This is a genomic window from Psychrobacter sp. Pi2-51 (assembly GCF_904846665.1).
Lineage (GTDB): Bacteria > Pseudomonadota > Gammaproteobacteria > Pseudomonadales > Moraxellaceae > Psychrobacter > Psychrobacter glaciei.
On the sequence record NZ_CAJHBP010000005.1, the window covers coordinates 115,343 to 173,013 of the forward strand.

The window sequence follows — 57,671 nt, forward strand, 5'->3', positions numbered from 1 at the left end:
TGAACATCAGCGAAACTAAAGTCAGTACCAATACCAATACCACAAACACCGCAGGCTGGCGCCACTTTGGCATCAGCTTTGTCCATTCATGCGCCGCGATAATCACGCCAATGGCCAATAATGGGGCAAACAAGATAGGGGTTTGGCTCGCAAACATTGCAATACCAACGATAATAACGAGAACAATTGCCGTTTTAATTCGTTGCCACATACTTGTCGAACCTTATAATAATGAAAAATGTCTGGTCAAAAAGTGCTTTATATAGTAGCTAATCTACAATAGCCTACTAATGGTGATTGAGACCAATTAAAGCGGTTTGTGACTGCACAAGCAAGTAATATTAATGGCTTGATAGATTTTTCGAACACGTACGTTTTAAAACAGTGACTGTGTTTCGTCAATAAATGCCAGCGAATATGCTACAAATTTAATAATGAATCACGTCATCATGAACCACTCAATCCTGACTAAATCAGTGGCTTTAGCGCTGCTGCTCTTTCACTATCTGCTCGCTGGTTTTGCCAAAACGGCGTTGACGCTGTGCGAACTCTGTGACCATCGTTGCCAACTCATCGGCAGTAAAGTTCGGCCATAATGTCTGGGTAAAGAACAGCTCAGCATAAGCTGATTGCCACAATAAAAAGTTAGAAATTCGGTACTCACCGCCCGTCCGCACCAACATATCAACTGCAGGCGCATCGGCTAATTGCACATAGTTACCAAGCATTTCTTTATCAATTTCTGCAGCGCGCAACTCACCGGCTTCTACCTGCTGTGCCAGCTGTTTTGCGGCGTTGGCGATGTCCCACTGCCCCCCATAACTAATGGCAATAACCAATGTCATGGCTTCAAAATGAGCCGTTTCTGCTTCTGCATCTGCCATCAATGTCTGTAAATCATGACTAAGCTGGCTACGATCACCGATGAAACGCAAGCGAATACAGTACTCATTCATACGCGGCATCTGCTCATGAATGGTCGATGTTAGCAGCTGCATCAATAGCGCCACCTCGCTAGGGGGACGTTGCCAGTTTTCACTGGAAAAAGCAAATACTGTTAATACTTCGATACCCGCGTCGACACAATACTCCACGATAGGATCTAGCGCATCTTTGCCCGCCACATGGCCTTGGCCTTTGCCGAGCGCATTGGCTGTACCATAGCGATTATTACCATCCATGATAATGGCGATATGACGAGGAATGAGTACAGGAGCCAAAACGGTGGGAGTAGACATGGGCGATACGACTTATTGTTGAGGTAAAATAATGTATTGAGGTAAAACAATCATAACGCGCTCTATCGCATTAAAAAAGCGTCATGCTTCAGATTCATAAACTTATCATAAACCAGTCTAGAGCTAATGAGGATTGGAAAACCATTTTTGTAAACTGTTAAGGCCTATTTGCGAGCTATTAAAGAAACGTTATAAAACTCTGTGCTTATGTCATCACAATCCATATAGCAATAGACAGCCAATAGTGATTGACCATTAGCTGTCTATTATTATGATATTGTCTGCATTAAAAAACTTAATTTTTAAGCGCTTGATTTATTTTTTATTGATAAAAAACAAATCAAAGACAGTGCTTAAACGTCCATCAAATCGCTTTCTTTTTTGGTCAGACTTTTATCGATAGTTTCGATATATTTGTCAGTGATTTTTTGAATATCATCACTGGCGCGGCGCTCGTCATCTTCTGAGATTTCTTTTTCTTTGGCCAGCTCTTTGATGTCATTCATCATATCGCGGCGGATATTACGGATAGAGACTCGGCTGTTCTCTGCTTCTCCACGCGCAAGCTTTTGCATGTCACGGCGCGTTTCTTCGGTCAATGCTGGCATCGGCACACGAATCACATCAGCGGTCATTGGGTTCAGACCCAGATCTGCTTCACGAATGGCCTTATCAATCGCTTGTACCATGGTACGGTCAAACGGTTGAACAAGTAACGTACGTGAGTCTTCAACATTCACACTGGCTACCTGATTAAGTGCTGTATCAGAACCGTAGTAGCTGACCATCACACCTGACAACATACCTGGATGCGCACGACCCGTACGAACTTTACTAAAAGTGCTCTCAAGCGCTTCCAATGTCTTTTGCATGCGTGCTTCGCCGTCTTGCTTAATCTCTTTGATCATCATGTATCCTTATTTATCGCTATCGACAAATCATTCATTGTTGTTAATTATTAAGGTATTAACTGTTAAACCAGTGAGCTACTTATTGCCATGGCTATGATAGTGCTAATGACCGCTGTATCATTATGAATTAATGAAAAACTCGTGTGCCTTCATTTTCGCCCATGATGACATTCAATAAAGCATTAGGTTTGGTCATATCGAACACTTGTAGCGGCACGTTGTGCTCGCGGCATAAAGCAATCGCGGTTAAATCCATAACGCCAAGCTTTTGTTCTAATACTTCATCAAAAGTCAAACCGTCATATTTCACTGCGTCGTCATGTAAGCTTGGGTCTTTGTCATAAACCCCGTCTACTTTGGTGGCTTTTAGAATCAAGCCCGCTTCGATTTCAATACCACGTAGACAAGCAGCCGTATCAGTAGTAAAGAAAGGATTGCCCGTACCTGCGACAAAGATACATACTTCGCCATTTTTTAGGTAGCGAATGGCGTTGCGACTGCTATAGCTTTCGGTCACTTCGCCAATAGGTAAAGCTGACATCAAACGCGTTTTGATATTGCGACGCTCAAGGGCATCACGCATCGCCAGACCGTTCATGACCGTTGCTAGCATACCCATCTGATCACCGGTGACGCGACCAACCAAACCTTCTTTTTGTAACTGAGCACCGCGATATAAGTTACCACCGCCGACCACGATACCAACTTGTACCCCAAGCCCTCGCAAATGCGCGATAGACAAGCTCATCTTATCAAGCACTTCGGTATCAATACCCATGTCTTTGCTACCGGCTAAGGCTTCACCAGAGAGTTTCAGCAAGATACGAGAGTAACGCGGGTTTTTGTCAGACATGAGGTCACCTTATTTCGTTAAATTATAATTAAAATTATCGGTAAAACACAAATACAGTTAACCTTTAAACTCGCTTATACCGCCATACTTGATGGTAGGCGTGTAAAAAGGCTAAATTGCGCTAATTGTAGCAAAAACTGCCTATCATTGGGCAATTTTTGCTCACATATTATCGTAGTCATTTAACCTTTGTAGCGGTCATTTAAATAGCAGTCATCTAACCTTGGTAACTGGCAAACAAATCGTATTCGCTAGCATCATCAATCGTGACCGTGAGGAATTGCCCGACTTTGACTTGCGCATTGATATCATCAACATAGACATGACCGTCAATCTCAGGGGCGTCAGCATAGCTGCGGCAAATCGCAATGCCCTCGATACTATCAATCTCATCGACCAATACCGTCAAGGTTTTGCCGATTTTTTCTTGCAGCTTCTGTGCTGAGATGTCTTGCTGTAGCGCCATGAAACGCTCATATCGCTCTTGCTTCACCTCTTCAGGAACGTGATCTGGCAAATCATTAGCCACTGCGCCTTCGACTTCTGAATAGGTAAAGGCGCCGACGCGATCAAGGCGAGCTTCGACCAACCAATCAAGCAAGCATTGGAAATCTTCTTCCGTCTCACCAGGGAAACCAACGACAAACGTTGAACGAATAACGATGTCTGGACAAATCTCGCGCCACGCTTTGATACGCGCCAAGGTGTTTTCGCTGTGCGCTGGACGCTTCATTGCCTTTAGGATGCGACGGCTGGCATGCTGAAATGGAATATCAAGATAAGGCAATAATTTCTTCTCGCCCATCAACTCAACGACTTTGTCTACATGCGGATATGGGTAGACATAATGCAGACGCACCCAAATACCTAAATCGTTCAATGCTTGGCATAAGTCATAAAACTTCGACTTGAGCGGCATGCCATTCCAAAAACTGGTTCTATACTTCAAGTCCAGCCCATAAGCAGAGGTATCTTGCGAAATAATTAGCAACTCTTTCACGCCAGCGTTTTTTAGCGCCATGGCTTCATTCATGACATTATCAATCGGGCGCGAGACCAAATCTCCGCGCAAGCTTGGAATAATGCAGAAAGTACAACGATGGTTACAGCCTTCCGATATTTTTAGATAAGCATAATGGCTTGGGGTTAATTTAATCCCCGCTTCATTGATTAAATTTATCTTTGGGTCATAGTTTGCGTCCAAACTGCGGTTCGGCTTGGGTACATGCTGCGCCACTGCCGTAATCACCTCGTCATACGCATGCGCACCGGTCACGGCTAGCACGGCTGGGTGCATGGCACGGATTTTGTCCGCTTCTTTACCCAAGCAACCAGTGACGATCACTTTACCGTTTTTGCTAATGGCTTCACCGATGGCGTCCAATGATTCTTGCACTGCAGATTCAATAAAGCCGCAGGTATTGACCACGACGAGATCGGCACCTTCGTAATCACTGGCAACTTGATACCCATCACGGCTCAATTCTGTAATAATACGCTCACTATCCACTAGTGCCTTTGGGCAACCTAGTGATACAAAACCAATCTTTGGCGCGGCACTAACAGGCATCGTGGCAGTCGCATTGGCTGTCGTAACATTACTGCTTTGCTCAATGCTACGGTTTTGATTGTGATTGGCTTTATGATGATAAGGTTCACTACTATCCGTCGAGCTTTGCGCAGGCGTTGCTGTCGGCTTGGCAGGATTAAAGAGGGTGGCAGTGTCTTTTGGGGCAATAGACGCTGACGAGGATGTTACGATTGTCGTATTAATAGACTCGATAGAAGTTTTGGGCATGGCTGACCTTGCTAGAGATAAATTGGCTGAGCGCATTGTACGTTTTTTTTATGATAATCACCAGTTTTGCCGCGCTAGTGTATTGATTTATGGTTAAATATTACGTTCAGTATTATTCTTTATTAGGCACTGACAATGACAGCTGATTTTACAACCGCCAAACCGACTCCTGACTTAGCCTTTATATCACAGCATTTATTCACCGCTATCTTGTGGGTCAATGACGAGCTAGTCATTACGTGGCTAAATGCCCAAGCTGAACAATTACTAGCCATCAGCAGTGAACGCTTGCTCAATCAGTCAATATTGACCCTTCTCGCAACCGATGAATTAAAGCTCGATGAGCGCGCTGCTCAGACTCTGGATAACGACAACAATAACAACGAACATAACAAGCTAGATAATCACTGCGCCTTGACCGAGCGATTTCATCAAGCAAAGCAATATCAACAACCCTTTATCGATCATGATCACATCATCAAAACCCCACTCAATGGCAACTTACCGCTCTCAGTCGACTATAGCGTGACGCCTGTCATCTATGAGCAGCAACCTTACTTTATCATTGAGATGTGGGGTAAAGACCGTCAAAGCCGTATCTCAGAAGAGCAACGTCAACAGCAGCAATATAATGTTGCCCGTCATATGCTACGTTCGGTTGCCCATGAAATCAAAAACCCATTGGCTGGTATTCGCGGCGCGGCACAATTATTACAGCGACAATTTATCAAATTCAGCGAGGCGACTGCTTTACATAACCCTCCATCTTCTGCTATTAGCGATATAAATTCTGGCGCAAGTTCAGCTCCGAATAGCGATAAACAGTTGCAAAAAACAGCGCAGAAGCTTCGCAGCTATACTGATATCATCATCTCAGAGACCGATCGCTTAACCCATCTTATCGGACAGTTTCTTGGCTCCAATCAGCTACCAAACTGGCAAATGCTTAACATTCATGAGCCACTTGAGCATGTTTTAACCTTAGTGCTCAATCAGTACCCCCAAGTTACACTGCAACGTGATTATGATTTGTCGTTACCCGAGTTATGCGCTGATAAAGATCAATTGATTCAAGTGTTTTTAAACCTAATTAACAATGCCTGTGAATCAATGACTGAGTTTGAGCAGACACTTCAACAAAACGCGCCAGCCAAAGCTGATCAATTACCTTCAGATATTTTGCATAGTAATCTTGAGGTTGAGAAAACCTATCAACCAAAACTGCATATTCAAACGCGCGTTGCCTTCCAACATACGATTGGCAGCCAACAGCACAAACAAGCTTTGCAAGTTAGCATTACGGATAACGGCTCAGGGATAGATGCAGCGCTGATTGGGCAGATATTTTTCCCGATGGTGACCAGTCGTGCCGCTGGTACTGGTCTTGGCTTATCGATTGTGCAAGATATTATCAGCTGCCATCATGGTATGATTGACGTCAGCTCAAATAAAGCACAAAGCGCTAACCCAAATTCTAATCCCAGTTATAATTACAATAACAGTCAGACTCGTTTTACGCTGTACTTACCCTTTAAACAGCCCGCAACCGATGCGTAAAAATCATGGCTGAACCTATCAAACAACAACCCTGAATCACTTGCTCATTAGGCCTGATACATGACTGCATATAACGACAACCTTAAATCTAACAGCGACAATCAAGGCTCGAATGATAAAACGTCTGGTAATCAAATATCTGACAGCCAAACGCTTAATAACCAAGCACTTAACAATCAAACACTTAATAACCAAACTATGAAAGTAACGGTCAATAATGCGCCTGCTGACAACCCTGCGACCTTATGGCTCATCGATGACGATGCAGCGCTGCGCTTGGTGTTGGCGGATACTTTTGAAGATGCTGGGTTGACGGTCATCAGCTTTACCCAAGCACAAGCAGCATGGACACGCCTCAATGATATCTTGCAGCAGCGCGAGTCAGCCACGCAGCTACCGGATGTGATATTGACCGATATTCGGATGCCTATGATGGACGGCTTGTCTTTTAGCGACTGGGTGCATAAGCACTTCCCTGCGTTGCCGATTGTCATCATGACAGCGCATTCAGACTTGACCTCTGCCATCAATAGTTATCAGACAGGAGCATTTGAATATCTGCCGAAACCGTTTGACTTAGATGATGCAGTCGCTACGATTTATAAAGCGATTAATTTTCAACCAGACATGGCGAAAGCAGATCAACCAAATGAGTCGGATGTCAAAACAACTGCAAATAAATCGCCTGAGACAGATACAAAGTCCACTAGTAAAAATAAAGCCACTCATAACAATAAGACAGCCACCAAAGCCCATAAGACGACTAAAAATAAAGCTGAGATCAAAACTGATACACAATCCAATGACAACCCCAGCGGTATCATTGGTCAGTCACAAGCGATGCAAACAGTGTTTCGTGCGATTGGGCGATTGGCGCACTCACCCATTACCGTTTTGATTACCGGTGAATCAGGTACAGGGAAAGAGCTGGTCGCGAGTGCCCTGCATCAGCATTCACCGCGTCATCAGCAATCATTCATTGCCCTCAATATGGCCGCGATTCCGCATGATTTGATTGAATCGGAGTTATTCGGTCACGAAAAAGGTGCGTTCACTGGCGCAACGACGACACGGCAAGGTCGTTTTGAGCAAGCTGATGGCGGTACGTTATTTTTGGATGAAATCGGTGACATGCCGTTCAGCACCCAAACGCGGCTGCTACGGGTACTGGCAAACGGTGAATTTTTCCGTGTGGGCGGACAGCAACCGGTCAAAGTGGACGTGCGCATCATTGCTGCCACCCATCAAAACTTGGAAGAACTGGTCAAACTAGGTCGGTTCCGTGAGGATTTATTTTATCGTCTCAATGTCATTCGCCTACCGCTGCCACCACTACGGACGCGCCGCGAAGATATTCCTGCTTTAACCAGTTATTTTATGCAACGAGCTGCTAAGCAAATGAACACCGCCTTAAAACAGCTACAGCCTGCGGCGCTACAGATTATGCAAGCCTTTGACTGGCGCGGTAATGTGCGGCAACTTGAGAACGTCTGCCTATGGCTAACGGTCATGGCAACCGGAGATACAGTCATGGTTGATGACTTGCCGCCAGAGCTGCTTGAAGCGATGCCAGCAAACACAGAGTTGCAGCCACAACAAACGTCGTCCTCGTCTGAATTTGATCAGTACAACCAGCAGCACAACGGTGATAGCTCACATAACCCCAATATAGATAGCAATAATTTAAACATCCAAACTCAAAACATCGCTAAAAATCCAAGTTGGCAGCAGGCATTGGCAGAGTGGGCCAAGCAAGCGTTACAAACAGGTGAAACTGACATTTTGCAAACGGCAACGCCTGAGTTCGAACGAGTGTTACTTACAGCGGCACTCAATCATAGCGGTGGCAAAAAGATAGCGGCTGCCAACTTACTCGGCTGGGGACGTAATACGCTCACCCGTAAATTACAGCAGTTAGATATGTCAGCAGCAGAAACGCAGACCAAAGAGTAATAAAAGCGCAAAATTATTGAATTAATAATTCCAGTAAAATCAATTATTTATCATAGAAATCAGAAATAATCGTTAAATAATTCAAAATAATTGCAAAAAGGGCTTGTCAAACCATTCAAACTCTATATAATAGCCAACCACTGAGACGCACTACCGAATCAGTTAACTATCTATGTTGTGTTTGAGTTTAAACGCTAATAATGATAGAGTAACGAAAATGGGGCTGTGGCGGAATTGGTAGACGCACCAGATTTAGGTTCTGGCGCCGCAAGGTGTGAGAGTTCGAGTCTCTCCAGCCCCACCATTTTCGGATAGTACATCTTAGACCAAATATCAAAACCTGCTTTTTAGCAGGTTTTTTTGTGTCTGGAGTTTGGCTATCTATTATCACAAACGCTCTAAACCCTCCAACACCTCATCCATACTCCGATATCTTTTCTCCACGCGTTTCGCCAATGCTTTATCTACAATACATTGATAGCGACTATATTCTAGTGGCAAAGCTGGCATAGGCTGTTGACAATGTTGCGTCGCCCAGTCAATCATTGGATCGCTACTTTGTTTATTTATCTTAAAGGGTCGCACGCCTATTAAGATCTCAACCACCATTATGCCAAATGCATAAATATCGCTCTGCAACGTTGCGCCCTGCCCTTGCCAACGCTCAGGTGCGAGATACGCTGGCGTGCCAGCAGGATTTTCCACACTTATTGCGTTGCAGCGCTGCGCTAAGGCAAAATCGGTCAACAATAAATCAGGCATTACACTGCTATTATCCGCACTATTTGGCAACAAACCATCTAGCAAAATATTACTGGGCTTCATATCATTATGTAGCCAGCCGGCCTGATGCAAGTTGGCTATCAAATATGCCGATTGAGCGATGAAATGATGCTTTTGTTGCACCGTCAATGAATACTGATTTCGATCACTCAACTGCCCTGCCAAGCTACCATTAGAGTAATAAGGCATGACAACTATCGTTAAGTAATGAGGCTGCTCTAGTATTTGAACGTTTACACAATGATGCGCCAATAGCGGCGGTGAGATAGCATTATCTTCGATTCTTGATAAAGCATTTATAGCAGCTAAAACATCTACTTCGTGAGTTAAATCGAAAGCGATAGGATAAGCGTCGGCACTCAACTGCCATTTAATCATGACATGACCAAACTGCGGATGTTGGGCACGCGTTAAGCATTGATAATAAGTATTTTCAATATTTTGCGTATGCTCATGATTTTGCTGAGTAATACGCTGGTGAACGACTTCGCTAAAATGCAGTGTGGTCAGTGATTGCGTAATAATGGGTAATAGCTGCTGAGATTGCGCCTGTAACGCTTGCTTAATAGACAGATTACTGGCACTATTTTCCATGGTGTTTTTCTCATAATAGGGTGAGATTACTGCCTGCCTGTTCGTATCATTTCCAAAAATAATAATAACGCGAATAATTTTTACCAGTACTACGCTCAGTAGGCACCGAAACTTTAGCTACGTTAATGATATTTTTGGGTATGGTATTAAAGACAACCTTAATTACTAGAGCCACTATGTCACAACCAATCATCCCAACCTCGCCCTCTAATCAGCCTACTTATGCCCTACCTCAACCTTTACTAGATTTACTCAGTCAGTACTTACAAGAGCGGGTTACACCAACTATTGAAATCGATCCGAGCCAGCTTGCTTATCGCTGGGTTGGTGGACGCACTGGTAATTTAGAGCCTTTGTCGGTCAACCTGTTTTTAAGCTTAGATGACTTGCATGGTATCGATACGCAAAAGTCTAAACTGGTACAGAACACCCGTCAGTTTATTAAAGGTTATCCTGCCAATCACGTGCTGATGACAGGCACACGCGGTGCAGGTAAATCATCATTGATTCGCGCCTTGCTTCAAGCCCATCATAGTGAAGGCTTGCGTATTATTGAAGTTGCTCGCGATGATCTGCAAATATTAGATAAGATTCGCGCTGCCATTAACGCCCTACCAGCAGATTGTGATTGCCGCTACATCGTATACTGTGATGACCTCGCGTTTGACGGTCAAGATGAAAGCTATCGTACGCTAAAGAGCGTGCTTGATGGCTCGCTCGACTCTGAGCAAGACAAGCTACTGGTCTATGCCACCAGTAATCGCCGTCGCTTGCTACCGCAAATGATGAAAGACAATATTGATATTTACAATGGGCAGACGGATGAAGTCAACCCCTATGAAGCCATTGATGAGACCGTGTCGTTATCGGATCGATTTGGCTTATCACTCACTTTCCACCCCATGGATCAGCAGACTTACCTGCATATCGTTCAGCATTACCTAAATTTAGAACAGCAGAAAATCTCAGCTGATATGGATAGTGATGCTAAGACCGTTTTGGAAAGTCAGAATATGCCTGACAAGATCAAAAAGGATGCGCTACGTTGGGCCTCTGAACGTGGTGGTCGCTCAGGACGGGTTGCTTACCAGTTCAGTCGATACTGGAGCGGTATAACGCAATTAGCACTTGCAGATAGTCAATTGGCAAATAAAGAGCTATAAATCATGTCTCATTGCTGCGTGCAGAGCCTAGATACTGCACGCGGTTATCCTCTTCTTGGTTGCTTGCTAAATCAGCAGCACCATCGACCATATATTGGTCAAAATCTACTGCCAACCAGAGATTACCTTTGTAAACACTTTCTGCATCTAAGCGAATATGCCCCATGTTTGCCGTACTGCTAGCTGGGTTATCAAAGCTTTGATAACGCGCGCTAAAATGGGTCAAAATCAAATTCTTAAGCCCGATATCTTGAGCAAATTTGCCCACCAATTGCGCACTACTATGCATGGGGTCAAAGTCTGGATTTTTGGCTTGAATCTTAGTCAACACCTCATGAGTATAAGTGGCTTCATGCACCAGCAAATCAGTGTCGACCAACGCAGGGGTGAGACAAGCTGGCGTATCGTTATCCCCTGCTACCACTACCCGTGTGCGCTTAACGTCATTATTGACATAATCTGCTGAGCGCAGCTCACGACCGTCTTCGGTCATGACATCTGTACCTTGCTGCAGTTTGCCCCACAGCGCACTTGCTGGAATACCTGCTGCGGTCAACTTGTCCGCATTAAGCGTGCGCTGGCTGATAGTCTGAGTGATACCAAAACCATGAGAGGCGACGCGATGTGATAGCAGTGTGATATCAATATCAAGCTGATGCTGGCTGTCTAAACTGATACTTACCTGACTGTTACTCCCACTATCTGGAGACAATAACTCTTCAATCGCCATAAAATTGATGGCAAAGGGCAAATACAACTCTGTGGGGGCGGTAATAGCTTCAAGCAATGTAGCGATGGCTTTTGGTGCGATAAGCATCAACGGTTCGCGGCGTCCAGACATAGCCGCACTCGCCAGCAATCCTGGCAAACCATAGCAATGATCGCCATGCACATGGGTAATACAAATGGCAGTTAATTGATGTAAGGAGAGCTTGGTGTGCAGCAATTGCTGCTGCGTACCTTCACCGCAATCAATCAATAGCCACGGACGCGATTTTTTAGGCTGCTGACTAGCACTCGATGAATAAGGATTCAAGCATTCGATCGCTAAGGCAGTGACATTGCGCTGTTTGGTTGGCACCCCTGCTGAAGTACCTAAAAAAGTCAGTTTGAGCATGATTTAGCACTCATAGTACAAAACTATTAATGAATGATACGGCTTATGATAGTTGGCATATCATGGTTCGGTCGCCTGCTACCATCTGTCCACCATTGGCAGTACACTCATTGACCATATTGGACTCATAAGACTTCCAACCACCATAAAAGCTCGCTACACATAGCAGCACGACCAGCAGTTTTTGTGACCATGCTTTGATAGACACCTGCTGGCTATTGATTTCTTGACGAGCAAGCGATGGGTTAGTATTGACATCGGTATCGATGTTTTTGTTTTCAGATTTATTCAGATCAGACATTACTTTATCCTAAAAAGGTTTTGTCTATGCATAAACAAAACCTTTTATCAAAATATTAAATCAAGCGCTTATACGTGTGTAAACGCCAGCAACTAGAACTTAAGACGACCGCCCTTTTCTTCTGCACTCTTAAAGGCATCACGTTCTTCACAGCGTTTTAACCAATTTAAAATATTGGTATATTTATTCTTATCTAAGCCCGGACCAGCATTGGCACCTACTACCGCCAGATGCATCTGAATGTCGGCGGCGCTAAAATCTTCACCAGCGAACCAATGATTGTCCTGTAGATGCTGCTCCATCATGTCGAGTATTTTGTTTAAGCTGTTAGCAATCATACTTTTTTCGACTTTTGCTTTGATGCCCTTGCTAACAGGTTTAATCAACATCGGCGATTGCTCAACCACTTTGGTGAACACCAATCGCATGATGAGCGGTGGCATCACAGACGCTTCAGCGAAATGCAACCAAAACGTATAGGCTTCCCACGCTGCTTCGTTGTCATCGGCAGGCTTAAACTGATGGGCTTTATCATAATGCTTGAGCAGATATTCGATGATAAACCCTGACTCGATCAGCGGGCGACCATCCACTTCCAATATCGGTGCATGACCGATCGGATGTATGGCTTTTAGACTCTCAGGCGCGCGGTAAGCTTTATTGCGCTCATAGCACGTCAGTTGATAATCGGCTTTGAGCTCTTCTAATAACCATAAAATGCGAAACGAGCGTGAGTTTGCTAAATGATGAAGGTGTAACATAAACCATCCTAGTAATAAGTAATTGTGAGTCCGCTATACTATTTTAAGGTGTGTCCTCATTCTGAACATGGTGATAAAAATGAGATAAATTGCAGCCAAACGAGGAAATTAGCACAGATAATATCGAGATATTAACCAGCTATTTGACACAGTTTGGCAAGACTTAGCCATTTTTGACCCATTTAAGTATTTTCGTTCAGCTTGAGGACACGCCCTAGATATCATGTGCCAAATTAGGTCGAGTGTGATACTGCTGCTACTGATAATAGCGTACTTAACGCGGCTTTGACACCACAACTGTGTAGAGTAGTTACGAAAAATAATGCCTGCCAAGTCAACTTTGGTTTTACAACAACCCCTACTTATTTGGCGTGGAGCACTTCTATTTTTCGCGTCATTTTGTCTATTTTTTGCTGATACTTCTTAATCTTACGAAAACGATGCGCAGCCAACACGCCTTTAATACGGCGATTTTCTAGGCGGCGGCGTGGTGGAAAACTGCCCACTTGTGGCTCATTGTAGCCATGTAAGCGGTCATCACGTTTGCGTCCCAAATAACCCAGCGCGCTATCAGCGATCATAATAAGCAATGCCACAAAAATCATGCTGTACATCAGCATGGATCCACCATCATGTAAGTTACGATCCAAAATCGCAATCGAAAATACGAACAAAAATATCGGCTCAAGGTAGCACAACGTTCCAAACAACGAGACAGGTAGCTTTTGGCTGGCGACCATCGTCAGTGACATCGCAGCGGTACTGATAATGCCTAATAACGGCAGCAGATACCAAAGCTTGTGGTTAGTTATCGCTACTTCAAAGCCACCATTCATATACAGCGCAACCAATACGACTGGCAATAACAACACAAGATCTGAGATAAGACCAGTGATGGGTGGTACGGCTAGATAGCGACGCAGTAGGTAATACGGCGGGTAACCCAAGCAGACAAACAACGTCGCCCAAGAGATAGCACCATATTCAAAGATATCATAAGCGATACCAAAACCCGCACATACAATGGCAGCCCACTGAAGTAAGCTCATATCCTCATTATAAAAAAATCGACCAACGACGATCATAATCATTGGATATAAAAAGTAACCCAACGTCACTTCAAGCCCCAAACCATTCACTGGCGCCCACATAAATATCCAGATTTGTGCGCCCAAAATGGGGGTGGGCAATATAAATAAAAACCACTCTTTGGCGTTTTTTAATGTTTTTAGATAGTCAAAAATATGCTGCCATTGTTTTAATATACTTACCAATAGCACCAAACTAAAAAACATCGTTAGCACACGCCACGAAGCGACCTGCGTACCTGATAACGGTTGCAGCAGCAAGCTGAATAAGAACAGCAGAGAGTATAAGAAATTTGCAGCCACAGCAGTGATCGTACCCTGCGAGGTTTGGTTAGTAGTCAGCATCACAGCAGCCTTTAGAGATTGGGGCACATCCTTGGCAATTTTAAAAAAAACAAAAGCCTCAGACGAGAACGTCTGAGGCTTTTGCATATAAGGTCGTCGCGCAATCCAAGATCAACGCTTTTGATATGTCGTGCTTATATCATGGGCTGCATTATGTCAAAGTCAGAATAGATAAGCAATACTGCCATTCATTTAGTATATCAACTTCTTCGTTGAGTAAGTTTAATGACTCTAAGTGCTTATTTTAAATCAAGTTGCTCAATTTTTTGCTGTATCTTATTCATCTTTTTTTGGTAACGACGTATCTTGCGAAAACGATGCGCTTTTAGTACGCCATCGATACGCTGATTGATAAAATGGCGTCGCGGTGGGAAACCGCCCACTTGTGGCTCTCTATAACCATAAAGATGATCGTTACGACGACGAACAAGATAGCCTGTGGCACTATCAACCATCATGACCAGTAGCGCAAGCGTAATCATGCCATACATAAAGAGCGAGCCGCCTTCATCAAGGTTTTGACTCAGAACCGTAATGGATAACACAAACAACAGCATCGGTTCTATATAGCTTAACGCGCCAAACAATGACACGGGCAGCTTACTACTCGCAATCATCGTCAGTGACATCGCAAGCGCGCTAAAGGCACCAAGCAGCGGCAACAGATACCAAAACTTCATCTCTTGTGCCGCAACGTCAAAACCACCAGTCACATAAAGTATGATGAGCACTACTGGCATTAGCAGAGTCAAATCAAACAACAGCCCCGTCACTGGTGGCACAGCAAGTGTACGACGCAACAGATAATAAGGTGGATATCCCAAGCACACAAACAGCGTCACCCAAGATACCGAACCATACTGAAAAATATCGTAACCGATGCCTAATGCTGCGAATAGTGCGGCTGCCCACTGTAGGACGCTCATATGCTCATGGTAAAAAAACCGACCAAGCACAATCATCACAAGCGGCAATAAAAAATAACCCAGCGTAACGTCCAGACCAAACCCATTAACGGGCGCCCACATAAACAACCAAATCTGTCCACCCAAAATCGGTGCGGGCAATATAAATATCAACCACTCCTTTACTGTCTTTAGCGTTTTTATATAATCAAAGACATGCTGCCACTGCTTGGTCAAACTGAGCAATATTACCAAACTTAATAGCATCATAAGGACACGCCATGATGCTACCTGTGTCCCCGTTAAGGGCAACATAAACAGCCCAAATACAAACATCATCGAAAATAAAAAACTCGATGATACCGATGCGACAGTTCCCTGAAAAGTTTGATTGGTCGTAAGCATAACAACAGCCTTAAAAATAGAACCTTATTTACATTATTGAGAAAAATGAGAATCAAAAAATAAAAACCTCCGACGATAACGTCAGAGGCTTTTTTTAGAACAATCGTATAAGACTAGGGCGTGTCATCATTTAGATTGTGAGGCTTAAAATGAGGAAAATTGCAGCCAAACAAGAAAGAAATTGCCGTAAATATGAACATATTGACAAGATTTCTGACGATGTTTGGCAAAATTTAACCATTTTAAGACCACTAAATGTATCAATGTGCTAATTAATGACATGCCCTATATCACAAAGCTAACTACTGAGATATTTATTCGCCGTCTAACTCATCATTGTTTGCAATATCGATAGCATCATCAACTTCAGTTGTGGCGGTGTTGCCAGTTGCCGCATCGATGTCTATTTGCTCTTGGCCTTCTACATGCAACGTGCCATCTTCTCTCATAGCATCAACTAGCTCGTCATCGCTTTCTTCGTGTTCAACACGTGCCATGGCAACCAGTTTTTCATCTTTTGACAGACGAATCAGCGTGACACCTTGCGTATTACGACCAGAGCTAGCGACATGCTCAACTGGCGTACGCACCAACGTCCCTTTATCAGAAATTAGAATAATATCATCGGTAGAGTCAACCTTGGTGGCTCGTACTAACGCACCATTACGCTCACTGGTCTTAATCGCGATTACACCGCCACCACCACGATTTTGGGTATTGAACTCATCGATAAAGGTACGTTTACCAAAGCCTTTTTCACAAGCAATTAGGATTTCGCGGACATCATCTTCGATAACGACTAACGACTTAATGAATTCATCAGCAGCCAGACGCATACCACGGACACCTTTCGCAGTACGACCCATCGCGCGAGCATCATTTTCATCAAAACGAATGGCTTTGCCACTGGAAGCAAACAACATCACTTCTTGGCTACCATTGGTGATACGAGCACTGACTAATTTATCGCCCTCTTCTAATCCAACGGCAATCAAGCCGTTTGATCGAATATTGGCAAACTGCTTAAGCTCTACCCGTTTCACTGTACCATTAGCAGTTGCAAAGAATACAAAAGGTGGCTCTGCTTGATTGCTATCTTCTAATAACTCATCATCACCATCTATTAAGGTATCTGTTAATGATGTGTCACCTTTTACCGGTAGCTCTTCTACTATCTTTGGAATAGGCAAGATAGTTGTCACGGTTTCATCAGGATTTAACCCAATTAAATTCACCAATGGACGACCACGGGCACCGCGACTGGCAATCGGTACTTCAAAGCCGCGTAGGCTAAAGACACGTCCACTATCAGTGAAGCACAATACTGTAGAATGCGTTGAGGTCACTACTAGATGATCAATCACATCGTCTTCTTTCATCGCAGTCGCAGATTTGCCTTTACCACCACGTTTTTGCGCAACATAATCATCAATTGGCTGGGTTTTTGCATAACCAGTACGAGAAACGGTCATGACTACGGTTTGCTCTGGGATAAGATCTTCACGGTTAAAGTCCATACGTGAATCAATAATATCAGTGCGGCGCTCATCACCGAAGTTCTCACGAATCTCAATCATCTCATTAGAGATAATGGTCATTAGCTTGTCAAAATCGCCAAGGATAGACTCTAAATGGGCGATTTCACGCAGTAAATCTTGGTATTCTTCGGTCAGTTTGTCTTGCTCAAGACCTGTTAGACGATGCAGTTGCATATCTAAAATAGCATTGACCTGTTCAAGCGATAAGCGATAATGCTCATTACCCTCAATCAGACCAAACGGTGCTTTTGGATCTTCGCCTTCGATGAAGTCAGGACGTACTGATTGACTGCCAGCAGCGGTTAGCATCGCCACGACACTGCCTGAACCCCATGTGTTGTTTAGTAAGCTTTCACGTGCCAAGCCGCGGTTTGCAGACGCTTTAATTGCAGCGATAATTTCATCAATATTCGCCAGTGCAACGGTCAAGCCTTCGAGCAGATGACCACGAACGCGAGCTTTATTTAGCTCATAAATGGTACGGCGCGTCACCACTTCTTGACGATGACGTACAAAAGCAGCGATTAATTGACGTAAGGTCAATAACTTTGGCTGACCATTATCGAGCGCCACCATATTGATACTAAAGCTAGATTCAAGCGGTGTTTGGAGGAATAAATTATTGACGATGACTTCGGCAGTTTCGCCGCGACGCAAATCAATGGCGATACGCATGCCGTCTTTATCAGACTCATCACGAATCTCAGTAATACCTTCGATTTTTTTGTCACGTACCAGCTCAGCGATACGCTCAATGAGCTTCGCTTTATTGGTCTGATAAGGTACTTCGGTAAATACAATGCGCTCACGATCGCGGTTGACGCCCGTATCGCTCATCGCTTCAATGATATAGCGACCACGTATGTGCAAGCGGCCTTTACCCGTGCGATAAGCATCCAAAATACCTGCACGACCGTAGATGATACCGCCCGTGGGAAAGTCAGGACCGGAGATATGAGTCATCAGCTCTTCAGCTGATATTTGCGGATTTTCGGCATATGCCAAGCACGCATTAATGACTTCGGTCAGGTTATGCGGTGCCATATTAGTCGCCATGCCGACTGCAATACCAGTCGCACCATTGACCAACAAGTTAGGCACACGCGCAGGCAACACGCTTGGCATGCGCTCAGAGCCATCGTAGTTGTCTTCCCAGTCGACAGTGTCTTTGTCGAGATCAGCCAGCATCTGATGGGTCAGCTTAGTCATACGTACTTCGGTATAACGCATAGCCGCCGGTGGATCATCGTCAATCGAGCCAAAGTTACCTTGACCGTCAACCATCGGGTAACGCAAACTAAAGTCCTGCGCCATCCGTACAATCGCATCATAGACCGCACTATCGCCATGCGGGTGATATTTACCGATGACATCACCGACCACACGCGCCGACTTCTTATAGGCTTTATTGTAGTCATTAGACAGCACGTGCATCGCATACATCACACGGCGATGCACTGGTTTGAACCCATCACGCACATCAGGCAGCGCGCGCGAGACGATCACGCTCATCGCATAATCCAAATAGGATTGCTTTAATTCATCCACGATGGCAATAGGACTGATCGAGTCGCTCATATACACTCCTTCACTCACATAATTTCTCTAAGGGTTGCACGCCTTAAAAGGTTTAAGCTGATACAAAAATATAGCTGCACAAATGCGCAACTATGATTGTTATATAAACGCTAAAAAACACCTCAAAACGTGCAAAACCATAGGAAAATGGCGATACGGTTTTTGTTAAAAGTAATGTTGAATAAAAGAAGCTATTTTAGCACAAATTTGTTGATTTAGGGGGTTCTGACTGTCATTAAAATCAAGCAAAACAGCTCATTAGCGCAGGTTTTTAGATCCAGCAATATCCACCGAAATATCTTTAATGACATACTCGCTTAGACTGGCTAATTTTGCCATTTTTACAGACGAATTTACCATCTTTTGAACAATGAGAAATACCGCCCATCTTACCGGAGCAAGGCGTATTTTTTGATTGTGCTTGACTCATAGGCAACAGTACAAAGGGGAGCGCTAGCAAAGATAACATTATTGATTTCATTGTTTTATCTTCCTAAAAAATAATGGGTTTATACATAAAAAAACTGCACCCACTGGGATGCAGTTTTTTGACATCATTCATCTGTAAATAACTTATTGCCGCTTGGTCATATTAAGTTCGATTGGCACTGGCACTGGCACTGGCACTGGCACTGAAGTCTTGATTAAAGAATTCACGAGTGGCGTCAGTACAAGCACTAGCGACTAAACCACCATGATAGCTAGATAAGAGGCCAGCTCCAGCAGCGTCGACATTATTATTAAATCGCGACTGAATATTATCAATAGTATTGGTCATTAGCCAAGGGTTTGCTAATGCTGATTGACCTAAAGGCAGCAACGTTGGAATGCCACGACCCGCTTCATTTTCGTTATCGACATCGAGAACAGTGACATTTAGGTTAGCTTGTTGCAGCTGAGCAGTCATTGCACCTGTATTTAAATCATAATATACCGTTGGATCACGATGACCACCACATAACAATGTTGGCATCTTTGGTACATATCCTCGTAAATCGTTGTCTTTTAGGGCTTTACGAAGCTCGTTCTGTGGAGAAGCGGCTGGTATTCCAGCTGGTGTTGCTGCTGTCAAACCATCAGGATTTGCAAGCACATCTGTCACATAAGCGGCACGAAAGTCCGTCTTAATGAGATAGTTATCAGGAGAAAATCCTAAAAATGCAAAAGGTAGTGTACTAAAAGGTAGCTGATCAAGTACTGCATTGCCAGTAGATTTTGACTGGAACAGCGCAAATCCAGGCAGTTTATTATCCTCGACTAATTGCTCAAAACTTGAGTCACTTGGAAGGATAGTATTGGCATACTGGTCAGTGAAAATCTCATTAACATTATCATAAATACTTGGATACTTTTTCTGTAATCCTGTGGTTAATAATGGTGCAAATCGCGTTGCACCAAGGTTAACGTTCCCCGTAAAGATAGCATCACCAAAGGCGGCTAGAGCATAAGGGCCTGATAAAGGTGCAATGGCTGTCACTGGTTTATTCTGTGCTTCTAGCGCTCTAGCAGTAGCCATAGCAACATGACCGCCTTGTGAATACCCTGAAATATATAGCTCGCCTGAATCATCGATATTGGCGTAATTGGTATTTTTCTCTCGTTTTTGTGCATCGATAACGATACGCGAGCTATTCAACGCATCAATCATATCAGTAGATTGCTGCTCAGCAACTAAGTACGGATGATAATCAAGCTCTGAATCATCATAGCCAGCATAGTTAGGGGCTACGACGATATAGCCTTGCGCGGCAAAGTTTGCTGCTATCAAGGTGGCTTCACCCGAGCCTGAATTTTGAGGATTGCCAACTTGGCTAAAGTCATAGCTTTTATCGGTAGTCGTACCATGAGCATATAATAATACTGGACGATCACCCGAACAGTCTGCACCCTCACCACTAGGCAGCATTAAAGCAGCAGTTGCATTGGTAACCTCGCCTGCTGATCCTACCGTTTGATAGGTGACTTTCTCTACTTTAATATCACACTTAGCATCAGGCGTACCAGCATTTTCCAATCCAGGAATACCATCTATTTGAGCAGTACTGAAAGCACTAATTGTCTCAACGCTAGTAGGAAAAATGATGGATGCTGTGTCATTATCATCGTCGTCATCTCCACAACCGGTGAGTAGTAAAGCACTGGCAACGGCTACTGACAATAAGCAGCGTGACATCGTTGGTGTTTTGGTAATGATAGACATGGATTGATAAGTAGGGGCAGATAAAGGGGCAGATAATTTGTCGCTGGTATCCGTGGTGGATTTGATCATGGTTGCTGTCCTTAGCAATGGTAAATCAGACGTTTGCTGAAATTTTTTGGCAGTAAATGCCGTTTAGTTTGGCAGCTTTTTTCCATCAATGATTTGTATTAAGCACTTTTTAGCAAAATTTGCTCAATAGTTATTGTTTCTTAAACCTTACTATTTATACCGTAAAATTTTATGAAAAGCTACTGGAAAACATGCGCTGAGTGGCGTCTTTTACCTTATACGAAAAATTTTGTTGCCGTTAAAGCAGTTCTAGCTTAGCTTTAGTCTTTGTTGTACGATGTTCCAAATTTAACCCTCATATAGATATCACCCTATGCAAACCAGCAGTCAAAGCACGAAAGAAACCAACAGCCAATCGACAGATCTCACAAAAGAAACAGCGATGCAAGACGAGACGCGCACTGATCGTAGTTTTGACACGATTGCCGATTATTTTGAAAAAAAGGTCTACGGTGGTCTTAAAGGCGACATTCGACTGGCAGTATTGCGCCGTGATATCTTTGCCTATACAGCGCAGATGAGTAAAGAGCTTGGGCGACCTTTACGAGTTTTAGATGTGGGTGCAGGACTTGCACAGATTGCGATTGAGCTTGCGGCTCAAGGGCATAGCGTGGTCATCAATGACATCTCTGCCAATATGTTAGAGAAAGCAAAAGCGAGCGCCGCAGAAATCGATAGGAATCTAGATATACACTGGTATGTGTGCCCTTATCAAGAGATAGAGGATAAATTGGCAATCGATGAGTTGCAGAATAAAGACAGTATGGCTAAAAATACTGAGAAAACAGCTAAGTTTGATTTGATAATGTCGCATGCCCTACTCGAATGGCTCGCAGAACCAGCAGCGATTATGGATTTTTGTGATCGGCAGCTGGCTGAGCATGGCGCGCTGTCATTGTGCTTTTATAATCCAGCGAGCTTTGACTATCGTAATCTAATTATGGGTAATTTTAATCTGCTCGATAACACGGATTATAAGGCTGACACTAAAAAAAGCCTGACGCCTAATTATCCGGTCGCCAAAGAAGAAGTCGAGTCTTGGCTCATCACACATCATTACCAAACCATTCTAACCAGTGGCTTGCGCGTGTTTCATGATTATGCACCGCTCAAGCGCGGTGGTCATAATGATCCTGATGCAGTCATACGTATGGAGCTGCGCTACTCACAACGAGAGCCGTATAAATGGCTGGGTCGCTATCTGCATATAATGGCAACTCGTTAAGTTGAGTACGCTTAGTGATGACGAGCACCTAAATCATGATTTGCTAAAGCGACTATCTGGCTTCCGCCACGCGCTCGGACCGATCGTACTCTGACCAAGTCGTCGCATTGATGTCTTTTTCATCAAAAACAACAACGTGCTCAAGTATCGGCAAAATCCCAATTTGCGAGCCAATCTCATGATTATGATGACTGGCGACCAAGGACAAAACCGTCTGCCCATCATCGAGTTGCAAGCGATACAGATAATTGGCACCGCGAAAGACGCGCCCAATCACCAAAGCGGTCTGCGTACTATCATCATCATGGATTATATCGTCAGGGCGCACGAGCACCTTAATCGGTGTACCATTGGGATAATCGTACTCACAATATTGCGGCTGCCCTGACTCATCATAAACTTCCATGCGACGGTAAATATCACCTAACGCGGTCTCGACGTGACCTTCTTTGATGATGCCATCTATCATCGCCCCTTCACCAACAAACTCAGCGACAAACGGACTGATTGGCTCATGATATAGCTCGCTTGGTGTCGCCCATTGTACCAATCGACCTTTATCCATCACGCCTACTTTATCTGCCAGCGCAAAAGCCTCATTTTGATCATGAGTCACCAAAATAGCGGTGGTATTGGTACGTTTGAGAATATCACGGACATTCATCGCCAATGATTCGCGCAGTACCACATCCAAATTAGAAAACGGCTCATCGAGTAGCAAAAGCTTGGGATTGGGCGCTAACGCTCGTGCCAAAGCAACGCGTTGTTGCTGTCCACCTGAGAGCTCATTGGGCCGTTTGTCAGCATGCTCAGTCAATTCAACGAGGCTTAGCATCTCAGCCACGCGAGCTTTTTTGTCGGCTGCTGACCATTTATTGAGACCAAAAGCGATGTTTTTTGCCACGCTTAAATGCCCGAATAACGCATAATCTTGAAACACCATGCCCATACCACGCTTGGCTGGCGCGACGGCAAACGAGGTCGTCGGCGTCTGTTCTGTCAAGCGTTGGTTATTTAAGCCAATCGTGCCGCGACGACTTTGCTCCAATCCCGCAATGGCTCGCAATGCCGTGGTCTTGCCGCAACCGCTATAACCTAAAAAGCAGCCAATCTCGCCTTGCTGTAAGCTTAGCGATAGTCCATTAACGATGATGGTATCGTCATAACCGACGATTAAATCTTGCACGCTAAAGTAAGGATTGGTGGTGATATTTGTCTCAGTATGTGCGGTAAAGTTAGCATCGTGCTTAGCGATATTATTATCCTGCATTTGGTAAACTTCATCTCTTGATACTAATGATTTTTTTACATTATCAGCGTGCACTTTCACTTTAGCCGTCGCCGGCTGAGGATTGGCTGGGGCTGTTGAGTCTTTAATCAAGTCAGTATACATAGATGGTACCAGTAAGCGATTAATGAATAAAACCAATAAATAAAACGGTAAAAATTATGGTACTAATGAAGGCTTAAGCGCGAGCAACTCTGTCTTTAGCTTCTTAAACAATAAACGGCAATGTCTTAAATAATAAACTGTTTTCAGCTTATCCTTGCTTATCACTTTGGCGCAGCAGTACCCAAACAGGAATAAGACCGACCAACACAATCAGCAAACTTGGCAATGCTGCTCTGCCCCACATGCCTTCGCTGGTCATCTCAAACACCCGCACTGCTAGCGTATCCCAGCCTTGCCGACGTGTCATCAAAGTGATCGGCATCTCTTTCATCACTTCGACAAAACCCATCAATAAGGCCGTTAGCACCCCAGGGCTGAGTACAGGCAACATCACTTGCCGCCAACGCTGATAAGGGCTGTCACTCAGTAATTTAGCAGCCGCTTCCTGATTGACAGTCAGTCGCTGTAACTGCCGATCGACTGGCTGAAAGCTTACGGTCATAAAGCGCGTCGATAAGGCAAGGAGCATCACGATAACACTACCCGACAGCACTTGCTCTGAGGTCACACCAAACGCAATCAGCTGATTGTCTATCCAAGCAATTGGGATAAATATGCCCACAGCCAGTACTGTACCCGGTACGACATAGCCTAGATTGGCTAGAGTGGTCATAAGCTTGGTTGATTTATCAGGATATTGGCGTTTAATCCACGCAATGATGATGGCTAAAAAAGCAATGAAAATGGTGGTCATGCTCGCAATCATGAGACTGTTGGTAACAAAATCAATATAACGGGCGTCAAAATCTTGGCGGAAGTTTAACGCGGTCCAGTAGATGAGCTGCAAGAACGGTATTAGGAAAGCCAGCAAAAACACCAGTGTACATAGGAATGTCATGGCCAGCTTAGCAGACGCACTGGCTTCAAAACGCTGATTGCTGCCTTGGGTAACTATATTACCGCGCTTGGCTTGCCAGTACTGCTCAAACAATACGACGATAAATACCACACCGATTAACAAAGCGGCTAATTGCGCGGCAGTCGTTAGACTAAAAAATCCAAACCAAGCCTTGTAAATAGCCGTCGTAAAAGTGTCGACATTGAAGACCGAAACCGCACCAAAATCCGCAAGCGTTTCCATACTGGCGAGTAACAATCCGCCAATTATCCACGGCAATGCTTGCGGTAATGCCAAGCGGAAAAACACGCGACTGCGGCTTAAACCAAGCATTTGACCCGCTTCAATCGCCCGCCTGCCTTGTGACAAAAAGGCCTGACGCGCTAGCAAATAAACGTAGGGATAAAATGCCAATGACAATACCAAGCCTGCGCCCCAGACATTGCGTACTGACGGAATAGCTGTATCGATGCCTAACTCTCGTAAACCTGTCTGTAGCGGCCCACTAAAATCAACTATACCGACGGTAACAAATGCCAGCACATAAGCCGGTATCGCCAGCGGTAGCATCAGCGCCCACGAAAAAAAGCGCTGTCCGGGAAAGCGATACATGCTGGTGATCCAAGCAAGTGCGGTGCCGATACTGCCAGAGATAACCGTCACCATCACCAATAAAATCGCGGTATTTTTGAGGACTTGCGGCAGCACATACTCGCGCATATGCGTCCAGATGTCTGCCACTGGCTGCGTCCATGACAGCAGGACGATGAGAATTGGTACCAGCATAAACAACGAAATCAGTCCTAAGACTGATTTTGAGAGGATACGTTTGCGAACAGCATGGTCTTGACTAACAGCCAAACTACTATGGTCACTGCCATTGTTATTGTCGTTGGCTGTCTTGTCTTGACGAACAGACGCATTTGGCGTTGTTATCATATAATTATTACCATGTCATACGCATAGAGATCCCGATCTAATTCGCCTATCGCACACCCAAAAACACCATTTTCTCTGTCAAACTTGCTCAGCTTACTGTTCTGCTTACTGTTCCGCTTACTAAGAGTCATGCTGACATTTATCTGATGGCTACTGTCATTTTTTGGGCGTGGTTGGCTTGTGATACTCTATTTATAACCTGCTTTGTCCATCATTTGAATCGCTTGGGTTTGACGCTCGCCAAACTTTTGCACGTTGATATCATCTTTTTTGAATTCGCCCCACGATCTGAGCATATCTGACTCATCAACGCCTTCTTTGACTGGATATTCTTTATCAGAGCTGGCATAGAGCCCTTGCGCTTTATCCGAAGACAACCATTCCATTAATTTGAGGGCGCCATCAGGATTGTCTGATCCTGTCACCACACCTGCCCCAGAAATATTTACGTGGGTACCAGTAGTGCCTTGGTTTGCCCAAAAGACTTTGACAGGAAAATCAGGCTGCTCATCGAGCAAGCGACCATAGTAGTAGCTGTTAGACAAGCCTACTTCACACTGACCGGCAGCGATAGCCTTTAACATGCTAGTGTCATCACTGAAGACGTCAGTGGCTAAATTATCTACCCAACCACGAATGACGGCTTCGGTTTTTTCTTCGCCTAAGTTTTCAATCATACTGGCAACCAATGACTGGTTGTATACAGAGTTTGAGGTGCGCAAACAAAGCTTGCCTTTCCATTTTGGATCCGCCAAATCTGCATAAGTAGATAATTGGTCGGCGCTGACTTTACTTGGGTCATACATGATAGTACGGGCACGTAATGACAGACCTGTCCACTGACCTTTTGGATCACGATACTTTGCAGGGACATTGGCTTCTAATACCGCCGATGCCACTGGTTGGAGCAATCCTTGTTCTGTGGCTTGCCACAAATTACCCGCATCCACAGTCAATAGCATATCCGCTGGCGTATTTTGACCTTCCGCTTGCAAGCGTGCCATCAATGGACCACTTTTATCAGTGACCAGTTCAATTTTGACACCTGTTTCTTCTGTATAGCGGTCTAGCAAAGGCTTGATCAGCTGCTCGTTACGTGATGAGTAGATCGTAATCGTTTGTCCTTCAGCACTCGTCGCGCCATCGTTAGTCACTTCTTGCTCGCTACTAGCTGGCGCCGCTTCAGCATCAACGCTTTCTTCTGGCGTAGAGGAATTACTACAACCCGCAAGCCCTAGCATCATGCCAAATACGGCAACAGGTAAAGTGAGCTTGGTAGAAGGTAAGTTTGCGCTGAAAGCTTTCAATGACATGGTTTTCCCCATAATGGTGCTACGGATAAGTGAGAGAGATAAAAAACATTACTCATTAAGAGTAATAAGAGCATATTAGTTGAAAACAACATACTAATAGAAATGAGATTAATTATCAATACATTTATTTAACTGGATAAACTGGTGCTTGTTTGGCTAAATCATTGCTTTTAAAATACAATTTCAAAAGCAATGATTTAGCCAAATAGTGTTCGCTCAACACTTTTTTATAACAGCCACTGCCCCAAAATCACATTGACTGCCGCTTCAGTACGCAATATGCGTGGACCTATGTGTACTGCCTGACAGCCTTGACTGCCAAGCAGCTCAATCTCATAATCGATCCAGCCCCCTTCTGCGCCGATACAAACGAGACTGGGCAAGGAGGTGCTATTAGCTGAGTTAGTTTCTACGAGCGATGGCGCAGTTTGCTCTTGCTTTGCTAGCACTTGCTGCTGCACATATTGCGAAAATGACAGATCGCTGTAAGGATGCGCGACAATAGCACGGTTGGTGATTAGGCTTGCCAGCTCATCCTCGACAAAGGGTTTAAAACGCTTTTGCAAAGTAATGCGCGGGGCAACAGTATCCACTCCTTGTTGTAAGCCTTCTAGTACGAACTCATCGAGGCGACTCAACATCGGACTTTGCCAATAGCTCTTTTGCGTGCGATAGCTATTGATAAGGATAATGTCGCGCACACCAAGCGCCGTCATATCCATTATCAAGCGGCGCAGCACTTTTGGACGTGGTAATGCCAAGATGACCGTCAGATTTAACTTAGCAGGTGGCACAACTGACAATTGAACATTACCTAGCTGAATACGGTGAGCAGCAATCTCCTCAATCATCGCCGTACCAAGATTGCCACCGAGTTGCCCAATTTTAAGCGTATCTCCCACTGCTGCGGTCAACACGTCATTGATATGGTTAATTTGCGATAGATTATTAATTATCGCAGAATCTTGCGAAAAGTTTTCGGCAGGCAGTAATAGACAATTCATAGAGTCTCTTGGTTTGAGTGTTGCTCAATCACCTTTTCGATCATGGCAAATTGACGCGTTAATACTGCTTGCTGCTGTACGGTCATCTGCTCGCCAGCTTGCCCTGCCTGTTTGGCTAATAGCGGATGGCTAAGCCAGGACTGTAGCTGATCATAAATGAGCGCCGTATCGTTAGCAGCCAATGAGGACTTATTGCGCGAGGATTTTTGCTTACCCTTCATATCTAGACTACTGATATCTGAGCTACTGATAGCTGAATGGTCGATATTTTCATTATTGGTAGCAACATCCTCTATATTAATTTGACGATAAAACGCATTGTTTGGCTGATATAACGCGCCTACACTCGCCAGCTTATCGACCACACTTTGACACGATTGGGTTTGGCGTCCCATTAGTACCGGTGTTGCCACACTCGCTGGCTCAACTGGATTGTGTCCGCCCACATCGACCAACGAACCGCCCACCAACGCCACATCCGCTAATGCATACCATGTCATTAGCTCGCCCATGCTATCTGCTAAATACACTTGCGTGTCCGTATTGATTACTTCTTCGTTACTGCGCCGTGCCATTATCAACGTGCTGTTTTGGATAAGCGTCGCCACTTCATCAAAGCGTTCAGGATGTCTGGGCACGATAATCAACAGCGTGTCTGCCAGCGCTGGGTTGGACAATAGCTGCTCTTGTAATGACAGAGCGATACTTTCTTCACCACTATGGGTGCTGGCCGCGACCCAAATAGGACGATCCGCTATTCCCAACTCGACGGCAATACCGCTCTTTTGCTTTTGTATAGTGGCACGCTCATGTTCTTTCTTAGCAGCGTTGCTATCAGTCGCTTGTACATCATCAGTTTTGCTATCAATCGTTTCATTATTGAGCACTGGGCTATTAATGACCCACTTGAGTGAGCCCGCCACCCGAATTTGCGCACTATGAGCGCCCAGCTGACGAAAGCGTTTGGCAGAATCGTTGTCTTGCGCAATAATTAACGTCAGGTTTTTCATCATACTGGCGCTGACAGCAGCGATTTTTTGGTAGCTTGTAAATGAACTGGCTGATAGACGACCATTGACTAAGATGCTCGGAATACGATGCTCGGACAGCTTGGTTAAAATATTTGCCCACAGCTCGGTCTCTACAAACAAGGTCGCGACTGGCTGCACGTGCGCTAAAAACGTTTCAATAACAGCGGGGCTATCTACAGGTACATAGCTATGGCTAAGTCGACCCTGAGCAATGTCAGCAGCGAAACGGCTGGCACCGCGAGCGAAACCCGTCTGCGTGGTATTGGTCAGCCAAATCTGATAACCATGCGCCAATAGCATGTCTAGCAACGGCGCTACTGTATTGGTCTCACCTAAAGACACCGCGTGGCACCAGATAACGTTATTATTCATCTCAGCTTTATGGTTTATTTCAGCTTTGATATCAGCTGTTGGCGCTGCAGGATAGTGCTTGCCAAAACGCTGTGCCACTTCTTGCTGATAGTTATCGCGCTCGTGTGAGCGTCGCCAAACCTGTAGGCGATATAGCGGCTTTAGTAAGCCAATGATACATTGATAATAAAAGGGTGGCTGATACACCGCTCGGCTGGACAACGCGGTAGTAGAGGATTTGGATGGCGTAGGAGAAGATGGCATAGAACAGCCCAGATTAGTAATGGATCAGATAATACCATTCTCAAAAAAACTGATGGTAAAAAACGCGACAATTCTACCTGAATTTGCTGCTTAATAATAAGCTTTTACGCAGTATGAGCTAACAAAAATCGTTTAGACAATAATTAATATTAACACCGCCACTACTAGCACTACCGCCAGTAACAGCTGATAGCGCTTAATACTGTGTTGCTCTTGCTTTTGTGTCGTTATCAACGCTTGCGCTTGCTGCCACTGTGCCACCAAACTGGCCGCTTCCACGTGACCGTTTTGGGCAGCTTGCTCTAACCAATATTTACCGTTATTAATATCTTGCACGACACCAACCCCTTGGTAATACATCTTACTAAGTAAGCGCTGCGCTCGGCTGTCGTCTTTGCTGGCGGCTTGCTTAACCCATTCAACACCTGCCTCTGTGCCAGTGATTTTATCCGCAGCTAAGCCTTCACCGAGTAGCTCATACATCGCCAAACGCAGCATAGCAGCGGTATTACCAGCATGCGCGGCCTCTTGTAGTTTTAACAACGCTTGCTTTTTTGCCGCCAGATGATTCTCTGAAAAGTTAATTTGCGCACGCGGTTTAAATTGCTTGGCAACATGCTGTTCAAACTGATCCAAGACTTTGCGGGCTTGCTGATACTCAGCATTGCCTGCAGTTTGTGGCCGTTCAATCTCATCTAACTCTATGAGTAATTGGCTAAAAATCTCTGGGGTTGGTGAGGGTTTGACAGAAGTAGCTAACTTAGTTTGCGTTAATGCCGGTTCCAATTTAGACAGCTCAGGCTTTATCTCACCTTGTTGTTCATTCGATAAGTCTTTATTTGCCAGTGGATCGGCTATCATTTGCGAAACAGTAGCTTCATTCAAAGCATTTTTATTCAAAGCATTTTTATTCAAAGCATTTTTATTCAAAGCAGCTTTATTCAAATCATCTGCTGGTGTGACCGTAATATTCTGCTCTATCAAAGAGTCTACGCTAGTGCCCACTGTTTGAGAATTAGATTCTATGCTACTTGAGCCCAAATCCACTTGAGGAGCCATGCGAGCAGCCACGTTAGATTTATTGTCTTGAGTGATAATGGTAGACACGTAATCATTATTAGCGACTGGCAGTCTGGCACTAACCGCTTGATACAAGCCACTAGCAACTTGACCACCTTGAACCGCGACAAAGGGTCGATCGACATGACCAAACAAGCGAAAGCCTATCGGTTCTAGGGCAAAAAATATTGGTAAGCTGGCACTGTCATTAATATTAGCATTGGCATTAATATTGGCACTATTATTCTCACTATATAACACTGCCATATGCTGATAAAAATCATCGGTGCTCAGTGACCATATTGGATAACGTTTGCGCAGCTCGAATTGACCATACCAATGCGGCGTATTTTGCCACTGCTGTGCCAATACTTGTCCGGCATAAAACGCCAAAAACATCATAAGATTACGATAGCGTTCATCCGTTAACAGCGCATCTTCATCCCAGTTACCCGTTTTAATCAGATCACGGCGTATCTGCGATAGCAAAGTATCTACTCGCTGTAAGCTCGACAGCGACTCATCCAAAACGCAATCACGTAGCTCAGTTTCGTAGGCAATACCGCCTGCGATCGGACGATTCACTAAGAAATCTTGCCAATAGCCTGCGGCGATATAATCCAGTGGTGTTAGAGGCGATGCAGACATAAGACCAGCGTGTCCTTTTACAGTTTAATAGGTAATGAATAGGATGAAATCGTTATGATGGCGACAGTAATGCAATGTGTGGATAAAGACAATGTGTAGATAGTTTACCTTAGCCTAAAATTCAAATAGCTACAATAAACCGCTACAATAAAGGACTAAACAAGCGTACCACATTATCAAACAAACGCTCATAGCCTGCGCGCTGCTGCCATTCTGCTAACGTTAAAAAATGACAGCTCTGTAGATAAGTCTCTTGACAGTTAGCAATTTGAGCAACCATTTCAGGGGTATAAATCGCCAAGCTGACTTCCATATTGAGATAAAAACTGCGCATATCAATATTTACCGTACCAAACAGACAATAATCATCATCGATCACCACAGTTTTAGCATGTAGCAGCCCGCCCTTAAATAAGGCAATGGTGACGCCCGCCTGCAATAACTCTTCATAATACGCTTGTGACGCATGCTGCACTAAAAACGAATCGACCTTTTCGGGAACGATAATCGTTACCTCCACCCCACGCTTAGCCGCTATCGTCAGCGCACTTGATAGCGACTCATCAGGTACGAAGTATGGCGTGGTAATACAAATGCATTTATTGGCGCGATGAATAACCGTCACCAAGGTATTATAAATAACATGCGCTGTTACCTGCGGTGCCGAAGGTATCAACTGCGCGATCACGCCTTCTATTACGGGCATCTGTGGTATGACTATCGACATTGAGCCAGTATGTAGCGGCTCATCAGCATCGATACTATCACCCAAAAACTTTACCCGACTGTTGATATCATTGATAGTCGGATCCATCACATATAGCTTACGGGTATAGTTATTGATTCGCTGGTTGAGCTCGTCTAGATTGTTGTTATTTTCAGCGCCGATATCGGTGACCACAACTTTTGCCATCGCCGTCGCTATACTGATGGTACGGTGGCTCACACTACGTATCGCCACATCGATCCATTGTCCGACATTTTTATTTTGTTTAAAAAATTTAGGATCGACCAAGTTAAAGCTGCCGATATAACCAATGTATTCATCAATGACCACCATTTTTCGGTGATTACGCAGATCTGAACGTTTAAATAAGGTCTTGAACAAGCCTACCGGCAACGACTGATGAACAAAGGCACCTGCTTGCTCTAATATTCGATGCTCATTGCTATTAAAAAACCTAAAACTACCGACACTATCAGCCAATATATGGCACTCGACCCCGCGCTGTACGGCAGCTACCAACGCCTCTATCACTTCTACCACCTGCCCCTTCGGATAGATGATATAAAACTCCATCAAGATGATACTCTTTGCTGACTCAATATCATCAATCAAACGCTTAAAAATAGCACTGGGCGCGGTTAATAGCTGCATCTGGTGATCGGGAAACACCCCGAACCCTGTCCAGCGCGTCCCTATTTGGCTGACACCGCGATAGTTGTCAGGCAACAAATCTTGCCCTTTATCAAAGACCAAATGCTCCCGCTTTGCCATCTCATTCATCAGCAGGCTGGCTTGATCCATGCGTTCACGATAGCGACGTCCGATCATTGGCTCACCGAGCAGTATGTAGGCAATTAATCCTACGACAGGCAAGGTATAGAGCACAGCAACCCAAGCGATCGATACGCCAATATTGCGCTGTACCGATACAATTCGTAATGTCATGAGTATCATGAGCACGACATGTAGTATCAGCCCCAATTCTGCAAAGTCACCCAATGACCATGTCGTAAAGTACTTTTCAATAGCAAAAGTGTCTATGCCTGCCTCCATCAACCAATCAGTCAATTAATACAAATCAAATTATCCAATACCTGCACGTGCCACAAAGCATTATCAGTATAGTAGCTTTTGGCGCGCACACAATAGGTAACTATGTACCCACCATATGGGCTGAACCAGTCTTAATGTCGCTGACGTAAAAGAAAGATAATTATTAATTTATAAAATATATGAAATAACGTTTGACAGGCATATGTAAATCTATATAATACACACCCACAGCAAGGGGACTTAATTAAGTTCTATGTTGTTAGAATTTTTATTAATTTAGAGTGTGACAACTTTAAATGTTAAGACTTCTATAAGATTCCTTTTAAGGAATTTTAACTTGCGAAGCTAACGCTTCTCAGGGTGATTAGCTCAGTTGGTAGAGCGTCTGCCTTACACGCAGAATGTCGGCGGTTCGAATCCGTCATCACCCACCACTTATTTAGCGAAGTGGGCCTCTTCATAAAGGTAAAATGCTAAAGAGACCTAAGCAGCGGTAGTTCAGTTGGTTAGAATGCCGGCCTGTCACGCCGGAGGTCGCGGGTTCGAGTCCCGTCCGCTGCGCCATATTTAAAACGAATTTAAACTGTAAAGTTTAAGCAAGTTTCGCCTCAAGTATTAGTTTACTTGAGGTTTTTTTGTGTCTGCTAATTTATCTAAGTCTTTGATTTATCTATGGTTTACCACTTGGGTTTACCACTTGCCTTAGTCAAAATCTCAATCAATAACATGGTTAAATAATATAACCACATAACATAGATTGCTATAAAGTCGTCTGTCTCGGTTGTGGTGGTACAGAATAAGTGCCAACCACATGGGCGACCAAATCACTAGAGCCTTCTGAGTAAAGAGAAACCTCGCCTACGATTAATGTGCGCCCTACTTTCATTAACGTGCACTCGGCGATGATGCGGGCATCTGCTGAAGGTTTACGCAAAAAATTGATGGTTAAGCTCGTTGTCACGGTCAACGGTACAATACCGATTTTCCCCAATATTGCCACATAAATGGCCACATCAGCGACACTCATCAACACCGGCCCAGAGACCGTACCGCCAGGTCGCAGCTCATTAATACCTATCTCGTGCGATAAGGTCGAACCCTTCTCATCTACTGACTCGACCCTACATTTGGTTTGCGGAAACTCCGCCTCTATAAAAGCGACGATTTCTTGTTTGCTTGCAGACATACCTACTCCTTGGTTTTAAGTGTGCTTACTGCCGACGTTTAGCCTTTCTCATTTAAGAGACGCTAATCAAAAACAGTTACCTGATTATCTCCACCATCATTTATAGCATGATTCACATTATAAGCCGTATCTATATTAGGGCCTGTTGCCCTTAAGAACCTCAAAACTTCATCTGTTTTAGCTGCTGTCTAGTAGCACTTTTACTTGAGTATGAGAAGCAAGTGATCAAGATCAACAACCAAACACTTACAACCCAATTGACATAAGTACCAATTAGCGTAATATACACATGTTAATGATTATCATTATTATTTAACTCTTAGCCATCGAACTTTTTATATTCAGTGTTGTTTTAAAAAGCATGCTACCAATAAAAATCAACAAGCAAGCAATGCTCTGATTCTAAAGGGCTTTCAAATCATCAAAAGTTGTTTAAATTATAATCATCATACTTTTTGATATACAACCAATCAGTCAAATAAAGGAAGGTATTAAAATGGCAAAACCCACCCCAAGAATGCTAGAGGTTGTTCGCACCAAATACCTCACGCCACATATGTGCCGCGTCACGCTTGGCGGTGCTGGACTGACTGATTTTCCAGTAGACCAAGAAAGTGCTTATATCAAACTCATTTTTCCTCAAGGCGAAGAGAATCGACCACTGATGCGCACGTATACTGTGAGCGTCCAACGTAACGGTGAAATCGATGTCGATTTTGCTTTGCATGAGACAGAAGGCCCTGCTTCAACATGGGCACGCAACGCCCAAGTGGGTGAGCAAATATTGATAGGCGGCCCTGGACCAAAGAAGCTTATCAATAATGAGGCTGATTGGTTTTTATTGATCGGCGACATGACCGCTCTACCTGCCATTACCGTCAATCTTGCTCAGCTACCTGCTGACGCACACGGCTATGCAGTCCTTGAGATTACCACCGAAGCAGATAAGCAACTACTCAAAAAACCCGACAACGTCGACATTCATTGGGTGATAAATGCACATCCAAATGCACAAAGCAGCCCATTACTTGATCGTGTTAAAACGCTTACTTGGTTGACAGGACGACCTGCGGTGTGGGCGGCATGTGAATTCCATAGTATGCGTGCCCTGCGTCACTACTTTAAAGTAGATCGTTCAATACCAAAAACGCATTTATACATATCCAGTTATTGGAAAGTCGATAGCACAGAAGATCAGCATAAAGTTGTAAAGCAAAAGGATGCAGAGAACGTATTATAATTTCGGTGTGCCAGCACGTATAAACGAAACTGACATCGAAACTGACATCGAAACTGACATCAAAAATAAAAAAGTCCGCTTATAGGCGGACTTTTTCGTCAAAAATATGATTAAGAATATCTATGTAACCTTGAACGAACCTCGAATCAATTAACCCTAATGCCATAGTCGGTTCAAGAACATTCAGGTACAAGGAAAGCAAGTCATTCAGGTACAAGGAAAGCAAGTTAAAGCACTACAAATAGTAGACTAAACAAGCCTGCCTCCATACCTGATTTATAGTGAATTGATTATATTAAGCAAGCAAGACATCACCATGCTCATCACGTAAGTTATTTTTCATCATTTTCCCTGCGCCGTTGAGCACAATATTATCTACAAAGACGACTTTATCAGGTATTTGCCAACTGGCCACTTTACCTTTATAGAACTCAAGAATCTGCGCTTCATCTACTGCCGAGTCCGCTTCTTTGACGACAATTAAGACTGGACGCTCGCCCCATTGTTTATGAGCCGCCGCAATCGCTGCAGCCATCTTAACCTCTGGATGCTCCACAGCGATGTTTTCTAATTCCACAGAAGATATCCACTCACCGCCTGATTTGATCAAATCTTTTGAACGGTCACGTATGTTCATATAACCATCGGCATCAATCGTGGCGATATCACCGGTATCAAACCAGCCATCGGCAGTGATGGCATCTTTATTTTCAGTAAAATAATCATCAATGACCCAATGCCCACGAATCTGTAAGCGCCCTTGTGACTCGCCATCTTCGGCGACTGGCTTATCTTTTTGTTCGGTATCCATCAGACGTATCTTGACACCATAAGGAGGGCGACCTTGCGATTTACGCAGCTCATTAATTTCTTCTTTACTGAGCGATTTGTGCTTGGCTTTTATCTGATTCATCGTACCGAGCGGACTGGTCTCAGTCATGCCCCAACCATGTATCGCATCGCAGTTAAAGTCCTCTCTAAAGGTTTTGATGATTGATGGCGGACATGCTGCACCGCCGACGATCGTACGCGTCATACTGTCCAGCTTACTGCCTTTGTTTTTGGCAGCGGTTAGCAGACTTTGCCAAATAGTTGGCACACCCAAAGCCACAGTCACTTTATAGTCATCAATTACTGCGACTAAGCTGTCACCATCAAGATTTGGACCGGGCAATATCAAAGAGCAGCCAGTCAGGGCAGCGGCATAAGGCGTGCCCCACGCGTTGACATGGAACATCGGCACTACTGGTAGCAAGACATCTTGGGCAGACAACGAGGACACATCGGGCATACACAAAGCCATCGCATGCAGAACTGAGGAACGATGAGAGTACAAAATGCCTTTGGGATTGCCTGTCGTTCCTGAGGTATAACAGAGTGAGCTTGCAAGCTTTTCATCAAACTGCGGCCAGTCAAAATCAGGGCTATTATCTGCCAGCAACTCATCAAAGAACAGAGCATTCGGTAACTGCTCCAAGACTTTTTCGTCTCTATCACCCAAATAAATAAAGTGCTTAATGCCTTTGATATGCTCTTTGATAGCGGTAATTAGTGGCAAAAAAGTAATGTCAAAGAACAAAGCTTGATCCTCCGCATCATTAATGATGTAGGCAAGCTGTTCGGGGAATAAACGGGGATTAATAGTATGGCAAATCATACCGCTACCCGAGATTGCGTACCACGCTTCTAGGTGACGACGATTGTTCCATGCCAAGGTGGCGATGCGCTCTGATGACTTAAGTCCCAGTGCTTGTAGCGCATTTGCCAAACGTTTTGAGTTATTGGAGACGGTCAACCAATCACTCTTGGTCATCTCGCCATTGACTTCTTTTGACAAGATAGCGGTATCACCATGATATTGGGCGGCGTGCTCAATGAGGCTGCTAATGAGCAGCGGCTGATACATCATTTTTCCTAACATCTGAATATCCTTATATTGATTTTAGTGCTCGTCCGTGGGCATATTTTATATATGGAGCCTCATCAGTATACGTCAGTCTGAACAGTTAGAAAAATTAATTTCGTCTGATAGAAATAAAGAATATATCTTTTTTTCTTAATTAAGTAGCCGTTGTAGATGTCCTTATCAGTCTCTTTATTAACACTTTCGAGACTGCCTACTACGTGTTCGTTCATCGGATGAACACGCTTATTTACACTTATATTTGCCCGTTATTTTCTAGAAATATACTGTCTCAATTTATGTTAAACCAGACATATTAGAAAACGAAAGCCTGCACCTGTTTACGATCCAGAATGCACTACAACATTAGGCAAACCTTGTACCGCTCTGTTTGCCGCGTCAATAGCACCAGCGACATAGCCAGGGAACGCCCCTGACCACTCACTACCGCAACCTGTTAGACAGTCCTGCCACTCGCCTGCTGTTGGCTTGGAAGCAGGTGCTACTGCGTGCTGACCTGTGCCACTGGCATCAGCAGGCATCGCCGTAAATGGATCTTGCGCCCAGTCTTTGATATATTCAGCCTTTGGTTTATCTGCTTGTACACCAAATAGACGTACCATCTGCGCGCGGCAATGTGCTTTTAGCTCCCTCTCCGAAACATTTTGGCGCACTTGCGCAGGGACGCCAAAGAAACCAAACACAGCGCCTTTGCCTTCTATTAAAGAAGCATCGTGAATCTCAGTAAGCGGCCCTATCGCGCTGCGTGCTGCACCTGACAGTCCTTGATTGCGCCAAAAGGGCGAGTCATAAACCGCCACATACTTGGCATGTGGTGCCATCCAAGTGGCGGTCTCTTGCCACTCTATCGCTAAACTTTGCGGTAAAGCAGGTTCAAATACAATATTATTGCCCGCCAACCTCGGTGGTAGCGCAAGCAATACATGCTGCGCTCGCAACGTAGTCGCATACCTAAAGCTATCTTCGCTCTCTATTTCGATATGCTGACCAGTCTTGGTTAAACGCTTTACGATTTGATCGGTTATGACACGCTTGACATCTAAGCGAGCATATAAAGCATCAGTTAGCGCCGTCATTCCACCCACGAGGCGCATAGATGGTGGCGAGCTCTGATAGCCTTGCGTGCGGATAGGCATCTCATTGGCAGTACGCTCAACCATCATGTCGCCTTCTTCGAACTGAGCGAAACGTGTCAAATCTAATGCCTCAATCAAATCACTTAATTGCGGCTGATACTCTGGCCAAAACCACGACGGCCCTAAATCAAAGCCGTCGTTTGATTTTTCATGATCGCCACTTTGACTGCTAGCACTCATATCTGCTGATGACTTGGCAACAGTGATACGCCCGCCCAATCTATCACGAGCCTCTATCAATATATAATCGATGCCTTTTTGCTCTAATAAAAATGCCGCATATAGACCGCTTAAGCCACCGCCAACAATCACAATAGGTACGTCTTGCATATCAAATCATTCCTGCTTAATTGAAATTATTCACCCAACAACTTAGTCAGCATCTCATCTATCTCAACTTTAAACTCTTTATCTTCAATCTTATTTGCCGTGATTTTGGCATTTTGTAGACTTTGAATAGCCGCTTCTTTATTACCTGTTTCAAGCTGTAGCACCGCCATAGAAAAAGCAATCGACGACAGATGATCTTTTGAATTGATCGCCGTGGCTTTTTCGAGTGCTTTGTCATAAATGACCAGTGCTTCGTCCAAATCTTCTGTAAAGTCAGCCAACGTCTCCCACTGCTCTGGATGATCTTTGTCTGTGTTTTCGTTATCAGTACAGATGGCTTTTAGCTCAGCATAAAACGCATCAAATTTTTCTTGATTACCGATACGGTCAGCCTCTAGTAACTCTTCTGCCAATTTATAAATAGATTTATATATTTTGGTATTAATCATTGCTTACAACCTTTTATTGACTTGGGGTATAGATTATTTGGTTAGGATTATAACGTAATTCTAGGGCGTGTCCTCATTTTAAAAATGGTGATAAAAATGAGATAAATTGCAGTCAAACAAGGAAAATAGCGCAGATAATATCGGGATATTAACCAGCTATTTAACGATTTTTGACAAAATTTAGCCATTTTTAGCCCGTTTAGATATGATCAATTGAATTGAGGACACGCCCTAGCGGCTCAGATGATTGCCACAGAAAAGGACACGATATTTATATGGCTGCTATTAAGATTACTATGAACCTTATTAAGGTTGCTATTCATACTATAGTCGATTCAATTTAAAAGTAGTACAAGGCAACCAAGTGTAGATGTATATTTGATACTTCAAGCGAGGTTAACGCTGTAATACTTTTATAGTGGAATGACTATATTAAGGTTACAACTCTCGCCAGTGCAACCAAAGCCGCGTATCTAACTCAAATTGATGATATTCAGGCTCCATATGGCAGCATAATTGATAAAACGCTTTGTTATGCTCATGCTCTTTAAAGTGCGCCAACTCATGTACGACGATCATGCGCAAAAACTCAGGCGGTGCTTCTTGAAACAAGCTGGCCACGGTGATGCTGTTGTGCGATTTCAGCTTACTGCCCTGTACGCGAGACTGAGTGGTATGGATACCCAGCGCATGTTTTAAGACTTTTAATTTACTGCTATAACTGACATTCGATAACGGGCCAACTTTGCGCATATACTGGTTTTTAATGTCATTGATATATTGATAAAGCACCTTATCGCTTTGCACCTGATGCTGAGTGGGATACTTTTTTTCTAGATAAGCGCCCAAGTTACCATCGCTAATGAGTAACGCGGCTTGGGTTTGAATTTGCTCAGAATAATGAGCGATGTACTTTAATGTGGTCACAAATTTATCCTTTGCTGGTACTTCAAATTTTGTCTGTATAGATTTTACCCTATATCTACTATCTGCCTATCATTGGTTCATAAAAAAACCCCATAAGCTGAATTCAACTTATGGGGTTATTTTTTACAATATTTTTACTTAAATATTCAGAACGTGTTGATAAATCAATTAACGCTCTAAATGTAGATACTGCAAATGACGCTCGTACTGATTTAAAATATCGACCAATACTTGCTCTTTGGAGTAGCCCACCAAGTCATATTCTTGCGAGCCTTCGCTTAAGAACACTTCCGCACGATAATAGTATTCTGCGTTCTTAGTTGAGGTGCTCAATGTAAAGTTAGGACGTTCCGCTTTGATCAAATTAACTTCATAAATAAAGTCATCTTCATCGCCATGTCCAACACGCAATTTGAGACCATCTATTTGACCGCTACTCTCGTCCATACCCTCATCTATATCTTGCCCGATATGTTCAGGGTTACGGATATCCAAAGACGTCTTTAGACCACCTGCGGCAAACTCTTTTTCAACTTCCGTCATGGCAGGTCTGACCACATTTTGTAAAAACCGTTCAACTTGTGCATGTTTAGGGAAGCTAACAATACGTTGCAAGCGAGCTTTCCAGCTCTTACCGCTATCGAGCACGTTAGCCGTACCAATCGTACTGGCTTTGCGCTTATTGCCCTCTTCTTTTAATGATCTCCACATCGCCACCATATAGAGCACAAGAATGAGTGAGAATGGCAAACCTGCAATCACAGATACTGACTGTAATGAGGCAAAACCACCAGCAAACAATAATCCTAAGGTAATAAGACCGGTCGCTGCTGCCCAAAATAAGCGTAACCAAACAGGTGCATCAGTATCATTGGTCATACCTCTTGAGCTCAAGTTTGCTAATACTAACGCGCCTGAGTCAGCTGAAGTCACAAAGAATACTAACCCAATCACAACACCTGCAAATGATAGCACTTCGCTGTAAGGGAAATACTCAAACAAGGCAAACATGCCCATCGCCGCATCATTGACTGCGATTTCACCAAGTTCAGTGGCACCATTGGCAACCAAGTCTATCGCTGAGTTACCAAAGATAGAGAACCAAGCAAAGATGAAACCAAGTGGGATAAACATCACACCAAATACGAACTCACGCAGGGTACGACCACGGCTAATACGCGCAATAAACAGACCTACGAACGGTGCCCAAGCGACCCACCATGCCCAGAAAAATATCGTCCAGCCTGACTTCCAGTCAGCGCCTGCTTGACCATCATAAGCATAAACATCAAAAGTTTTGAAAACGATGGTTTGGAAGTATTGACCAATATTTTGGGTAAAGGTATTCAGCAAATAAACCGTGTTACCCATCACCAATATCGCGATTAATAGCAATATCGAAGACAGCATGTTGAATTCGGATAAACGGCGGACGCCTCTTTCCACACCAGTCATCGCAGAGATCGCCGCGGCAGCGACCACACCTATGATGATAAAGGTTTGAACCATTTTGCTAGATTCAATCCCAAACACATGAGTCAAACCAGCATTGGCTTGCAATACACCAATACCTAAACTGGTCGCGATACCCATCAAGGTACAAACCACACCAAAGGTATCGATACCATCACCAAGCCAGCCTTTAATTAAGCGCTCGCCAAAGATAGGCGTCAGTGGTGAACGTAACGCGAGTGGCATGTTTTTACGGTAAGCAAAGTACGCCAATGCCATCCCGATTAAGGCATAAATGCCCCAGCCATGTAGACCCCAATGTAAAAAGGTCTGCGCAAGTGCTTCACGCATAGCCGCCTCACTGGCAGGCTCTAACCCCGTATGCGGCGTCAGGTAATGCATCAACGGCTCAGACGCACCAAAGAATAATAAATCAATACCGATACCAGCGGAGAACAGCATCGCGGCCCACGCTAAAAAGGGAAATTGCGCCTTTTCGTGATCTTGACCAAGCTTGATATCGCCATACTTAGAAAAGCCAACAAACAAGGCAAATATACTATAAGCGGCAACCACCAGCATGTAATACCAGCCAAAGCTCTCTGATACCCATGCCATACTCGAACTTAATAGCGCCTCACTATAATCTGGAAACGCAATCGTCCAGATTATCAATAAAATAGAAATAATAGCTGAGCCTAAAAAAACCGTCTTATTTAGAGTCAGGGGTTTCGTCGCATCCTTTGATGGCGAGCTGTACATAAAAGACCTCAATAGGTAAATTAAACAGGGTCTGATATTGCTTTGTCCGTCATAACTTTATGACTGATAACCGCGTGACATACAAATAACTGCATGACGCACAAAGCAGTACCAATAAATAAAAATTTGTTGCTCAAGTAATGACCACTTCCATAATGGCTACTTCAGTAATTACTTAAGCAACAAGGTAAGTCATTAAAAAATCAATTTTAATGGTGTTCGTTTTCTAAAACAGTAGCACGGATAAAAAAGACCTTTATAAAAAGGCCTTCTTATTAATATTTAATTTAAACAGAACCATAAGCACGCATCGGCTCAGCTCTCAATGGTGCACCATTGGCGGTAAAATAATCTACCGTCGAGCGTGGTAATTGTACGCCGCGCATTTTATCAACGATTTTTTCTGCCAGCATAATGGTGGTCGCGTTGAGATTACCACTGATGATATTTGGCATAATTGACGCATCAACCACGCGCAAGCCATCGATGCCGTGTACGAGTCCTTCACCATTGACGACCGAATCATTGTCTTCGCCCATCGCACAGGTACAAGACGGATGATAAGCGGTTTCGCTATGATTACGGACATATTCATCTAACTGTGCATCAGTCACTAGATCATCCGTTGGTGCAATCGAGCGACCACGATAAGGATCAAGTGCTGGCTGATGCATAATCTCACGAGTGATGCGCATGGCAGCACGGAACTCTTGCCAATCTTGATCATGAGACATATAGTTAAACAAGATACTTGGATGAGCACTTGGGTCTTTCGACGTCAGCTTGACACGACCACGACTGGGCGAGCGTAATGAGCCCACGTGTGCTTGGAAGCTATGCGATTTAACCGCACTACGACCATCGTAGCGTACCGCCAGTGGTAAAAAATGGTACTGAATATTAGGATGCGTAAATTTCTCATCGGTACGAATAAAACCGCCACCTTCGAACTGATTTGACGCGCCAAGACCCGTACCATTGAATAACCACTCCGCGCCGATGGCGGGCTTGTTCCACCATTTATTGGCAGGTGCAATCGACACTGGCAGCTTACATTCATACTGCATATACAGCTCTAAATGATCTTGCAAATTATTACCCACACCTGGCAAATCTAGAATCTCATTGACACCTAAGTCTTTTAGCCATTGACCAGGACCAATACCAGAGCGCTGCAATAGTTGTGGCGAAGCAATTGCACCAGAGGAAACAATCACTTCACGCGATGCATGAAAGTTCTTGGTTTGACCTTGATGCTCGACTTTGACACCGATGGCACGCTTACCATCAAACAAGATTACATCGGTCAATGCACCCGTCAAAATCGTAATATTGCTGCGCGGTTTAGCACGGTCCAGATAGCCACGGGACGTTGAGGCACGGCGACCATTAGGCGTCACGAAGCGATCCATCGGCCCAAAGCCTTCTTGCTGATAGCCGTTTAAATCGTCGGTACTCGGATAGCCAGCTTGCACGCCAGCTTCAATCATCGCTTGAAACAGTGGGTTGACCCCTGGTTTTGAAGTGGTCATCTCAACAGGACCACCCACACCATGATAGTCATTCTCGCCAGCATCACGGTTTTCTAATTTTTTAAAATAAGGCAGGCAATCCAGATACGTCCAATCTTCTAAGCCTTTAATCTCAGACCAATCATCAAAATCTAGCGCATTGCCACGGATATAACACATACCGTTAATCAATGATGAGCCGCCCAGTCCTTTACCGCGACCGCAGTCCATCACACGATTATTCATATTCGGTTCAGGATCGGTTTTGTAGCCCCAGTTATAAGTAGTTCCTTGCAACGGCATGGCGAGCGCTGCTGGCATCTGCGTACGAAAATCTAAGCGATGGTCTGGACGACCCGCTTCTAGCAGCAGCACCTTAATGTTGGCATTTTCGGTCAAACGTGTGGCCAGCACATTGCCTGCTGATCCTGCGCCAACGATGATGTAGTCATACTCAGGTGTGGTTGATGTCATAAAACGCTCCATAATATTGAAAAATAAATCATTTACTATCAGTAAAGTCGAACAAAAAACAAATTAGCTCTACTGAACTACTTTACTGATTAAAAACTGATCAAAAACTTTCTCAATAAAAGTAATTAAAAGACAGACTCAAACGCGCCCAATTCTACTTGGATAGATTTGGTCTGCGTATAATGCTCAAGGGCTTCAATGCCGTTTTCGCGGCCAACACCTGAATGCTTGTAACCGCCGACTGGCATTTGAGCAGCTGACTCGCCCCATGTGTTTAACCAGCAGATACCCGCTTCTATTTGAGCAATGACTCGATGTGTTCGGGTCAAATCAGCAGTCACGACCCCAGCTGCCAATCCATACTCAGTATCATTGGCACGGCGAATAACTTCTTCTTCGGTCTCATAAGTCAATATCGACATTACTGGGCCAAAAATTTCTTCACGTACGATAGTCATTTCATCAGTACAGTCAGTGAATACCGTCGGTGCGACGAATGCGCCATTTGCCAATTCGCCTGTTGTCACACGCGCGCCGCCCGTTAGCAGTCGTGCGCCACTGGCTTTACCTTGCTCGATATAACCCAGCACTCTTTCCATATGCGGGAAGCTGACTAGTGGGCCCATGTTGATGTTTTCATCCATTGGATCACCCAACTTAATACGCTCAACACGCAATAATATGGCTTCTTCAAACTTGACCTGTAAGGCTTTAGGGATAAATACACGCGTGCCATTGGTACAAACCTGACCACTGCTATAGAAGTTCGCCATCATCGCGATGTCCGCAGCCGTATCGATGTCCGCATCATCAAAGATAATCAATGGCGACTTGCCACCCAGCTCTAATGTCACGTCTTTAAGAGACGATGATGCCGCACTCGACATGACTTTTTTACCCGTCGGTACGCCACCCGTAAACGAGACTTTGGCGATATCAGGATGCTGAGTTAAGGCTTCACCCACTTTATAATTGCCTTGCACGACGTTAAATACGCCATCTGGTAAGCCCGCTTCTGTCAAAATTTCTGCCAGTTTCAATGCCGTCAACGGTGTCACTTCTGACGGCTTGAAGATCATCGCATTACCAGCAGCTAGTGCTGGTGCTGCTTTCCACATCGCGATTTGAATCGGATAGTTCCATGCGCCAATACCAGCGACCACGCCAAGTGGCTCACGACGAGTATAGACAAAGCTGGTATCACGTAGTGGAATCTGACGACCTTCAATCATCGGTGCCAGACCTGCATAATATTCAACGACATCCGCACCAGTGACGATATCGACATACTTGGTCTCAGAATAAGCTTTGCCAGTGTCTTTTGTCTCAAGTAGTGCTAGCACATCATTACGCTCGCGTAGTATCTCAACCGCCTTTGATAGGATTCGACCACGCTCAACCGCTGTCAATGCTGCCCAAACTTTTTGACCTTTTTGTGCTGCTTTAACAGCCTCATCAATTTGCTCATTGGTCGTTTGTTGGATGGTCGCCAGCACTTCACCCGTCGCTGGATTGATATCTTCAAAAGTCGTCAGCGTTTCATCTACCGCCAAGTAACGGCCGTTAATATAAGCCGTTTGAATTTGTTCTAAGTCGATAATGTCTGTTAAGTTATTTGAGTTTGTATTAGTAGCTGTCATGCAGTGCTCCTATTGACGACTGGCAAAAGCCTTATGAACAAGCTAGTACCGAATAATGTCGTCATGGTTTAAGTTTTAAAAATAAAAGTTATATCGTTATATGATTAAAAGTCGTTGTGTGACTAAAATTTGTTATATGGCTAAAAATCGTTATGTACTTATCAATTGTTCTTTAATAAATTATTTGAGCGCAGCGTTTTAATAAACGCGCTGCACCATCTTTATGCATCGAAGCCACGTTGCGTCATTTTTATCAAGCGATCACGTAATGACTGTTTGTCTACTATGTCAATGCCGGAAAAATCTGAGAGCCAAATCCCATCAGCGACCAAACGTGCCATACATAAGGTCTCGGTATTATCAGTTGGCTCATGCTTTTTCAATTGCTGATTCGACCACTCAGCCCATAATTCGCGCAGCTCACTATCGCCTAGCATCAATACATACAACGTTGCTTGACTATGAAATTCTGCCTGTCCTTTTTCGCCTAGGCTAATCGTGGCATCGATATAAGCGCGGGTAAAAGAGCCATAACGCACGGGGTCTTTAGCCATTGCTGTATCTACTTCTGCCTCAAACTTCGCCATCGCATCATGAAACACTTCCAAAATTAGCGCGTTTTTAGTGGCGAAATGGTGCATAACGCCACCTTTGGTTACCCCAACGGCATCAGCGACTGCTTGAAAGGTCACTTTAGACAACCCTTGCTCTAGCGTTATTCGTGCTGCCTGATCGAGCAGCGCCCGACGCACAACTTCTGGCTGTTTTTTACGTTTGTAAGCGTTTTCCACTTCCATATCAATGCACCACAGAATTAGAGAATAAGTTCATCACCATCACACCGCCCACAATCATAGCGATACCAACTGCTGCTGCTGTATCGAGGCTTTGCTTAAAAAACACCAAGCCCACGAGTGATGTCAGTACGATTCCGAGTCCGCCCCACAGCGCGTAGGCAATACCAAGCGGTATGGTTTTAAGGGTCTGCGTCAACAAATAAAACGAGATGACATAAAGCAAACCCATAATGAGCGTCGGTACCAAACGCGTAAACTGCTCTGACTTCATCAAGAAGGTGGTGCCGATCACTTCACAAATGATGGCAATGGCTAAATATCCATAAGCAATAGTGGTAGGACTCATATTTAGAACATCCATAACAATTTATGGCACATAGCGACAAAGCACCGCATACAAAAGAAACCATACGGTCGGTATTCTATAGAAATAAACCAGTAATGTGAAGGTAATTTTACAATTTTATATTGCTAGACGATGTACAAATTCTCTTAGTATTCAAAAAGATAGGCAATTCATCTAATCAAATATGATTGCAAGGACTGATAGCTAACACTGATGAATGCTTATTTTAATGATTAATTAATATGGCTAAAACCTTCTGTAAAGGCCTATCAATTAAGGCTTGCCCTCGTTTCTTAATCCTAGTCACTTAATAAAGATTTCAGATATAGGTGTTCACTAAAACAGCCCGTTTAATAAGGGATTACGGGTTATTTTTGATAAGTTACGACAATATTTATTATTAATGTCATAATAAGGTTGACAGCCTCGAACGACTTGGCTAAAATGTGCCCCACATAACGCAAACAAGATAAGTAATCGCTTTGATATAAAGCATGAATAATCTGCTGTTATGACCATCTATTCTCCAATAGCTCAGTTGGTAGAGCAACGGACTGTTAATCCGTGTGTCCCTGGTTCGAGCCCAGGTTGGAGAGCCATATACTAAAAACCTTCATCATAATTTGATGGAGGTTTTTTTATTGTTACCCCTTTTATATTTACTTCTAATAATATTAGCACAGCTGCGGTGTTCTTTTAGACATTTTTGTTGTATGGTAAGGTTAGTCTTGATTCGGTTTGTTTTTGTTTGAGTGCTTTGCTCCTACTCACTAAAAGTAATGGTTTATTATGATACCTGTACGTATAAAAAATAGATTTTCTGATCATCCGCAAAAAATCATGCGGCCAGTCAGCATTCGTCTGTCTGAAGAAATGATTTCGCTACTAGAAGCGACTTCGTCTGAGTTAGGTTTCAAACGTATTCAAGGTCTTATACGCTTGTATATTCGTCAAGGTCTCGATCGTGACCATCAGGATTACACCCTAGCCCATGATGAAGTATTTATCGAAACCCTCCGTAAGCGCGGTGTGAGCCAACATATCATCGATGAGGCTATTGTGGTAACGCACAATAACAATATTTCTCATCCTTTGTCTGAGCTACAGAACAACGATTAGTAGCACTGCTATTAAATGCTATTAGAAAAGTACATGTAAAAAGTCATTGGTCCGTCATATAAAACCTCATAATGATTTTTATTAAAAAAGACCAAGTTTGCTACAGCGAACTTGGTCTTTTTTTGTCTGTTATAAAGATTAAAGCATTATTGATATTTTTTAAATTCGCTTCTCGTTATGTGCTTTCCTTTCGTACTTAAAGTCACTCGTCTTTTTTAGCGCTCTATTAAATTTGCTACCGTATTTAGCCATAATTAAACACAAGTTGTCATTAAACGAGGTATATTAATAAAATAATCGCGAATATTTATTGGGTTTCAACATAATAAAGATTTACAAGGAGGTGTACGATGACGAGCTTACATCAGCGTTTCAACAAAACTTTGTTTTCAACCATGACGGTAGCAATGCTAGTAATTGCGACTGGCTGCTCATCGCCGCAGACTGACCCAAGTAAAACAACCATACCAACAGATTCAGACCAATGGCAAAAGAAATTGGGGCAAACTTTTGAGCAATTATCCCAGCCCGATCAACAAGTACTTAGCCGATATATGCTGCGAATGAAGCTCAGTGACGCATACGAATCTGGTGCGATGCCGCGTACCACCATCAAGCAAGCCCTTGTGCAACAGCGTGAATATGAACGACTACATCCAAACAACCCTACCGGTAAAAAAAGCCCTATTGTCAGCAGTCAGCCAGCTTATAGTGCCAATGCACAGAACTACCCTGTCGCTCTATTACCAGTCAAAGCCAGTGATAGCGACAGCTTAAACCAAGTAAAATTGCAGTTCATGCTATCAAACCACGGTCAAGTCGCTATTCAAAGCTTCAAAGGCACACTGACCATGCAAGACATTAAGCTGGCGCAAGGCAAAAGCTTTAACGTACCACTAACCCAGTTTAATCCCTCTATCAAACCAGAACAGTCTGGCAAAATTATCATTGAGAGTAGTATTGAGGACATTAACGTCATGCGCGCCATAAAAAACACCAAAGACATGACTATTATGATCAGCAAAGGCACATTGGTGTTAGAGAATGGGCAAGAAATTGAGTTCGATGAGTCGCTGATAAAGTAAAAGCAGTCATTCAGATAATTGATAAAAATGGTGTTATAAAATTCATCATAAAAAAAGCCCCAATCATTGCTGATTGGGGCTTTTTCGAATTTGGAGGAGACGGAGAGATTCGAACTCTCGAAGGGCTACAAACCCTTGTCGGTTTTCAAGACCGGTGCATTCAACCACTCTGCCACGTCTCCATTGGTGCAATATTATAGCGATATAACATGAGAATGCAAGCAATTAATTGAACAAATTTAAATTATTTTGATGCTATCGTTGATTCCGTTTAAAAAAGAGTTAAGGCAACTGAGTGCAGAGGTACAAGTCATACTTCAAACGAGGTTAACGCTGTCACTCTTTTATATAGGATTGACGATAGGTTTTTTATGAGATGCCAGATGTAGGCACATATCTAGCAGTCTATTGGCATAGCCCCATTCGTTGTCGTACCATGCAAAAACCTTGTATTGCCCGCCCACTTGCATCAGCTGTTGCCCATCAATAATCAGCGATTCAGTTTGATGGATAAAATCGCTGGATACCAGTGGTTCTTCGGTATAAGCCATGATGTCATGCAAATGTGCCTGACTGGCCGATTTGAGTACCTCACGAATAGCCTCGACACTGACATCTGGTGTATCAAACACGAAGGTGACATCTATCGCCGCCACATCGATGGTCGGCACGCGTATCGAATGTCCATTTATCTTGCCCACCATCGCTGGTAGCACCCGCTCTGTCGCAGCGATACTGCTAGAGGTAGTAGGAATGATATTATAGCCGGAAGCGCGCGCCCGTCTTGGATCACGGTGCGCCTGATCTAGCACGGTCTGATCAGCGGTGACCGCATGAATCTCCGTCATCATGGCAGACGTCACACCAAACGCCTTATCAAGGGTGTCAATGAGCGGCACCAAAGCCTGCGTGGTACAAGAGACACTCGATATAATCGGTAGCTCAAGCGTTAATGCCTCCGTATTCACACCCATAACGATACAGGCATCCACATCATCGAATGGTGCAGCACCGATAATCACTTGCTGCGCGCCAGCGTCGATATGTAGCGTCGCTTGCTCATAAGAGCGAAAGTGTCCAGTGCATTCTAGTACCACATCGACACCCAGTGCCTGCCAAGGTAGGTTTTGTGGATCAGGCTCTGATAGCATATTGATGCAGTAAGTCAGATTGTTCTTGGTAAGGCAAAGCTGGGTCTTGCTAGCGTCATCTGCACCACTCTCTACAAGCTCAGCATTGACGCCCAGTCGACTGAGGCGACCGTGCGTGCTGTCAAATTTTAACAAATGCAGCAGGATATCCGCTGGCGCTAAATCGTTAATCGCCACCACATGAATGGCACGGCCTAAAACCTCAAAGCGCTCTAACAAGGCGCGAAGTACATTGCGCCCTATACGTCCAAAGCCATTGATAGCGACTCTCAGTGGCTGCGCGTGCTCACCAGTGGTACGATAGCTCGCTGCTATCGGGTCAGAGGTCAATTGATAAGTGGCGCTAGAAAAATCAGGCATAACAAGTTATCGCTATTTTATAAAGGGCGGTAGGATCGGCGCGCTGTCACCTTGAACGTGCTTTGTTTTGATGGCTGCTACCTATCAAAGCTTAATAGACGTTATGGCGTGATAAAAATCAGCGCTAAACGAATAGTATTGTAGTCGATACTTTGTTTAAGATGATCAAATATCGGACGCAGTTTGATACTACCATCATCATTAAAATCGTTCGGATTATTGGCAACTTTAATGGCGACATAGGCATTACCAACGGCTGTCATCACCTCATCCTCTGGGCGCAGATGATCGCAGGCGAGGCTTGGATCTTGTGCCTTTAGATCGCCAATATGACGCATGATGGTTGATTGTGACAGCTGACGCGCTTGCGAGATTTCTGCAATGGTCAAGCTCTCTTCTAACAACACTCTGGTCGCAAGCAAGGTGCTGTCTGACTTATCAGAGACCTGATTGCCAAGCTTCTGTTTTTTATCGAGCTTCGCATGCTGTTGTTCGCGGCGCTTTTTTTGTAGAGTGGCATAGGCATCAATCACAGACTTACTCAATGTACCGCCTGACTTCAAGGTGAATTTTTCATGTGCCTGCTGCATGCTCTCTTCATCTAGCATCGCATAATTGGCATCGGCTTCGTCAGACAGTACCAAAAACCGCTTGTCTGCCCCACGTGCCAACGGATCAAGTTGCAAGCTCATGTCATTCATACCCAGCAGTTGCAAACCAGACAGCGATTTGAGTCGTGACAGTGCCACATAGCCCTGCCCAAGCTCAAAGGTACGTGATAAGTCAATTTCTGCCGCATCGAGGGTCATGCCTTGCGATTTGTGAATCGTAATCGCCCATGCTAGACAGAGCGGTACTTGCTCATAGCTTGCCAGCACATCACCGGTTTCATCTTCGATCATCCATTCTTCAGGCTCGGCGATGACTTCACGGCCTGAGTTAAGCCTAACCACCGGCATTTTTTGCGTGGTTGGTTTTTTGGTTTTTGGTTTTTCTTTATCTTTTTTGGCAGCACTCTTTTTACCTTTAGCGGTATTTTCGACAGAATCATCTTCATTAGCATTGTCTTCATTAGTATCGTCACTACTATCATCTTCGATTAACGCCTCACTGCTGTCCTTGCTCTCATCGATTTTAACAGCAGCAAAACCAATCAGCTCACCCATAGTACCGTTGGAGACGCCAAGCTCGGCATTGTTTTTGATAAACATCACCTTTGCGCCCACTTTGAGAATCAGCTCATCTTGGGTACGTACCGTCTTTTTTAGAGTCTCAACCAGCTTACTGTCGCCTGTCGCAGTCGCCTCAAAGCGCATCATCTCTCCATCTAACGCGGCCAGCTCTTTGTCATTAATTTTATTGACGTTGAGATTATGTGTATAGAGACGAGTGCGCTTGATATCAACGCTTTGATCATAGGTGGCTTCTAACGCAGCAATCGCCTCAAAGGTCACTTCCTGACGACGAATTTGGTTAAGAATATCGTCTAAATCAAGCCCGCCATTGGCGGCTTCGCTGACCTGCCGATGCTGCTCAGACAAGTAGCAAATATGAAACTTAGCATCGAGCCACGCTTCCGACATAAAAGCAAACTTTTCACGATTGCTCTCACCCTTACTACCGATCGGTGGTAACTGAAAAAAGTCACCCGCTACCACTACCTGAATACCGCCAAAAGCTTTGTCATTTTTGCGTACATGTTTGAGTACTTGGCTGACCAAATTGATCTGCTTAGCGTGCAGCATCGATATTTCATCAATGACCAATACCGCAGTATCTTTTAATCGGTCTGCTAAAAATTGCTTACGCGCTAAATTGCTCAAGTCGCGATCAGACAACTCATCTTTGATACCAATACCTGACCAACTATGAATTGTCGTACCATTCATATGAGTGGCAGCAATGCCCGTACTCGCGGTGACGGCAACCGGCACACGTCGCGCACGAAGATAGTCGATGTACTGGTTGAGAGTATAGGTTTTACCTGAACCTGCTGAGCCAGTCAAAAAGACGTTTTGACCTGTTTTTAGGATATCAAGAGCAGAAGATTGACGCATAGATCCAAACCAATTAAATGAATAGTAATAAGAAGAAGAGCATAAAAAATAAAGTATAGAAAAAGAAAGCTGCCACGTCTAAGTAAAGAACCCTAGCAAGCCGAGATAGCAAGCCAAAGTAGATGGCAACAATTATAACAGCTGCATTCGCTTTGCGAACCACTTTAACCGTTACATATCACATAACTTAAAGTTATATGATACAAAATATATCATTATAAAAAGTCATTATCGTTCCGCACCAAAGCTCAGTACGATAGGGTGATAACTTGTTCAGGAAGACCAAGTATTTATCTTCATGTGACTATACGCTTCACCTGACTATACTTTAAGTAACTCTATTTTAAATAGCCATAATACACAACAAGGAGTGGTTAATGTTATACGCTTATCCCAATACTGAAAACAGTCCCGTCCAGTTCCGCGAAAAATACGACAACTTTATCAATGGTGAGTGGGTAGCCCCCATTGATGGCGAATATTTTGATAACTCAAGTCCAATCGATGGTAAAACCTTCTGTCAGATCGCACGCTCTAAAGAAGCAGATGTTGAAGCTGCCCTAGATGCCGCTCATGCAGCAAAAGACGCGTGGGGCAAAACCAGCGTCACTGAACGCTCTAATATGTTGCTCAAACTTGCCGACGGTATCGAAGCCAATTTAGAGGCCATCGCTATCGCTGAGAGCTATGAAAACGGCAAGCCCGTACGTGAAACCCTCGCCGCAGATATTCCAATCGCCATCGACCATTTGCGTTACTTCGCTGGTGTGATTCGCGCACAAGAAGGCGGTATTAGCCAAATTGATGAAGATACCGTTGCCTATCATTTTCATGAGCCACTTGGCGTCGTCGGTCAAATCATCCCGTGGAACTTCCCTATTCTAATGGCGATCTGGAAAATTGCGCCTGCACTTGCAGCGGGTAACTGTGTCGTCCTAAAGCCTGCCGAGCAAACCCCTGCGTCTGTCTTATTTATGCTTGACATAATAGGCGCGGCGGACATTCTGCCTAAAGGCGTACTGAACGTCATTAATGGCTTTGGTGTAGAAGCTGGTAAACCAATTGCTTCAAACCCACGTATCGATAAAGTGTCCTTTACGGGTGAGACCACCACTGGTCGCTTAATCATGCAATACGCCAGTGAAAATATCATTCCAGTAACGCTAGAGCTGGGCGGTAAAAGTCCAAACATCTTCTTTGCCGATATCATGGACGAAGACGATGACTTCTTAGACAAAGCCGTCGAAGGTTTGGTGATGTTTGCGCTGAACCAAGGCGAGGTTTGTACTTGCCCATCACGCGCACTCGTACACGAAAGCATCTATGATGAATTTATGAAACGCTGTATCGCCCGCGTTAAAGCCATCAAAATGGGCAACCCGCTTGATACCGATACCATGATTGGTGCTCAAGCCAGCTCAGATCAGCTAGAAAAAATTCTATCTTATCTTGATATCGGTAAAAAAGAAGGTGCCAAAGTCTTAGTCGGTGGTGAACTTGCCAAACATGATGGCGACATGGCAAATGGTTATTATGTACAGCCAACTATCTTTGAAGGCACGAATGACATGCGCGTGTTCCAAGAAGAAATCTTTGGCCCTGTACTTGCTGTCACTACCTTTAAAGACGATGAAGAAGCGATGACTCTCGCCAATGATACGTTATATGGTCTGGGTGCTGGTGTCTGGACACGTAACGGCACTCGTGCATATCGTTTCGGTCGTGGCATCAAAGCCGGTCGCGTTTGGACGAACTGCTATCACCTCTATCCTGCGCATTCAGCGTTTGGTGGCTACAAACAGTCAGGTATTGGTCGTGAAAACCATCTAATGATGCTCGATCATTATCAGCAGACCAAAAACATGCTGGTTTCATACAGTCCTAAAGCGATGGGTTTCTTTTAAATCAGTCTTTGGTTGTTTTCTAAATAAATCAATGCAATCTGTCGCAAGGTAGGTTGCATTTTTGCTTTAATGAAGTGTCGATAAGAATTAAAAGTATCGATAAGAATGAGCTATTCATAAGTTACAAGGAGTTAGTTATGAAAGTCACGGCGACAGAATCCTGCAAAGCATTAATTGAATTGCTAAAATCTAAGCATGGCGAGCTGATGTTCCATCAATCGGGTGGCTGCTGTGATGGCAGCTCGCCCATGTGCTACCCATTGGGCGAATTTAAAGTGGGTGGACAAGACGTCCTCGTCAGTGAGCTGGTTGGTTGTCCATTTTATATGGGCAAAGCGCAATATAACCTATGGCAACATACCGATCTGACCATTGATGTCGTCAATGGACGTGGTGCCAGCTTTTCGCTAGAAATACCTGAAGGTAAACGCTTTATCGTACGCTCAGAAGTCTGTGCGGTATAAGGGCGTTTGGTACAAAATCAGACAGCGTAAACTCTAAACGATGAGCTTAATATCCTCAAGCCAGTCTGTTCTATAGTGCTTACGCAAATAGATACCGCAGAGTCATTTTTATTTTATTATTTCAGCAAAATAATAGATATTGTAAAGCGTACCCTACTTTAATGTGCGCGTTTTAATTAGCATGGATGCTATAAGGAATATAAAATGGAATTTGACAAAAATTTTGATTACGTCATCGTTGGTGGCGGTTCAGCAGGCTGTGTGCTCGCCAGCCGTCTCACAGAAAACCCAGATATCAGTGTTTGCTTATTAGAGTACGGTGGTGACGGCAAAGACTTGGCAGTTCGTGTCCCTGCTGGACTGATTTTAATGGTACCGGGCAAGCCACTAAAATTAAACAATTGGTGCTTTCATACCACCCCTCAAGAACACCTTAATAACCGACGCGGCTTTCAACCGCGCGGTCAATGTTTGGGTGGCTCCTCCGCTATCAATGCCATGATTTATACCCGTGGCAGTGCGCTTGATTATGAACGCTGGGTCGAGCAAGGTTGCACAGGCTGGGGTTTTGATGATGTACTGCCCTACTTTATTAAAGCAGAAAACAATATCCATGGTAGCGACGAGCTGCATGGTGATAGTGGACCACTTCATGTCAGTGATTTACTAAGTCCACGTGATATCTCGAAAGCCTTTGTAGAAGCTGCCATTGCCAATGGTTTAGATAAAAATGATGACTTTAACGGCAAAAAACAAGACGGTGCAGGTCTCTATCAAGTCACCCATTTCCACGGAGAAAAACAAGGGCAACGCTGCTCTGCCGCAGCCGCCTATCTACATCCCGTCCAAAATCGCCCGAACTTAACGGTCATTACTCATGCGCAAGCCAACCGTGTCATTATTAAAGACAATCAAGTCGTCGGGGTGGCGTACGAAAAAGACGGTGTCGAGCATAGTGTGATGGCGCACCAAGAGGTCATACTGTCAGGCGGTGCCTTTGGCTCCCCTAAAGTCTTGATGCTATCGGGCATTGGTCCTGCTGAACATTTGCAGTCTCATGGCATCGAGGTGGTGGTAGATGCACCCGACGTTGGCGGTAACTTACAAGATCATTTAGACGTCGTTTTTGATTACGAGGTCAATACGACTGATGTCATCGGTCTTGGTATGGCGACTATTTCAACCTTGACCAAAAGCATTCGTCAATGGCGAAAAGATGGCACAGGTCTGTTATCTACCAATTATGCAGAAGCAGGCGCGTTCTTTAGTGTCGGTGACGACCCAAAAGAGTGGCCAAATACTCAGCTGCATTTTGTCATCTCTCGCGTAATTGAACACGGACGTGATCTTAGACGTGGTTTTGCCGTTTCTTGTCATACCTGTTATCTACGCCCTGAAAGTCGCGGTACCGTCAGGCTTGACTCTGCCAATCCCTCAGACGCCGTATTGATTGATCCAAACTATCTCTCTGACCCCAAAGATGTAGAGTATATGGTGGCAGGCGCTGAGCGTACGCGAGCCATTATGCAAGAGTCGTCAATGGCCAAATATATTACCGAAGACTACCCTGCCCCTTATATCGAAAAAGACGGCATGCTTGGCTATATTCGCAACAAGTCGGACACTATCTACCATCCGGTGGGCACTTGCCGCATGGGTTCAGATGAGAGCTCAGTGGTTGACTTAGAGTTAAAGGTACGCGGTGTGCGTGGATTACGCGTGATTGATGCCTCAGTGATGCCAACGCTGATTAGCGCCAATACCAATGCACCAACGATTATGATTGCTGAGAAAATGGCCGATCTTATCAAAGCCAAACATGAAAATGTTGAGCAAGCTATTTCATAAGATACAGATTCATAAAATACAGAAGGATGAGCACCTTATAATGGGTGCTCTTTTTTAAAATCGTATCTACTAAAAACTTTATATTCAACAAAATGATAATAAGCCGATTGTATAAAAATCTGGCTCATATTTTTTCGTCGCTATTTTTAGGACTTATTTAGACTATTCTATATTAGGGTCTGTTGAATATTCAAATACAGACCCTCGCAATCTATCTTCTAGCTTTAGAATGTCGAAAAAATTGACAAGCTGCGTTAGATTGCTAAATTCAGTGGCTATTAGTGTATTAGGGCTAGGGCTTGCCCTCATTTTTAAAATGAGGACAAGCCCTAGCCCTAATACATTCGGAAATAAAGATATTAAAACGGTACATTTTCTATCAAAACTATCTTAGAGATGGCTTGCGTTACTACTGTTTAAAAGAGTATATTTAAACGACTTATTTAT

42 protein-coding genes and 5 tRNA genes (1 of these 47 cut by a window edge) are annotated in these 57,671 nt (G+C 44.1%); 14 read left to right on the plus strand and 33 right to left on the minus strand.

Annotated elements, in window-relative coordinates:
* From JMY08_RS04190 to rimO, 5 genes are all read right to left on the minus strand, one after another.
* Nucleotides 1-211: the beginning of a phosphatidate cytidylyltransferase gene (locus tag JMY08_RS04190; RefSeq protein ID WP_010200237.1), read on the minus strand. It extends 599 nt beyond the left edge of the window; the window shows 211 of its 810 coding nt (coding positions 1-211); its start codon is at nt 209-211; its stop codon lies off the left edge, out of view.
* Nucleotides 212-482: 271 nt separating this feature from the next.
* Complete coding sequence (gene uppS, locus JMY08_RS04195; protein ID WP_201591115.1) at nt 483-1,238, minus strand: polyprenyl diphosphate synthase; 756 nt, start codon at nt 1,236-1,238, stop codon at nt 483-485.
* Between the two features lie 353 nt (nt 1,239-1,591).
* Complete coding sequence (frr, locus tag JMY08_RS04200; RefSeq protein ID WP_010200239.1) at nt 1,592-2,146, minus strand: ribosome recycling factor; 555 nt, start codon at nt 2,144-2,146, stop codon at nt 1,592-1,594.
* 130 nt (nt 2,147-2,276) lie between these two features.
* Nucleotides 2,277-3,002 carry a UMP kinase gene (gene pyrH / locus JMY08_RS04205; protein ID WP_010200240.1) on the minus strand — a complete coding sequence of 242 codons (726 nt, stop codon included), beginning with the start codon at nt 3,000-3,002 and terminating at the stop codon, nt 2,277-2,279.
* Between the two features lie 217 nt (nt 3,003-3,219).
* Nucleotides 3,220-4,800, minus strand: coding sequence for a 30S ribosomal protein S12 methylthiotransferase RimO (gene rimO, locus JMY08_RS04210; RefSeq protein WP_201591118.1), 1,581 nt, complete (start codon nt 4,798-4,800; stop codon nt 3,220-3,222).
* A gap of 135 nt (nt 4,801-4,935) precedes the next feature.
* Here rimO and JMY08_RS04215 point away from each other — a divergent pair, with 135 nt between their 5' ends.
* The 3 genes from JMY08_RS04215 (at nt 4,936) to JMY08_RS04225 (ending at nt 8,614) form a co-directional block, all read left to right on the plus strand.
* Nucleotides 4,936-6,357, plus strand: coding sequence for a two-component system sensor histidine kinase NtrB (locus JMY08_RS04215; protein WP_201591121.1), 1,422 nt, complete (start codon nt 4,936-4,938; stop codon nt 6,355-6,357).
* A gap of 60 nt (nt 6,358-6,417) precedes the next feature.
* A complete protein-coding gene (locus JMY08_RS04220) occupies nt 6,418-8,310 on the plus strand; it encodes a sigma 54-interacting transcriptional regulator (RefSeq protein ID WP_413786676.1) in 1,893 nt (630 codons plus the stop codon).
* A 219-nt stretch (nt 8,311-8,529) separates the two neighbouring features.
* Nucleotides 8,530-8,614: transfer RNA gene (locus tag JMY08_RS04225), tRNA-Leu, on the plus strand.
* A gap of 83 nt (nt 8,615-8,697) precedes the next feature.
* Here the strand turns inward: JMY08_RS04225 and JMY08_RS04230 are convergent.
* Nucleotides 8,698-9,687, minus strand: a complete 990-nt coding sequence (locus JMY08_RS04230; RefSeq protein ID WP_201591134.1) for a serine/threonine protein kinase — start codon at nt 9,685-9,687, stop codon at nt 8,698-8,700.
* Between the two features lie 176 nt (nt 9,688-9,863).
* On the opposite strand from JMY08_RS04230, the gene JMY08_RS04235 reads away from it, so the two are divergent.
* A complete protein-coding gene (locus JMY08_RS04235; RefSeq protein ID WP_201591138.1) occupies nt 9,864-10,850 on the plus strand; it encodes an ATP-binding protein in 987 nt (328 codons plus the stop codon).
* A 1-nt stretch (nt 10,851) separates the two neighbouring features.
* On the opposite strand, the gene JMY08_RS04240 is transcribed toward JMY08_RS04235, so the two are convergent.
* The 7 genes from JMY08_RS04240 to JMY08_RS04270 all read right to left on the minus strand — a co-directional run bounded on the left by JMY08_RS04240 (nt 10,852) and on the right by JMY08_RS04270 (nt 21,157).
* The gene (locus JMY08_RS04240; RefSeq protein ID WP_201591141.1) at nt 10,852-11,967 is read right to left on the minus strand and encodes a ribonuclease Z; all 1,116 of its coding nucleotides are present in this window, start codon (nt 11,965-11,967) and stop codon (nt 10,852-10,854) included.
* A 43-nt stretch (nt 11,968-12,010) separates the two neighbouring features.
* A complete protein-coding gene (locus tag JMY08_RS04245) occupies nt 12,011-12,268 on the minus strand; it encodes a hypothetical protein (protein WP_201591144.1) in 258 nt (85 codons plus the stop codon).
* A gap of 92 nt (nt 12,269-12,360) precedes the next feature.
* Entirely contained in the window at nt 12,361-13,029 is a 669-nt protein-coding gene (locus JMY08_RS04250) for a glutathione S-transferase (protein WP_189580454.1), read from the minus strand.
* Between the two features lie 362 nt (nt 13,030-13,391).
* Nucleotides 13,392-14,462 (minus strand): EamA family transporter RarD, encoded by a 1,071-nt coding sequence (gene rarD / locus JMY08_RS04255; RefSeq protein ID WP_201591147.1) that lies wholly within the window; start codon nt 14,460-14,462, stop codon nt 13,392-13,394.
* A gap of 239 nt (nt 14,463-14,701) precedes the next feature.
* Nucleotides 14,702-15,772, minus strand: coding sequence for an EamA family transporter RarD (gene rarD, locus JMY08_RS04260; protein WP_201591150.1), 1,071 nt, complete (start codon nt 15,770-15,772; stop codon nt 14,702-14,704).
* Nucleotides 15,773-16,086: 314 nt separating this feature from the next.
* Nucleotides 16,087-18,888 carry a DNA gyrase subunit A gene (gene gyrA / locus JMY08_RS04265; protein WP_201591153.1) on the minus strand — a complete coding sequence of 934 codons (2,802 nt, stop codon included), beginning with the start codon at nt 18,886-18,888 and terminating at the stop codon, nt 16,087-16,089.
* A 592-nt stretch (nt 18,889-19,480) separates the two neighbouring features.
* The gene (locus JMY08_RS04270; protein WP_201591156.1) at nt 19,481-21,157 is read right to left on the minus strand and encodes an alpha/beta hydrolase family protein; all 1,677 of its coding nucleotides are present in this window, start codon (nt 21,155-21,157) and stop codon (nt 19,481-19,483) included.
* Nucleotides 21,158-21,539: 382 nt separating this feature from the next.
* Here JMY08_RS04270 and JMY08_RS04275 point away from each other — a divergent pair, with 382 nt between their 5' ends.
* Nucleotides 21,540-22,382 carry a methyltransferase domain-containing protein gene (locus JMY08_RS04275; protein WP_413786678.1) on the plus strand — a complete coding sequence of 281 codons (843 nt, stop codon included), beginning with the start codon at nt 21,540-21,542 and terminating at the stop codon, nt 22,380-22,382.
* 52 nt (nt 22,383-22,434) lie between these two features.
* Here the strand turns inward: JMY08_RS04275 and JMY08_RS04280 are convergent, their stop codons facing one another.
* The 7 genes from JMY08_RS04280 to JMY08_RS04310 all read right to left on the minus strand — a co-directional run bounded on the left by JMY08_RS04280 (nt 22,435) and on the right by JMY08_RS04310 (nt 33,062).
* A complete protein-coding gene (locus JMY08_RS04280; RefSeq protein ID WP_201591162.1) occupies nt 22,435-23,775 on the minus strand; it encodes an ABC transporter ATP-binding protein in 1,341 nt (446 codons plus the stop codon).
* Between the two features lie 148 nt (nt 23,776-23,923).
* Nucleotides 23,924-25,612, minus strand: coding sequence for an ABC transporter permease (locus JMY08_RS04285; protein ID WP_201591165.1), 1,689 nt, complete (start codon nt 25,610-25,612; stop codon nt 23,924-23,926).
* A gap of 188 nt (nt 25,613-25,800) precedes the next feature.
* Nucleotides 25,801-26,925: an extracellular solute-binding protein gene (locus tag JMY08_RS04290; protein ID WP_201591168.1), complete on the minus strand. Its 1,125-nt coding sequence runs from the start codon at nt 26,923-26,925 to the stop codon at nt 25,801-25,803.
* 227 nt (nt 26,926-27,152) lie between these two features.
* Entirely contained in the window at nt 27,153-27,929 is a 777-nt protein-coding gene (locus JMY08_RS04295) for a 16S rRNA (uracil(1498)-N(3))-methyltransferase (RefSeq protein WP_201591171.1), read from the minus strand.
* Nucleotides 27,926-29,575, minus strand: coding sequence for a 3-deoxy-D-manno-octulosonic acid transferase (locus tag JMY08_RS04300; RefSeq protein ID WP_201591174.1), 1,650 nt, complete (start codon nt 29,573-29,575; stop codon nt 27,926-27,928). Before JMY08_RS04300 ends, JMY08_RS04295 begins: the two co-directional genes overlap by 4 nt.
* 132 nt (nt 29,576-29,707) lie before the next feature.
* The gene (locus JMY08_RS04305) at nt 29,708-31,282 is read right to left on the minus strand and encodes a tetratricopeptide repeat protein (protein WP_201591177.1); all 1,575 of its coding nucleotides are present in this window, start codon (nt 31,280-31,282) and stop codon (nt 29,708-29,710) included.
* Between the two features lie 142 nt (nt 31,283-31,424).
* On the minus strand, nt 31,425-33,062 hold the full coding sequence (locus tag JMY08_RS04310; protein WP_194619637.1) for a cardiolipin synthase: 1,638 nt from the start codon (nt 33,060-33,062) through the stop codon (nt 31,425-31,427).
* A 358-nt stretch (nt 33,063-33,420) separates the two neighbouring features.
* On the opposite strand from JMY08_RS04310, the gene JMY08_RS04315 reads away from it, so the two are divergent.
* Nucleotides 33,421-33,496 (plus strand) — tRNA-Val (locus JMY08_RS04315).
* Nucleotides 33,497-33,549: 53 nt separating this feature from the next.
* Nucleotides 33,550-33,626: transfer RNA gene (locus JMY08_RS04320), tRNA-Asp, on the plus strand.
* Between the two features lie 196 nt (nt 33,627-33,822).
* Here the strand turns inward: JMY08_RS04320 and JMY08_RS04325 are convergent.
* The gene (locus JMY08_RS04325) at nt 33,823-34,248 is read right to left on the minus strand and encodes a PaaI family thioesterase (RefSeq protein WP_189580385.1); all 426 of its coding nucleotides are present in this window, start codon (nt 34,246-34,248) and stop codon (nt 33,823-33,825) included.
* Nucleotides 34,249-34,744: 496 nt separating this feature from the next.
* Here JMY08_RS04325 and JMY08_RS04330 point away from each other — a divergent pair, with 496 nt between their 5' ends.
* The gene (locus JMY08_RS04330) at nt 34,745-35,488 is read left to right on the plus strand and encodes a siderophore-interacting protein (RefSeq protein WP_201591180.1); all 744 of its coding nucleotides are present in this window, start codon (nt 34,745-34,747) and stop codon (nt 35,486-35,488) included.
* Nucleotides 35,489-35,783: 295 nt separating this feature from the next.
* Here JMY08_RS04330 and JMY08_RS04335 read toward each other — a convergent pair whose 3' ends face one another.
* The 9 genes from JMY08_RS04335 to JMY08_RS04375 form a co-directional block, all read right to left on the minus strand.
* Nucleotides 35,784-37,409, minus strand: coding sequence for a long-chain-fatty-acid--CoA ligase (locus JMY08_RS04335; protein ID WP_201591183.1), 1,626 nt, complete (start codon nt 37,407-37,409; stop codon nt 35,784-35,786).
* A 323-nt stretch (nt 37,410-37,732) separates the two neighbouring features.
* The gene (locus JMY08_RS04340) at nt 37,733-38,878 is read right to left on the minus strand and encodes a flavin monoamine oxidase family protein (RefSeq protein WP_201591201.1); all 1,146 of its coding nucleotides are present in this window, start codon (nt 38,876-38,878) and stop codon (nt 37,733-37,735) included.
* Nucleotides 38,879-38,904: 26 nt separating this feature from the next.
* The gene (locus JMY08_RS04345; protein WP_201591204.1) at nt 38,905-39,327 is read right to left on the minus strand and encodes a tetratricopeptide repeat protein; all 423 of its coding nucleotides are present in this window, start codon (nt 39,325-39,327) and stop codon (nt 38,905-38,907) included.
* Between the two features lie 438 nt (nt 39,328-39,765).
* Nucleotides 39,766-40,254 (minus strand): M48 family metallopeptidase, encoded by a 489-nt coding sequence (locus JMY08_RS04350; protein WP_194619091.1) that lies wholly within the window; start codon nt 40,252-40,254, stop codon nt 39,766-39,768.
* A 168-nt stretch (nt 40,255-40,422) separates the two neighbouring features.
* Nucleotides 40,423-42,468 carry a choline BCCT transporter BetT gene (gene betT / locus JMY08_RS04355; RefSeq protein WP_194619092.1) on the minus strand — a complete coding sequence of 682 codons (2,046 nt, stop codon included), beginning with the start codon at nt 42,466-42,468 and terminating at the stop codon, nt 40,423-40,425.
* 287 nt (nt 42,469-42,755) lie between these two features.
* Entirely contained in the window at nt 42,756-44,453 is a 1,698-nt protein-coding gene (gene betA, locus JMY08_RS04360) for a choline dehydrogenase (RefSeq protein WP_201591223.1), read from the minus strand.
* 125 nt (nt 44,454-44,578) lie between these two features.
* The gene (gene betB, locus JMY08_RS04365; RefSeq protein WP_201591226.1) at nt 44,579-46,093 is read right to left on the minus strand and encodes a betaine-aldehyde dehydrogenase; all 1,515 of its coding nucleotides are present in this window, start codon (nt 46,091-46,093) and stop codon (nt 44,579-44,581) included.
* Nucleotides 46,094-46,314: 221 nt separating this feature from the next.
* Entirely contained in the window at nt 46,315-46,890 is a 576-nt protein-coding gene (locus JMY08_RS04370; protein WP_189580347.1) for a TetR/AcrR family transcriptional regulator, read from the minus strand.
* A gap of 1 nt (nt 46,891) precedes the next feature.
* Complete coding sequence (locus JMY08_RS04375; RefSeq protein WP_010196452.1) at nt 46,892-47,236, minus strand: DMT family transporter; 345 nt, start codon at nt 47,234-47,236, stop codon at nt 46,892-46,894.
* A gap of 523 nt (nt 47,237-47,759) precedes the next feature.
* Between JMY08_RS04375 and JMY08_RS04380 the strand changes: the two genes are divergently transcribed.
* The 3 genes from JMY08_RS04380 to JMY08_RS04390 all read left to right on the plus strand — a co-directional run bounded on the left by JMY08_RS04380 (nt 47,760) and on the right by JMY08_RS04390 (nt 49,440).
* Nucleotides 47,760-47,835, plus strand: a tRNA-Asn gene (locus tag JMY08_RS04380).
* A gap of 190 nt (nt 47,836-48,025) precedes the next feature.
* Nucleotides 48,026-48,355, plus strand: a complete 330-nt coding sequence (locus tag JMY08_RS04385) for a CopG family transcriptional regulator (protein ID WP_201591229.1) — start codon at nt 48,026-48,028, stop codon at nt 48,353-48,355.
* Between the two features lie 350 nt (nt 48,356-48,705).
* Complete coding sequence (locus tag JMY08_RS04390) at nt 48,706-49,440, plus strand: hypothetical protein (RefSeq protein ID WP_201591232.1); 735 nt, start codon at nt 48,706-48,708, stop codon at nt 49,438-49,440.
* A 91-nt stretch (nt 49,441-49,531) separates the two neighbouring features.
* On the opposite strand, the gene JMY08_RS04395 is transcribed toward JMY08_RS04390, so the two are convergent.
* From JMY08_RS04395 to JMY08_RS04405, 3 genes are all read right to left on the minus strand, one after another.
* Nucleotides 49,532-49,622, minus strand: a tRNA-Ser gene (locus tag JMY08_RS04395).
* 162 nt (nt 49,623-49,784) lie between these two features.
* Nucleotides 49,785-50,951 (minus strand): type I glyceraldehyde-3-phosphate dehydrogenase, encoded by a 1,167-nt coding sequence (locus tag JMY08_RS04400; protein WP_227679589.1) that lies wholly within the window; start codon nt 50,949-50,951, stop codon nt 49,785-49,787.
* A 101-nt stretch (nt 50,952-51,052) separates the two neighbouring features.
* Nucleotides 51,053-53,008 carry an AAA family ATPase gene (locus JMY08_RS04405; RefSeq protein ID WP_201591235.1) on the minus strand — a complete coding sequence of 652 codons (1,956 nt, stop codon included), beginning with the start codon at nt 53,006-53,008 and terminating at the stop codon, nt 51,053-51,055.
* Between the two features lie 377 nt (nt 53,009-53,385).
* Between JMY08_RS04405 and JMY08_RS04410 the strand changes: the two genes are divergently transcribed.
* The 3 genes from JMY08_RS04410 (at nt 53,386) to JMY08_RS04420 (ending at nt 57,224) form a co-directional block, all read left to right on the plus strand.
* The gene (locus tag JMY08_RS04410) at nt 53,386-54,912 is read left to right on the plus strand and encodes an aldehyde dehydrogenase family protein (protein WP_201591238.1); all 1,527 of its coding nucleotides are present in this window, start codon (nt 53,386-53,388) and stop codon (nt 54,910-54,912) included.
* Between the two features lie 137 nt (nt 54,913-55,049).
* The gene (locus JMY08_RS04415) at nt 55,050-55,376 is read left to right on the plus strand and encodes a DUF779 domain-containing protein (protein ID WP_194619101.1); all 327 of its coding nucleotides are present in this window, start codon (nt 55,050-55,052) and stop codon (nt 55,374-55,376) included.
* Nucleotides 55,377-55,580: 204 nt separating this feature from the next.
* Entirely contained in the window at nt 55,581-57,224 is a 1,644-nt protein-coding gene (locus JMY08_RS04420) for a GMC family oxidoreductase (protein ID WP_201591241.1), read from the plus strand.
* Nucleotides 57,225-57,671: the final 447 nt, after the last annotated feature.

Excerpts from the sequence above, each read along its gene's own strand:
- uppS (WP_201591115.1), bottom strand. The coding sequence starts at position 1,238 with ATGTCTACTCCCACCGTTTTGGCTCCTGTACTCATTCCTCGTCATATC.
- frr (WP_010200239.1), bottom strand. The coding sequence starts at position 2,146 with ATGATCAAAGAGATTAAGCAAGACGGCGAAGCACGCATGCAAAAGACA.
- pyrH (WP_010200240.1), bottom strand. The coding sequence starts at position 3,002 with ATGTCTGACAAAAACCCGCGTTACTCTCGTATCTTGCTGAAACTCTCT.
- rimO (WP_201591118.1), bottom strand. The coding sequence starts at position 4,800 with ATGCCCAAAACTTCTATCGAGTCTATTAATACGACAATCGTAACATCC.
- JMY08_RS04215 (WP_201591121.1), top strand. The coding sequence starts at position 4,936 with ATGACAGCTGATTTTACAACCGCCAAACCGACTCCTGACTTAGCCTTT.
- JMY08_RS04220 (WP_413786676.1), top strand. The coding sequence starts at position 6,418 with ATGACTGCATATAACGACAACCTTAAATCTAACAGCGACAATCAAGGC.
- JMY08_RS04230 (WP_201591134.1), bottom strand. The coding sequence starts at position 9,687 with ATGGAAAATAGTGCCAGTAATCTGTCTATTAAGCAAGCGTTACAGGCG.
- JMY08_RS04235 (WP_201591138.1), top strand. The coding sequence starts at position 9,864 with ATGTCACAACCAATCATCCCAACCTCGCCCTCTAATCAGCCTACTTAT.
- JMY08_RS04240 (WP_201591141.1), bottom strand. The coding sequence starts at position 11,967 with ATGCTCAAACTGACTTTTTTAGGTACTTCAGCAGGGGTGCCAACCAAA.
- JMY08_RS04245 (WP_201591144.1), bottom strand. The coding sequence starts at position 12,268 with ATGTCTGATCTGAATAAATCTGAAAACAAAAACATCGATACCGATGTC.
- JMY08_RS04250 (WP_189580454.1), bottom strand. The coding sequence starts at position 13,029 with ATGTTACACCTTCATCATTTAGCAAACTCACGCTCGTTTCGCATTTTA.
- rarD (WP_201591147.1), bottom strand. The coding sequence starts at position 14,462 with ATGCTGACTACTAACCAAACCTCGCAGGGTACGATCACTGCTGTGGCT.
- rarD (WP_201591150.1), bottom strand. The coding sequence starts at position 15,772 with ATGCTTACGACCAATCAAACTTTTCAGGGAACTGTCGCATCGGTATCA.
- gyrA (WP_201591153.1), bottom strand. The coding sequence starts at position 18,888 with ATGAGCGACTCGATCAGTCCTATTGCCATCGTGGATGAATTAAAGCAA.
- JMY08_RS04270 (WP_201591156.1), bottom strand. The coding sequence starts at position 21,157 with ATGATCAAATCCACCACGGATACCAGCGACAAATTATCTGCCCCTTTA.
- JMY08_RS04275 (WP_413786678.1), top strand. The coding sequence starts at position 21,540 with ATGCAAGACGAGACGCGCACTGATCGTAGTTTTGACACGATTGCCGAT.
- JMY08_RS04280 (WP_201591162.1), bottom strand. The coding sequence starts at position 23,775 with ATGTATACTGACTTGATTAAAGACTCAACAGCCCCAGCCAATCCTCAG.
- JMY08_RS04285 (WP_201591165.1), bottom strand. The coding sequence starts at position 25,612 with ATGATAACAACGCCAAATGCGTCTGTTCGTCAAGACAAGACAGCCAAC.
- JMY08_RS04290 (WP_201591168.1), bottom strand. The coding sequence starts at position 26,925 with ATGTCATTGAAAGCTTTCAGCGCAAACTTACCTTCTACCAAGCTCACT.
- JMY08_RS04295 (WP_201591171.1), bottom strand. The coding sequence starts at position 27,929 with ATGAATTGTCTATTACTGCCTGCCGAAAACTTTTCGCAAGATTCTGCG.
- JMY08_RS04300 (WP_201591174.1), bottom strand. The coding sequence starts at position 29,575 with ATGCCATCTTCTCCTACGCCATCCAAATCCTCTACTACCGCGTTGTCC.
- JMY08_RS04305 (WP_201591177.1), bottom strand. The coding sequence starts at position 31,282 with ATGTCTGCATCGCCTCTAACACCACTGGATTATATCGCCGCAGGCTAT.
- JMY08_RS04310 (WP_194619637.1), bottom strand. The coding sequence starts at position 33,062 with ATGGAGGCAGGCATAGACACTTTTGCTATTGAAAAGTACTTTACGACA.
- JMY08_RS04325 (WP_189580385.1), bottom strand. The coding sequence starts at position 34,248 with ATGTCTGCAAGCAAACAAGAAATCGTCGCTTTTATAGAGGCGGAGTTT.
- JMY08_RS04330 (WP_201591180.1), top strand. The coding sequence starts at position 34,745 with ATGGCAAAACCCACCCCAAGAATGCTAGAGGTTGTTCGCACCAAATAC.
- JMY08_RS04335 (WP_201591183.1), bottom strand. The coding sequence starts at position 37,409 with ATGTTAGGAAAAATGATGTATCAGCCGCTGCTCATTAGCAGCCTCATT.
- JMY08_RS04340 (WP_201591201.1), bottom strand. The coding sequence starts at position 38,878 with ATGCAAGACGTACCTATTGTGATTGTTGGCGGTGGCTTAAGCGGTCTA.
- JMY08_RS04345 (WP_201591204.1), bottom strand. The coding sequence starts at position 39,327 with ATGATTAATACCAAAATATATAAATCTATTTATAAATTGGCAGAAGAG.
- betT (WP_194619092.1), bottom strand. The coding sequence starts at position 42,468 with ATGTACAGCTCGCCATCAAAGGATGCGACGAAACCCCTGACTCTAAAT.
- betA (WP_201591223.1), bottom strand. The coding sequence starts at position 44,453 with ATGACATCAACCACACCTGAGTATGACTACATCATCGTTGGCGCAGGA.
- betB (WP_201591226.1), bottom strand. The coding sequence starts at position 46,093 with ATGACAGCTACTAATACAAACTCAAATAACTTAACAGACATTATCGAC.
- JMY08_RS04370 (WP_189580347.1), bottom strand. The coding sequence starts at position 46,890 with ATGGAAGTGGAAAACGCTTACAAACGTAAAAAACAGCCAGAAGTTGTG.
- JMY08_RS04375 (WP_010196452.1), bottom strand. The coding sequence starts at position 47,236 with ATGAGTCCTACCACTATTGCTTATGGATATTTAGCCATTGCCATCATT.
- JMY08_RS04385 (WP_201591229.1), top strand. The coding sequence starts at position 48,026 with ATGATACCTGTACGTATAAAAAATAGATTTTCTGATCATCCGCAAAAA.
- JMY08_RS04390 (WP_201591232.1), top strand. The coding sequence starts at position 48,706 with ATGACGAGCTTACATCAGCGTTTCAACAAAACTTTGTTTTCAACCATG.
- JMY08_RS04400 (WP_227679589.1), bottom strand. The coding sequence starts at position 50,951 with ATGCCTGATTTTTCTAGCGCCACTTATCAATTGACCTCTGACCCGATA.
- JMY08_RS04405 (WP_201591235.1), bottom strand. The coding sequence starts at position 53,008 with ATGCGTCAATCTTCTGCTCTTGATATCCTAAAAACAGGTCAAAACGTC.
- JMY08_RS04410 (WP_201591238.1), top strand. The coding sequence starts at position 53,386 with ATGTTATACGCTTATCCCAATACTGAAAACAGTCCCGTCCAGTTCCGC.
- JMY08_RS04415 (WP_194619101.1), top strand. The coding sequence starts at position 55,050 with ATGAAAGTCACGGCGACAGAATCCTGCAAAGCATTAATTGAATTGCTA.
- JMY08_RS04420 (WP_201591241.1), top strand. The coding sequence starts at position 55,581 with ATGGAATTTGACAAAAATTTTGATTACGTCATCGTTGGTGGCGGTTCA.